The following is a 57,671-nucleotide window of genomic DNA, read 5'->3' on the forward strand; positions in this document are numbered from 1 at the left end:
GGTGAATTCACAAATTATCCTAGCGGGTATGGATTCATTAATTGCTGTTGTTGATAAGAAACGTGCGGAATTAGGTGCGGTTCAAAACCGTTTCCAATCGACGATTCGTAACCAAGCTAACGTTTCTGAAAATCTATCAGCTGCACGTTCACGTATCAAAGATACAGATTTCGCTGCAGAAACAGCTGCGTTAACACGTAACCAAATCTTACAACAAGCTAGTTCAAGTATTCTTTCTCAAGCGAACCAGCGTCCTCAATTAGCATTAAGTTTATTAGGCTAATTTAGATTGTATGAGAGCCTTACAGCCTCTATAGTAGGGGCGTAAGGTTTTATCATATTGAGGAGGCTTTATGGCGATTGAATCAATAGCAGAAAAGAACAAGTTCACTGCCTTGCAAGCACAGGAACAAGCGCCACTTAATGTTGGCTTAAATGTTGCTGGAGATAAGGTTTCTGAAGCTGCTGATGTTGAAACAGCAAATGAAGAGTCAAACTTAGAAAAGCAACAACTATCAAATGATGAGAAAGAGCAGGAAGAAGGGTTTGATCGTATGGCTCTATTAGAGTCGATTGAACAAATAAATGCTGATTTTCCGATCAAAGAAACGAGTCTTGTTTTTGAGTTTGATGAACTTAATGAGCCGCCAATAGTCAAAGTCGTTGACAAAGAAAATGGTGAGACAATCCGAGAAATACCACCAAAGTATTTTAGTGATGTGTCATCTGTTCTGAAAGATGTTTCAGAACGCTTAACTAATGGTGGGTTTTTGTTAGATAAGCAAGTTTAATTAAACAGGTTAATTTAGACTTATTAATTGAACACTGCAGTAATATAGTACTATGCTGAAGAGGATAGTACTTTATAGGTGGACATTATGGCACTAATCACATCCGCAGGTGTTGGCTCAGGCTTAGATCTAGAGAGTATTATCTCTGCGACTCTTGATGCTGAAAACCTACCTAAACTTCAAAAATTCCAAGAGAAAGAAGGCGAACTTACTGTTGAGCTTTCAGCTGTAGGCGCTGTTAAATCATCTCTATCTTCTCTTGAAGACGTTATTGAAAAACTCGCTGATATTGATAATTTCAATAAGCGTACAGCGACAGTTACCCAACCAGACTCCGGTGATTTAATTTCTGTAACAGCGTCAGAAGATGCTACACCAGCACAATTTAATGTTGAAGTGATGCAATTGGCTCAAGGTAGTCGAGCGGTTATGGCTGATGGGCTGTTTAGTTCAGTTGATGATGTTGTTACTGCGACTGGCGGCACATTAACCTATAGTGCAGGTGGTGACACCTTTGATGTAGATCTGGCTGCAGGGGCAACCTTAGAAGAGTTGCGCCAAGCAATTAATGATGCCAATGATAATTTTGGTGTAACAGCAAATATTATTAACGATGGTACCTCTTCTAAATTAGTTTTGACTTCAAATAAAACGGGCGCAGGTAACGATTTAGTTGTAACGAATAATATTGCAGAGTTAGATAATGTATCAACGGTGGCTAACGCAGGTGGCGCGGGTGGTTTAGCGATTGCGACTGAAGATCAAGCGCAAGATGCTATTATCGAAGTTGATGGTATTAGTATTACCAGTGATACCAATACGTTCAAAGATGCAGTTCAAGATTTAACTATTGTTGCGCAAAAAGAAAGCGAGAATAATGAAACCAGTAAAATAGTCGTGGACTATGATAAGACGGGTGTTGAGTCTTTGATTGAAGAGTTTATTACTGGCTTCAATAATGCGATGGGTACGATAGACTATCATACACAAGCAGGCGCACCGCTTAATGGTGACTCAACGATGCGTAGTTTAAAGGCTCAGCTTATAAGTGCGTTATCGACGACTGTACCAACGGGTGATTTTGAAACCATTTTTGATGCGGGTTTAGGTTTAAGTAAAGATGGTGCCTTAGAAAAAGAATCTCTTGTGAGAAGCCTAAGTACTGCATTAACTGAAAACTTTGACGAGGTTGGTGAATTGTTCGCCAGTGAAAACGGTATTGCATCAACCTTTAGTACATTGCTAGATAACTATGTTGCATCTGATGGAACAATGAAGTCTCGTGAAGATGGCATAAATCTTGAATTAGGTAAGTTAGAAGACGATGTCAGTAATCATGAATATCGTATGGAACAGTTGGAAATAAGTTTGAGAAAGCAGTACTCGGCACTTGATGTACTTATTGCTCAAATGCAAAGTTCAGGGCAATATTTAACAGCCCAACTTGCTAGCTTACCAGGCTTTTCAACATCTGACTCATAATTAATATCGTAGGGTACAGTATGGCTAATTTAAATTTAAAGCACTATCAGAAAGAAGCGACTAAAACCAGTTTAGCGGGCGCAGAGCCATATATGGTGACTAAAATGCTGATGGATGGTGTAGTAGAAAGTTTAGTAATGGCAAAAGGTGCTATTGAGCGAGCTGATTATCAAGCTCGAGCGAAAAACGTTGCTAAAGCAACGAGCATTATTGAAGCGTTGCGCTCTAGTATAGATTTTGAAGCCGGTGGCGACGTCTGTCAGAACTTGTATGCTTTGTATCAGTACATGCTAGAACGATTAGCAGATGCAAGTATGGCAAAAGATACTGTAGCTGTTGATGAAGTACATGCACTTTTTAAAGAAATAAAAGCTGGTTGGGATGCTATTCCGTTGGAAGCACGTCAGCAGGCTGAAGCGCAAAGAAAAGTTAACGAATCTACTGCGGTTTAAATTGTGTTAACAGATGTCACTTCTTGCTACGGCAAGTTAAAGCTAGCTTTAGCAGAAGAAAGACTTGATGATGCCAATGGCCACTTAATTGAGTTAGACCAAGCTATTCGTTGCCTGTTCAATTCTGAGCAGGTAACAAAACTTTCCCAAGAAAACGTCAACTTGTTGACGGAAATAAACGCCTACTTTAACAAGGCGTCTTCAGAGTTATCTCAAGATGCAAAGGCAATACAAGCGTCTTTGATCAAAATGAAACAGGCAGATAAAGTGAAAAAGGCTTATCAACTTTAGTTTTCTTTTTTTGATTTTACTATACAAAAGTGCCGTCTTGGCCTCATACTTGCCTTAACATTTCATAGTCATCAAACTATTTTGATACGTCCAAATTTCAACAGTGGTATAAGATAAATGAAATCATCAGACTACGATATTGATAGCATATCATCGCAGCTAGACCAAGCTGAGGCTTTGGTTAAAAGAGAAGCTGTGTTCGCAGAAAAAGCTAACGAATTATTTGAAAAAAATATTAAAGCCTTTCAGAAGTATTTTCCAGATATTGCTGAGCGATTCGTCAACTTTACGCCTAATGAAAAATTTCAGTTATTAGTTAATGAAGATGGCACGGGTAATATTATTGATTATCATACCAACGTACCTTTCTATAATGATACGCCTTTACAGCAAGTAGCTACGCAAGTAGACGATAATTACAAGAACCCTATTTTAGGACAAATCAATTATTCTCTTTTAGAGCACTTGGAAAACCTGACTAACTTCGTACATATAGATACTATGGTTGCAGTAGGTAAGGTGTTCAACAATGTTACGGATAAGCTTGCGTTAAATACTACCGTGTCTCACAAAATACCGAGCATGATTATCTTTGGTATCGGTCTTGGCTACCACTTAAAAGAGTTACAGACACGTTCTGAAGCCACTTATGTAACGATTTTTGAACCTAACGAAGATTACTTTTTTGGCAGCTTATTTTGTTTTGATTGGGCAGCCTATATAACTAAATTAGATGAGTCAGGCTCATTTTTATATTTAGGAATTGGTGATGAAGAGGATACAATTTACCAAACGATTTATGATCGTGTGAAAGAGATTGGCCCATATAGCGTTTCTAATTCATTTTTTTACCAACATTATCCGTCGGTAAAAGTTGCGAGTATCATTGAGAGAATTAAAGAAAACTTCCATCAATTCTTTATGGGATGGGGCTTTTTTGATGATGCTTTATTGAGTATTTCACATACCTTAGGTGTTATGGATAAAGCGCCAGCTATAATTCAACCGCATCACGATTTACCTGATAAAATGGCGCAATATCCTGTTTTCATTGTGGCCAATGGCCCTTCACTTGATGATGATATTGAACAAATAAAGCGTATGAAAGATAAAGCGATTATTGTTGCTTGTAATTCTGCAACAACCGCTTTATTAGCAAATGATATCGTACCTGATTTTCATGTTGCTTTAGAGCGCACAAAATCAACAGCAGATTTCTTAGAGCATTTTATCCCGGAACAGGCACGTCAAAAAATTAACTTGTTGGTTTTAAATGTGATGTATCCGGAGGTCCTTGACTTGTTCGGGTGGACCGGTGTTGGAATAAAAGGGCACGAAGCAGGTACTACCCTTTTCCAATTAGGTGAATATTATAGTCGAGGCGAAATTACGACGACCCTAGGATATTGTAACCCTTTAGTTGGTAACACTGCGCTTAGCTTTTTCTGTAGTCTAGGTAGCAAGAATGTCTATTTATTTGGACTTGATAAAGGCTATGTAGATACTAATCATCACCACTCTAAATCATCGTATTACTATGAAGAAGATGGTGATGAAAAGTATGAACCAATTAAAATGGGGGCAGAGTTTTCTGTTGAGGGCAATTTTGTCCCTAGCGTGATAACAGAACCGTTTTTGTACACTGGCAAAGAACAAGTAGAACGACTGCTTCTATCTTTTAGAGGGCAAGGGTTTAATATTTATAACTGTAGTAATGGGGTCAAAATGGAACATACGTTCCCACTTAGATCTGCTGATATTATGCTTGAAGAAAGTACGTATGATAAAAGTGACGTAATTGACTACATTAAAACCCATTCTTTTAAAGATTATGAATTAGCGTTCGATCTTAACTCATTACTATATTTCGATAAGTTTCAGCAAATATGCGAAACAATGGTTGACATTTTATCTGAAAAAGCTTCAACGAGAGAAGAAGCATTGCCAATACTTTTCAAACACTTACACTATTTGAATTCGTTTATGAGTGGCGGTGGTTTAAGCCATTTATATCTCATTTTGCAAGGTGAAGCTTGGTATGTAAACTCGGTACTGTTAGCTATTTTATATAACTACGGTGATAGTGAGGAGATAATGCCTTATTACCAAGAAGCACTAGATGTCTGGATTGATTTCTTGGAAAAAGCACCAGATATGTATCGTGAACGTTGGAACGTATTAAGCGACTATGGATTTGATTATAACGAATAGTAAAAATTAAACGTCTATGTCCATTTCTAAAGCCTCATCGTCAAACTGGTAATGAGGCTTTTTTGCTATTTCAAAGCCAATTTTCTGATACGCTTTAATTGCTGCGATATTGTTCTTTTCAACACCAAGGTTAACGAGTTTGATGCCAAGGGACGATTTAACAACAGGCAAACTTGCTTCTATCACTTCTTTTGCAACCCCTTTGCCGTGCCAATTAGTTTCTCCGATTAATATGCCCATGGTTGCTATATGGGGGTATTGTTTCATGCGCTCATATTTTACATTGCCAATATGCTCGCGCTGAGTTTCGTTGCCGGCAAATATACCTAAAAACAAACAATCCTTGTTTGTAAAGTTTTCTTCTATGTAGTTAGCAAGCGACTGAATATCTGCCTGGGTATGAGTAATATATTGAGCCGTTTCTTTTTTGTTTAGCCATGATAAATATCTACCAGAAGCATCGTTTTTGGTTAGTTCAATTAGGGAGAAACGATGCGTTGCTAACGATAACTTTTTCATATCAATTCGCTCCTATCACTGTTTTCTCTGATAAGTTTTAATGTATTAATAAAACCACAGTTAAATAAGGCATCGAAAATAGACAAATGGCTGACAAATTCTCCGTATAGCTGAGGATAAATTGGCGCTTGGTATCGCTGATAGCTCAGCTTAATATTTGCCTTTGTTAACGCACCACCTTTGGTATTTTTTTCAATGTAGTCTGCAGCGCCAACGGGTGACAAATAATGATTGGCACCTAATTGTTGGCAAATACTTACTAATCTTTCATCTTTTACACCTGTGATGCTTGCCATTTCAGAAGCGGTGACCAGGGGCGTCGTGATAGATAGCTGTTTGCAGAGTGTTTTAATTAGTGTGATATTCAGCTGGGCTAAATTGTCAAAAGGTTGCTGAAGTATTGTTTCAACGACCGGGTAAACCTCATTGAAAAATGGTGCTTTACTGTAGTTTGTGATTAACGATTTTAAGTGCTTTTTCTGCCAAGGTTTAGTTGAGAGTAATGTTTCATTGATCATGGTTTCTAGCCTGCCATTGGGCGTAGAAACAGGTACCGTTAACATCATGGCACCTTGCGCTGATTTTATTTGATTACGGACGTGCCAACTGCTTTTTTCGAGTTTCACATTATCTAAAAAAACAAATACATCAACGCTATCAATAAGGTCAAAGAACCCTGACCAAGGTAAATAGGTTGGTTGCATAATCGCACAGCGCATCTATTTTGCATCCTTATACAAATACATCGTAAATTCGTAAGGAACAGAGCCTTCTTTTACAAGATAGTCATGCTTTAAAACAACATGTGCGCCTAACTTTTTACAGTGATCAAAAACCTCAAGAGGGTCAATATAAAAAAGCTCATCATTGAAAAAATCGACATAAGTAGACATGGCATTAAACGCAACACCTTTTTTACAGGCCTGAAACATCGCGTCGATTGTCGACAACATAAACTGTTTTGCGTCAGGCGTATTATTATTGAACACTCCGCTTAATAAAATATAGTCATGTGTTGCAGGGATTTTTTCTTTTGTTAAATCAAAACGAGCAAAGTTCGCTTGCGAGTGCGCTTTAAATTGTTCACTTGCCGCCTGAATAAATTCATCTACAAAGTCTAAGCCTAAATAGGAACCTTGGTAACCTTTTGAATTTAAATAATGGTACATATCACCCAAGCCACAACCAATATCTATGATTGAACTTAGCTGGGTATCAATGTTTGTTAAGATATCAAAACGCTTATATTGAGATGCTTGACTCACATGTTGAACCGCTTCTACGCTATTGCCATGAGCTTGGTAGAGTGACTGATAATATTGTTTTAAATCTTTTATCATTGGGCAAACTCATTTATAAAGTGGACGGTATCTTCTATTTGCTGTTGCGGAGTTTCTGGCCTAACAAAAATATTGATGACATGATCTGATATATATTTTGCTTGTGGTAGCGTTGTACCGGTTTTCAATATCTCTAACGATTTATAATGGCTCGTAATGAGAATGTTCTTAGCATCTGCTTTAGCTAAAAAGCGCTCTCTATCGCCATTTATTATAAGTGGATATCGCCATAATGGTTGGTCGACATCAATTGTCGGTTTAGATATATGTTCCGTTTGCAATTGCTGGTGGCAAAACAAAACATTATTTATACGTTTAGCGGTAAAGTCACCTAGCTCATCAAGTGCACCTTTTAGCCTTTGAATATTTCCATCATTAGGCTGATAACAAAAGAAGTCATTGACGTTTAATGTTGCTTCAATAGCAGAAAATAGCGCGGCGTTATTTGTGAATATCGCGCCACCGTAATTTAATGCTAAGGTTTTGTCATAACCAAAACTATAGATGCTGATGTCGCCAAAACTGCCTAACGGCTGATTGTTTGTTATTGCTCCAACTGCTAGACACGCGTCCTCTATTAGAAGTAACTGCTTACTTTTACAATACTCACTAATTGCTTTGATATCACAAGCGATACCATAACTATGAACCGCAATAACAGCCTTCGTTTTATCACTTACTTGCGCTTCGATATCAGCAAGTGTTGAACAAAAGGTAGTGATTGATACATCTGATAATACGGGCGTAAAACCAGCCATTTGAATAGCAAAAAGCACTGCAGGGCAACAAATAGCAGGCATTATCACTTCGCTACCAGGTGCAATATTACTAGCTTTGAGTGCAACGATTAATGCACTGCTTCCTGAGCTGGTTAATGCAACGTATTCTCTTTGTGCAACCAAGGATAGTTCGTTTTTAACCTGATGTTCAGTTGATATTGCTATAGCCATATTTTAATGTCTTTACGGTAATGGCTAAGTGGAAATGACGTTGGTTGTTCTAATAATGAAATTTTTGTAACGCGTGGGTGCATTTCAAAATGCATTAAGATTTTATCTACGTTATAAAACGTCCATTGAGAATAGCGATGAATCAAGGGTAAATTTTCCTCAATCGCTAAGTTACTGTTTGATTTTATTTCGTGTTCAAATTTATCATCAAGTAAATCGCCAATAAGGATGATGCCCTCACTTTTGGTTACTCTTATCATCTCTTCAATCGCAGCAATCGCATAATCATGCGAAGGAAAGTAATGAAAAATGCTGTAACACAATGTCCGATCCATAGAGTCGCTCAAATAAGGTAAATGCGCGGCTTCGCCTTGTTGAAAGTCCCCCTTAGGCATCAGTTTTTGTGCTTCTTTTACCATCGCATTTGCGTAATCTATTCCGTGAACTTGACTTGCATATGCTTGTAGATGACTTAATAACAAACCATTACCGCAACCAACATCTAAAATGTCATGGTGATGAGAATTGAATGAAAGTTTATTCTCAATGTCAGCAATGAGGCCTTGCCAAGCTTGATCATCAAATGGACGACCTACTTGCGCTTTTAAGTCGGTACTGGCCAATGCTTGGTCATGCCACTCTGATTTTTTGGTTTCAAAATTACTCATAGCACCTCAGTAAGATTTCATTTGCTAATGCTTCACAAGAATTGGTATCAAAGACTCGCTGGCTTGCTTCAATTAGTTTTGCTGCTTGAGGAGACATAATACGATCAACCAAGCCTTTTACACATTGTGTTTGATTTAGCATGAAGTCGTCAACAAGCCCTAGATCAAGCGTCAGTGCTTGATTGGAAAAAATCTGGCTATCATCAGCCTGACCTTGGTTTTGCGAAATACACGCATTGGGAATCGCGCAAAAGCTGACTTCGTATTTCGACAAACCACCACCTGAAATAAAGAAATCGGTTACTTGGTAGTAATCCTCAATGTTAGCCGTGAGTGGCTTTACAACGAGGGTGTTTTTTGTCGAGTTTAATCTGTTAGCTTGCGTAGCTAGTGGGCTAACCAAATGAATTGTTTTATTTTCTAACACCCTGTCCAAGGCAGAAAGCAAAGTTTGTCCACAATTTTCCTTATCCTGCCCACCAATAAAAATAGTAATGTGATTAATATCATTGATTGGTGATTCGATATTGCGTTCTCGAAGCGACTTAAGCGCTTGTTTAAAGGGAAAGAACTTTGCTCCTAAACAAGTGCTTTTTGCCTGGTATTTTTCATCATCAAAGCCTACACGAAAATTGACGACTAAATCACAACGAGACAAATCTAAGGCGTTAAAATCATCGATTGCGATAAGCGTCTGTGCCTTTGACGACAGTAGGGTGACTGCTTGTGATGTTAACTGGTAGTCATCGAAAACCATGTGGAACGGCTTTGCTATACCATCAATAGAAGTCAGGTACTTTATTTCATGTTGATCTAACATTTGTTGGGCAAAAGGCAGATAGTCGCCACAAAATTGTATTGATTGTTGAGGCGCTAGTTGTTCAATTGCTTTTGCAATATTTAAACATCGGCTAAAGTGACCAAACCCAGTGTTAGGCGTAGCATTACACTTAAAAATAATCGGCGCAGAGACTTTCATACTATGTCGGAAATCTTTTCGATATTTCTTGATAGGCAGACGTTAATACATCAGCATGAAACCATTGTTTACCGCTAAATCTGCCTGACACGATGACGTTATCAAACTGCTCTGTAAATGCTAGGTAGTTTTCTGTCGTCGCTTTAGCAAAATCGAACGTGGGTACTGGAAATGTATTATTGATTGTTTGACGATAACTACTGATTAATGCTGAACCTTTAGCAATTAATCCCATCTCCTGTATCTCTTGTAAAATCATCTCTTCAGTAATGTCATTTGCTTCTTCTGGAGCCGACAGTACTTCCACCGACATATTATAATGACCATTATCTTGTTCGCGTAAATTCGGATATAGAGTAATTCGAAAGGTTTTATGGCTGGGATGCCAATTCCAAAGGAATGGCGCAACTTGATTAGTTAAGGGCTTATCAAAATTAAAATAGAAAATATTAGCAGTTCTAAATTCTGCTTTATGTGCACTTGCTTGCAAACCAGCTGCTTTTAAGCCAAAAACAGGTGGTGCGCTCCAGTATAATAAATCACAAGGTAAACATTGCTTACTTTTACCTAGGGTAATTTCTTTTACCTTACCTTGTTGATGAGCAATCTGAGAAACAAACTCGCTCGTGATGATGTTGACACCTTTAGCTTTTGCTTGATTAAGCAAATGCTCGACCCAAAATTCAATGCCCTGACCATTTTTCGGATAGTAATATGTAGGCTTAGAGATATTTTGCTGGCGTAACTGCGCGTCGTAATCTTCTTGATTGTGGAAACTCAACTTATTGTCAAAAACCGCTGACGATTTTAATACTTTCGATGATTCTTCGCCTAAAGCAAGGACACGGGTAATACCAAAATAATTTACTGATGATTGACGCTGTAATTGATGAGCATCAACATCGTTACCATAGAGTTTCGCCACAATAGGCAACGACACTTTATCAGTAATCGTATTGCCAAGGGTTTCCCTTAAATAATCTTCAATATTTTCAGCGTCACTAGGCTGATCTTGTGAAACAAGTTCAAATACAGCTTGCTTATAGTCTTGTTCAGGTAGGTGTCTAATATCCACACTTTGATTGGCTAGATTCCAGTGACCATTGAAAAAACTCCCAGATGGCAGGTCGTTAATGGTTAGCCAATTTTCCTGTATAAAAGCAGCGTCGCCAAATAAAATGTCATCTATTGCTTGATGGCCTGTTGTATTAGGAATATGTGTTCCTTGATCGTAAACAACATTATTATCTGTTACCGACTTTAATAAACCACCGCAGCTTTCGGCACTTTCTATGAGTGTCACACTATCGCATTTATCGGCAAGCAAAATAGCTGAAAATAAGCCACATAAGCCACCACCAACAACAATACAGTCTTTCATTTTTGCCTCAACCTAGCGAGTTCAATCACTTGCTTATTTGTCTTACTTCTCAACCATATTTAAAGCAAATCTTTGACCAAGTTTAAGATCTTGAGTTGCTTTTTTACCAATGATTTCTGGAAGGTATTTAGGGTGCAATCCGTAGCTTGGTCTCACTGACTTCACATCTTCTTCTGTTATCACATGTCCTTTTTTAACCTCTTTAGCTACATAGAGTGAGCGTTTTGCTAACAGGTTTTTCTGAGATGCAGGTGAAATGTCGTAATTGACCGTGCCAATTGCTTTTTCGATGTTTCTGACGTCATCAACTAACTGGGTGAAGTCGTCAGGCGTTAAGGAGAAAAAGCCATCAACAGATTCTGAGTTTCTTTCAAGAACAAAGTGCTTTTCAATAATTTTGCCACCTAAGGCAACTGATGCAATCGCAACACTATTTCCTAGGGTGTGGTCAGATAAACCGGCAATACATTGATAACGTTGTGCGATATCTTTAATGGTAGCTAAATTAATATCTTCAGCCGGCGCAGGGTAGGCCGTTGTGCATTTTAGAAATGCGTATTGGTGGCAATTATTTGCTTCTAATGTTTCTATAGCCAGCTCAATGTCTTGTTGTGTTGCAAGCCCAGTCGATAAAATGACAGGCTTACCCGTTTTAGCAACTCGAGCGATTAGGCCAATATCAGAGATTTCCGGTGAAGCAATTTTATAAACCGGGCAGTCTAGTGATTCTAATAAATCGACAGCACTACTATCAAAAGGTGATGAGAAAACATCAATACCTATTTTTTTACCTTCTTCAAATAATGCTTTATGCCATTCCCACGGGGTATAAGCTTTTTCATACAGCTTATACAGGGTATTGTGCGACTCCCATGGGTTATCGCTTGGCAGTTGAAAGTCTTTTTCGTCACAATCAAGTGTAATGGTATCAGCACGATACGTTTGAAGTTTGATGGCATTTGCACCGCAAGCTTTCGCGCTATGAATGATCTCAATAGCTTTGTCAAAACTACCACAGTGATTAGCAGACATTTCAGCAATAATATAACAAGGGCTTTGCTCGCTAACCTGGGTTTGATTAATGTTGAATTTCATTGGGTGTTATCCATTAAACGATATGATCATTTTTCAAAGACTTAATCAGGCCTTCATTTCTTACAATGTGCTGATTAAGCTGCTTAATTGCTAGGTTATCATCCAAGAATTGTTTTATCTCGCTATATTCGATAGCGCCGGTAAATGCTGGATTATTTACAATTGCTTGTACCACTTGATAATCTTCTTGATTATCAACGGTAAAACGGTAACCGCTATCATCAGAGTCATTTGCTAATTCGATAATATTAAAGCTTTCTTTGTGCTGATAGACGAATAACGTTACGTGTTCGCGCTCTGATGCTAACGATGCAGTGATATGAGCGTGAGATAACGCAGCATAAGAAATAACCTCACAATCGACCCCTTCAGCAAAGTGTTCTGATAAGTAGGCGTAATCCGCTTGTTTATTAAAATAGGCCTGAATGAGCGTTTCACAAAGTTTTGGGGAAAGTAATGGAGAGTCACCGGTAATTCGAACGATATCACTTGCTTGGTAAAGTGTTGCGCAATCATAGAACCGACGCAACACATCATCTTCATCACCTCTAAAAACATCAAACCCAGCAGCTTTAACCGTGTCGGCTAAGTCATCATTTTCTGAGTTTCTTGAGGTGGCTAATACTATGTGATCAACACTTGATACGTGCTTTAACCGATTAAGTAAAAAAACAATGAGAGGCACACCTGCGATGGGTTTTAATACTTTACCGGGCAGGCGAGCTGAACCCATGCGGGCTTGAACAATCGCAATGACTTTTTTTGACTTGATTTCAGTGGTAGCCGTGGTCATTAATTAAGCCTTTGAAAACCACTGTGGCTGACTTCGCCATCAAGCAAATTTTGCAAATTGTTATTGCTTAACGCTTTGCCGATTTGCTGAAAAACTTCAGCAGCATTTTCTAAATACTTATCAGCAATTTCTTTTTGATGAGCGATACTGACATAGATAACATTGCTCGCTAAAAAGCCTCGTTTTAGCATCTCTTGTGTAAATATCGTTTTGATTGTTAACGCTTCGCCTTCAAAACCTAGAATAAGCACTGAATCGATACCGAACATTGTCAGTGGTAAGTTTGCTTTTTTAGCTGCGTTGATTAATCCTGCTTTTAAATATTTGCCGTGCGTTGATAACGTATTGATAACGTCTTGGTTTTCCATTATCTCTAGCACTTTAAGTGCGGCAACGAAGCCAACACGCTCAGTCCAATAAGAACTTGAAATAAATGACTCTTGAGCAGCCTGCATAATATCGTGCTTGCCTATTACTGCACCTATTGGATGACCATTACCTAATGCCTTACCAAGTACGCAGATATCTGGTTCAATATCCCATAGTAAGTGGGAGCCACCGATATTTAAGCGAAAGCCTGATGATATTTCATCAAAGACTAAAACGATATTGTGTTCTGTGCATAGCTCTCGTACACGCTTAATAAACGCTAGATCTGGCATGGCGTGACGAAAAACTTCCATAACCACTACACCAAGATTATCTTTTTCAGCTTCAACTATCGCTTCGAAAGATGCTATATCACCTTCTTTGAACGGCAAAACTGTGCCAGATAAAGTTCGCGGCACACCAGAAGGAGCAAGTCCAGGTAATAGTTGCTCATCGAGGTTTTTTTCATCGCCTAGGTTAGTTGCGATATACCAGTCATGCCAACCGTGATAACCACAAAACGCGACCTTGTCTTTTTTACTGTGTGAGCGTGCAATTCGAACAGCGATAGAACAGCTTTCGCCACCGGTACGAGCGAAACGAGCCGCTCCAGCCCATGGGTGCAGGTCAATGAGTTTTTGCGCAAGTTCAACTTCTTCAAAGCTGTTTAAGCTTGTCATACTTCCATCGCTGACAGCATCAATAACCGCTTGGTTAACGTCATCATTGGCGTAGCCTAGAGGACAGGTACCTATCCCCATAATACTCATGTCATAATAATGGTTGCCATCTAGATCCCAAATTTCACAGCCTTTGGCCTTTTTATAATAAGCCGGCCAGAAGTCAGGTAAAAACATTTCTGCTCTTTTAGACAACAACTGATTACCGCCAGGAATAATCTGTTTTGCTTGCTGCCATAACTTGCTGCCAGAATTGTTTTTTATATCAATCATATGAACCTCTGATATGAGAATGTAGTGGTACAAATACGTCTTTATTGGGTGTAGCTTATGCAGGCCACAAACTAGGGTTAGTTATGTTGTCGTCAACTATCGCAAAATCTTGATAATTAAATTGCTTAACATTGGCTTGTTGATATGCATTTATCACTTCAATTAATTGATTGTTAGAGCAACACCCGATGATAATTTTGCTTATTTGTGGATGTTGCACGAAAGGTGCCAATAGTAGAGTCATTTTATCGATATTATTACCGCTAGCTATTTGCGTTAGCGTATCGTGCGTTGCTTTTAACGGTGCTAAGTGTTTAGGCAATTGACTTGGCCGCATGAGTAATGCGCCCTGCAAAAACAAACTGCGTATGTGAATTTCAACATTGTGGCTGTTACAAAGAGACAAAAAAGGCGAATCAAAAACCTGCTGATCACATAAATTTGCCGGTAATTGCACTACATCAATGTCGTATCGATTTATCAGGGTTTTAGCCTCTTCAATATTATAAACTGAGCAACCTATTCTTTTTGTTAGGCCTTTATTTTTTAAATTCAGTAAAGCCTGGTAATTGTCGTCACCATGTTCTGAATTAAGAAGCCATTTTGCATGATGTGCTGATAAACATGAAAAATGATTAGCACGTAAATTTTTCAGTGACGCTTTCGCTTCATTTTCAATATCTAGCGGCGCTGTCGTTGGTGCTATTTTTCCAAGGTAATTGGCTGTAGCTTGCATATGCTTGCCAAGCAAGTATTCACTTGTACCATAGCTAGATGCGGTATCAAACGTCGTAATATTATCTTTGCTAGCGGTTGCTAAAATAGCATTGATTTCTGTTTCACTTACTCGGCCGTGCTGATTGGAAATACCGTAATCAAGGCCAAACTGAACAGTACCAAGTGCAAGCTTCATAACATCTCTTTTATTGTGTCGATAATGAATTGCTGAGCTTTACTATCAAGAACCGGATAAAGTGGGATTGAGATTGCACGATGGTAGTAATCCATTGCATTTGGGAAATCTTGCTCATTAAACCCCAATGTCTGATAGAACGGCTGTATATGAATTGGAATGTAATGTAGATGAGCGCAAATGTTTGCTTCTCGCATCTTTTCGATAATATTTTTATGTTGATTTACTAGACGCTGAGGTAATAAAACTACATATAAATGATAAGACGATTGGCTATTATCAGCAGGTTTGAGGATCGTTAAATCGGTATTGGCAAACGCTTCATCGTAAATTACAGCTTTTGCATTTCTTGTGCTTACAAGTGGCTTTAACTTTCTCAACTGACTAACGCCAAGCGCAGCTTGTAACTCAGTCATTCGGTAATTGAAGCCGAGCATCTGTTGTTGGTAATACCACGGTCCGTGGGACGGCTCAGTCATTTCACTAGCAACATTCGTAATGCCATGACTACGAAGTTTACTCATCTTATCGGCGAGTGACTGCTTGTTAGTTAAGGCAATGCCACCTTCTGCACTCGTAATGATTTTTACCGGATGAAAACTAAAGATACTAATGTCGCTATATTGACAGCTACCAACAGGTTTTCCTTGGTAAAAGCTACCAACGGCGTGTGATGCGTCTTCTATAATTCGAAAACTATATTGTTTAGCGAGCATTGCAATGGCTTTCATATCACAGCTGTGGCCACATAAATGAACCGGTATCACAACTTTTGGTAGAGTATTTGTTTTTTCTGCATCTGCTAGCTTTTTGGTTAGCGCATTAATCGACATTAAACCCGTATTAGTATCTACGTCAACAAAATCTATCGTAGCGTTACAGTATAGTGCGCAGTTGCTTGAGGCGACAAAAGAGATTGGGGAAGTCCAAACGATATCGCCTATTCCTACATTTAAAGCTAAACATGCAATATGTAACGCAGAGGTTGCGCTATTGGTTGCACAGGCAAACTGTGCGCCTGTTAAATGACAAAGTTGAGATTCAAACTCTGGCACTTTAGGACCTTGCGTTAAATAATCGGATTGTAGTACGTCAACAACTGCATCTATATCTGCTTGGTCGATATGTTGACGTCCGTAGGGAATAAATTGTTCAAACTTATCCATTAAAGACAAGACTCGTTATTTAGTTCTTTAATTTGCTCAATGGTTAAAAAGTCTTTGTTGTTTAGAGAGTTATACTCAAAGCCATGTTCTACAAGTTCTCCTTTTTCATCAAGCGCGTTGCAATTAAAAGCATTGGTACGCGAGCTAAATTTAATCGATGGTGCAATTACAAAATGGTCATGGTACTCATAGGTATCGTAAGATAGCTCCTCTGGGCACATTACTTCATGCATTTTTTCGCCAGGTCGAATGCCTACGATTTTAATTGGTAGGTTAGGCGCCATCGCTTTTGCCAAGTCGACAATGTTAATTGATGGTATTTTAGGGACGAATATCTCACCACCTAGCATCCGATCAAAATTCTTAAGAACAAAGTCGACACCTTGTTGTAAGGTGATCCAAAATCTTGTCATATTCTCATGAGTGACAGGAATTTCAGTCGCACCGTCAGCCACTAACTTTTGAAAGAAGGGCACAACAGAGCCACGTGAGCCAACAACATTACCGTATCTAACCACCGAGAATAACGTTCTATAGCCACCGCTCATGTTATTGGCAGCCACAAAGAGTTTGTCTGAGGCAAGTTTAGTGGCGCCATACAAGTTTACTGGGTTTGCTGCTTTGTCCGTCGACAGTGCTATGACTTTCTCAACGTTATTTGCTAATGCTGCGTGAATAACATTTTCAGCACCATTGATATTTGTCTTAATACATTCCATTGGATTGTATTCTGCAGCGGGAACTTGTTTTAGGGCCGCTGCATGAATAACGTAATCAACACCATTCATCGCTTGAACTAGGCGTTCTTTATCACGAACATCACCAATGAAATAGCGCATGCAAGGCGCATCAAAAACCTGCTGCATTTCAAATTGCTTTAACTCATCTCGTGAGTAAATAATTATTTTTCTTGGCTTGTAGCGGGTTAAAAGTGTTTCAACGTACAGTTTACCAAAAGAGCCTGTACCACCCGTAATAAGGATACTTTTACCATCAAACATAATTAACCCTTCTTTGTGCATAGCCGCCAGTCAAAAAAATAGACAGTAATGCCACTAATAAAATTCTTATTATAGTTAAGGCAAATTATGTGCCGAGTTCGGAATTGGCACAAGAGTTTGCAGTAAATTAATCGATTAATTAATGATTTAAAGAAATGCAGATAAATTACCATGAAGTATTTGCCTTATTTTTAGTCGAATACGGGCTAATATTAGCGTGGTGTCAAAATTGTGTCGTGTTATGCGTCAATTTTTTGTTGATTTATCATCAGCGCAAGTTAGAATTCAGAATATTATAATTACAATAGGTTTGAAGTATGCAGGGTCAGAAACTTATTATCATTGTCGATAATAATGAGGCACGTCGATATCAGTTAGAGACGATCTTCTCGTTTGTTGGTGAAAATTTTACCTCATGTCGATTAGATGAGCTTAAGCATATCTTTAAACCTCAAGATAATATTCTCACGATTGTCTTAGCGGGTGACTTAGATCAAGACGCCATAAGTTTTGTTAAAAACAATCCTGCAATGCCTTTTCTCATCCATGATGTTGTTGATACCCACGATCTTGAACACGCGGCTAATGTGCTTGGTCAATTAACTGTGCCGTTAAATTACGCGCAGCTAACGGAAATGATTCATCATTGTCACCAGTATCAAAATAAACTGCCGTCTAAGCGCAAAGGTACTGCCGGTAACAGCCCGCTATTTCGCTCATTAGTGGGTGTCAGCGAGCCAATGCAGCAAGTGCGTTTTTTAATAGAGCAAGTTGCGCCTGCGGCTGCCAACGTATTAATTCTTGGTGAGTCGGGTACGGGTAAAGAAGTTGTTGCCCGCAATATTCATAATTTATCTGATCGTTCAAAAGCCCCGTTTGTCCCAGTTAACTGTGGTGCAATCCCCGGCGAGCTATTAGAAAGTGAATTATTTGGTCATGAAAAGGGTGCATTTACCGGTGCAATCTCAACGCGTAAAGGGCGTTTTGAACTTGCCGAAGGTGGAACACTTTTCTTAGATGAAATTGGTGATATGCCTCAGCCAATGCAGGTTAAATTATTGCGGGTTTTACAAGAACGGACCTTTGAGCGTGTAGGTGGTGCAAAAAGCATTAAAACCAATGTTCGTGTCGTTGCAGCAACACACCAAGACTTAGAAAGTATGATTAAAACCAATGATTTTCGTGAAGATCTGTTTTATCGACTTAATGTTTTTCCAATTGAAACTCCAGCATTACGTGAAAGAAAAGAAGATATTCCATTATTGTTAAAAGAGCTTGTTTCACGCTTTGAAGCAGAACAAGGTCAAAGTGTACGCTTTACCGAGCAAGCGATTTTATCGCTACAAGAACATTCTTGGGCAGGTAACGTAAGGGAGTTATCCAATCTGATTGAGCGTATGATCATTATGTACGCTGATCAGGTCATTGATGTGAGTGAGCTACCGCACAAGTACCAGCATATTGATACCGAAACATTCCAGCCTGAATACCCTGAAGAGTTACAAGAAAAAGAAGCTATCAATGAATTATTTGCTGGCTTTGATTATGACGATGATGATATTGACGACAGCGGCTTCGAAGATGATGTTGAACAAGCCAATATTGGTGTTTTACCTGAAGAGGGTGTTAACGTTAAAGAGTATCTAGCTGAACTTGAAGTGTCGCTCATTGAGCAGGCATTAGCACGTACTGATAATGTCGTTGCAAGATCAGCTGAATTGCTTGGCATGCGAAGAACAACACTAGTAGAAAAGATGCGAAAATACGGTTTATCTAAATAGTGGCGAAACTCAATATGAAGCATAAAACCAAACCCGTTATTATTATTGGAAGTGGTGGTCACGCAAGTGTTTTACTTGATGTTTTGTTATCGCAAGGTATTGAGGTTATTGCCGTTTCATCAAATGAATCTGTTATTGAAAGGCGCATTTTTAGTGGCATAAATCACCTTCGTGGTAACGAAGCTATTTATGATTTCTCGCCTGATGATGTGATACTGGTTAACGGTGTTGGCTCCATGCCAAATAATGATATACGGGCCACTATTCATCGAAACTTTATTGATAAAGGTTATCGCTTTTTAACGGTAATCGCAGATAGCGCAATTGTTTCTGAACATGCAAACATAGAAGAAGGTTGCCAAATTCTGCACAAGGCAGTAGTGCAGCCCGGCACACAGCTTAGTGCTTGTTCTATCGTGAATACGGCCGCTAGTGTGGATCATGATTGTCATATTGGCTTTAATAATCATATAGCGCCCGGTGCTACCTTAAGTGGCCAAGTCATAACAGGTGATAATGTTCATATTGGTACTGGGGCTAATATTATTCATTGTATCAACATTGGCCAAAAAACGGTTATCGGCGCAGGGGCTACCGTGACAAAACATATCGAAGCTAATCAAATCGTTTATCCTGCCAAGAACTTTATTCAAACACGAAAGTAAGCCGCTTTTACCGTAGAACTTGTTAGAGACAAACAATTGACGCACGACTAAATCCACTTTAATTTGTTGTAATATAAGCGTATTTTTATTTGGCGTGTATTTTGCTTTATCCATGGTAAGTTTTTTATGGAGAGAGCAAATATGACCATTGCAGTTCCGTCATCTATGCCAAAATCACGCGTCTCGTCACCGAATGTGTTGAACATTACGGGAGGCTTTCCTGCGCCTCAAACCAACCAGCAGTATGCGAAATTACAAGAAGAAAATGATCAGCTAAATGAACTGATTGATCGTATGCCAAACGGGATGGTTATTCTTGATGGCAATGGGGTAGTGACGAAAATAAATTTAACTGCCAAGTCATTGCTCGATGAACCTATTCTTGGTCAAGCCTGGGCGCATGTTATTAAACGCTCTTTTAATCCGCGTGCCGATGATTGGCATGAAGTTTCATTGCAAGACGGTCGACGAGTCAAATTAGAGATTTCCCCTTTAGGTAATAAGCCGGGTCAACTTATTACTATCACTGATTTAACTGAAACACGGTTATTGCAAGATAAGATTTCTCATATGCAACGCTTGTCTTCATTAGGAAAAATGGTTTCTAGCCTTGCGCATCAAATTAGAACGCCATTGTCATCTGCCATGCTTTATTGTGCAAACTTGAAAAATGGTCGACTGACTCAAGAAGCGCGCAATAAGTTTCAAGAAAAATTAATGACACGTTTACAAGACTTAGAGAGTCAAGTAAACGACATGCTGTTGTTCTCAAAAAGTGGTAGCGAGCAAGTGGTCACACCGGTTTCTGTTAATGAAACCGTCAGGCAGGCTTTAGCAACGGTTGAAGATAGCTGTCAGCAAGTGAACGCAAAAGTAAACTTACAATTATGCCAAGATGATTGTCAGATACTTGCTAACCAGCACGCACTAAGTGGCGCGATACAAAACCTAATCAATAATAGTGTCGAGATTGTTGGTAGTGACGTTGCAATCAGTATTCGTACTTATTGCAGTGACACATCAGCATTTATTTCGGTTCAAGATAACGGGCCAGGGATTTCTCCTGAATTAGCCCAAAAAGTATTTGAGCCATTTTATACCTCAAGATCTCAAGGTACCGGGTTAGGGTTAGCCGTTGTGAAATCTGTTGCCAAAGCACATCAAGGGCAAGTTCATTTGCTAAGTAAAGTGGGTGAGGGTGCACATTTTTGTATCGAAATCCCATTGGCAAGTAACCTCGCTCAAACATCAACTAACGTAGCGGAGACCTGTCATGAGTCATAAAAAAATCCTAGTCGTAGAAGATGATTTTGGTTTGCGCGAAGCACTCGTTGATACGCTGACATTAGCTGGCTTTACTTGCTTAGAAGCCGACTGTGGTGAAGCTGCATTGTTGAACTTAAAAGAAAATGAAGTTGATATGGTGATTTCTGATGTTCAGATGGGCGGTATGTCAGGCTTAAATTTACTTAAGAATATTAAACAGGCTTGGCCGGAGTTACCAGTATTGATTATGACCGCTTACGGCACAATCAATGACGCCGTTCAAGCGATGAAAGATGGTGCAAGTAACTATATGGCTAAGCCTTTTGCACCTGAAGTACTATTGAATTTAGTTAATCAATACATGCCAGCGCAATTTAGTGGTGATAATCAACCTATTGTGAGTGATGTACGTAGTATAGAGTTGCTTCAACTGGCTAAAAAAGTTGCGGCTACCGACGCATCAGTCATGGTTTTAGGGCCAAGTGGATCGGGTAAAGAAGTACTTGCACAGTATGTTCATAATCACTCTACACGAAAAGACCAACCGTTCGTTGCGATAAATTGTGCTGCGATCCCTGAGAATATGCTTGAAGCAACGTTGTTTGGTTATGAAAAAGGCGCATTTACCGGCGCTATTCAAGCCTGTCCTGGTAAGTTTGAACAAGCTCAAGGTGGCACGATTTTGCTTGATGAAATCACGGAAATGGATCTTAGCCTACAAGCAAAAATTTTACGTGTTTTACAAGAAAGAGAAGTCGAACGTCTTGGTGGTAGAAAAACAATAGCCTTAGATGTTCGCGTAATTGCAACTAGTAACCGTGATCTTAAAGAAGCAGTTAGTGAAGGGCTATTTAGAGAAGATTTATATTATCGTCTAAACGTGTTTCCTTTAACCTGGTTACCGCTTGCACAACGAAGCGACGATATTATTCCATTAGCCGAGCATTTAATTGCTCGTCATTGTCAAAAAAGCTCTCAACCGCTTGCTGCCATGAGCCAATCGGCTAAACATAAATTAGAAAGCTATGGTTGGCCCGGCAATGTGCGTGAATTAGATAATGTGATTCAGCGTGCATTAATATTACATAGTGAGCAGGTTATCGATTCGTGCGATATATTAATCGAGAATTTAGAGCCTATTTCGATTCAGTCAGCGAAAGTTGAACAGAAGAAACTTGATGACAACTTAGGTAATGAACTTAAGCAACAAGAACATCAAATTATTCTTGATACGTTGCAAGCTTGCCAAGGCAGTCGCAAAGCGGTCGCTGAAAAGCTTGGCATCAGTCCTCGAACGCTACGTTATAAAATCGCTAAAATGCGTGAAAATGGCATAGCAATCCCTGCCTAAATAACAATCACCTCAAAAAAAAGATCAGTGATAAGTTTTTTATCCTGGTCTTTTTTATGATTTTTTACTTTTATATCAATGTGTTGCTAACGTGTGGTTTTTTGTAATGCGTTGGCATTATGCTTGCTTTGTACAGCTATAGGTTTATTAAAACAAATAATTGACACAAGTGAGTTCATTATGGATATCAAAGGCAATTCTCTTTATGCTCAAATGCAAAGTATGGCCGTTGAAGCAACGGGTAATCGCTTACCTACGCAAATGAATACCGATGTTAACCAAGTTAGCCAAGTCAATAACTCAGGAAGCAACTTCGCCAACTTGTTATCAGATGCTGTTAATAAAGTTAATGAAGTGCAAAAAGAAGCAGGCGATAAGCGAACAGCGTTTGAATTAGGCGATCAAAGTGTTACGCTTGCCGAAACAATGATTGCAGCACAAAAAGCTAGCGTTGCATTTGATGCCACCGTTCAAGTTCGTAACAAGTTTGTAGAAGCCTACAAAGAAATTATGAGCATGCCGGTTTAGACTAGCGGAGAAGTAAAGTGTCTGATACGAATTCTACCACCATGATGCCAGCTGAGGCTGGCACTGATCTACTTGCTAACGATGCTGATAATAGTGTTGAAAGCGAACAAAAATCAGGTTTTTCTGCGGCGATGGGTAATGTTGATGTGTTGCGTCAAATTACCATTATTCTTGCGCTGGCTATTTGTTTAGCTATCGCCGTCTTTGTCCTTATTTGGGCAAGTGAGCCAGAGTACCGATTTTTAGCAAAACAGCCGACAGAGCAATTAATTAAAACGATGGACTTCCTTGACGCTAGCAAGGTTGAATATCGTCAAGAAAACAACACGATTTCAGTACCTGAAGACCAGTATCAAGAAGTTAAAATGATGTTGGCACGTGAAGGCTTAACGAAAGAAAAAGAAGCTGGCACTGATATTATTATGCAAGACATGGGGTTTGGCGTTAGTCAACGTCTTGAAACCGAACGATTAAAGCACTCTCGTGAACAACAACTTGCCCGCACCATTGAGGCATTACAATCAATTGCGAGCGCGAAAGTTCTACTAGCAATTCCTCGCGAAAATGTGTTTGCCCGTAAAGCTAAAAACCCTTCAGCGACGGTTGTATTAACGATGCAACGTGGGCGAATTTTATCTGAAGAAGAAGTCGACTCTGTTGTTGATATTGTCGCATCAGCCGTGCAAAGTTTAAGTCCAAATCGCGTAACTGTAACAGATCAAAATGGCCGATTACTTAATTCTGGTTCACAAGATTCTATTTCTTCTCGCTCACGTAAAGAGCTAGAAATCGAAGACAAGCGTGAACAACAATACATGGAAAAAATAGATTCGATCTTAATTCCCGTTGTTGGTTTAGGTAACTATACCGCGCAAGTTGACGTTACCATGGATTTCACCAATACCGAAGAAACTCAGCGTCGTTACAACCCTGATATGCCAGCGCTACGCAGTGAAATGCGTGTTGAAGATACATCCATAGGTGGCGCGTTAGGAGGTATTCCAGGTGCGCTAACCAATCAGCCTCCTCTTGAGTCAGATATTCCAGAGAATGCGACAGGCGGTGGTGCTAAACAAGTTATGCCAAGTCGTAAACACGAAGAATCTACAAAGAATTTTGAACTTGATGAATCAATTAGTTACACCAAGCAGCAAACCGGTGTTGTGCGTCGAGTAAGTGTTTCGGTTGCATTAGATTACCTTTCGTCAACCGCCGAAGATGGCACGCAAACGCAGAACCCTCGTAGCGTTCAGGAATTAGCAAATATTCGCCGCTTATTGCAAGGTAGTATTGGCTTTAATTTGCAACGTGGCGATATTTTAGAAGTGGTTACAATTCCGTTCTCACGTATCGAATTAGGTGAGCAGGTAGAATTACCAATTTACGAACAACCTTGGTTCATCAAAACAGTTAAATTAGTGATGGGGGGCTTAGTGATTATGACGTTAATCATTTTCGTTATTCGCCCAATGTTGAAACGATTAATGTACCCTGATCAAACACCTGATGATTACGGTGAGAAATCACTTGATTCGCATGTTGATTTAGGTGATGACACGATGGATATGCTAACAGCAGACTTTGATGAAGATGCTGTAGGATTCGCGCCTGATGGCAGTTTACAATTACCAGACTTGCATAGAGATGAAGACGTACTTAAAGCCGTTCGAGCACTTGTTGCCAATGAGCCTGAGTTATCATCGCAAGTTGTTAAAAGTTGGTTGATGGAAGATGAGTGATACACAAACACCTGAAGCTTCTCAAGAGCTTTTATCAATGTCTGGTGGCTTTGATGTAAGCAAATTAGATGGCTCTGAAAAAGCGGCTATCTTACTGTTAAGTTTGTCAGAAGAAGATGCCGCGCAGATTTTAAAGCACTTAGAGCCTAAACAGGTTCAACAAGTGGGTATGATCATGGCGGGCATGCAAGATTTTACGCAAGAAAAAATTACTGCCGTTCATAAAGTCTTTATCAACGAGATTCAAAACTTCTCTACGATTGGTTTCCAATCTGAAGAGTTCGTTAGAAAAGCATTAACTGCAGCCTTAGGTGAAGATAAAGCCGGTAACCTTATTGACCAAATCGTCATGGGTTCAGGTGCCAAAGGTCTAGATTCCCTGAAATGGATGGACTCGAAGCAGGTTGCTAACATTATTAGAAATGAGCATCCGCAAATCCAAACCATTGTACTTTCTTACCTTGAGCCAGAACAATCAGCCGAGATTTTAGGACAATTTGCAGATAAAGTTCGTCTAGACTTAATGATGCGTATCGCCAATTTAGAAGAAGTACAACCAGCAGCCCTACAAGAGTTGAATGAAATTATGGAGAAACAGTTTGCTGGTCAAGCTGGCGCACAAGCAGCCAAAATGGGCGGCTTGAAAGCTGCTGCAGACATTATGAACTACCTTGATACGAATGTTGAAGGTGTCTTGATGGATGCAATTAGAGAGCACGATGAAGAAATGAGTCAGCAAATCCAAGACTTAATGTTTGTATTTGAGAACTTAGCTGATGTTGATGATCGTGGTATTCAAGCTATTTTACGTGAAGTTCAACAAGATACGCTGATGAAAGCGATCAAAGGTTGTGACGAAGCACTTAAAGATAAAATTCTTAGCAATATGTCGAAACGTGCGGCAGAAATGCTTGCTGACGATCTGGAAGCAATGGGTCCTGTACGTATTAGTGAAGTGGAAGCTGCACAGAAAGAAATTCTTTCAATTGCCCGTCGATTATCTGACGCAGGTGAGATTATGTTAGGCGGCGCAGGTGGTGGCGACGAATTCTTATAATTCGTCGCCTAGCCTAAGAGTAAATAAATGACCAAAGTAACCCAGAAACCTTCAACGCGCCAAATACTCACCAATGAGGAAGCCACAACTTGGGGGGTTCCCAATGTGGCCGTTGAAGTTGATGAGTCAGAAAAAAATGCCCTTGGCTTGAGGAAAAATTGGCGTTATGAACCACCTGAAGATAATCAGGAAGAAGAGGTGGCGCCTTTAACAGCAGAAGATATTGAAGAAATTCGTAAAGCTGCTTATGAAGAAGGCTTTAGCCAAGGTAAAGAAGAAGGTTTTGCTAGTGGTTATGAAGAAGGAAAAGCACAAGGCCACCAAGAAGGTGTTGTCAGTGGTAACGAAGAAGGCTTAGCGCAAGGCCTTTCTCAAGGTGAAGAACAAATTAACCAACTTGCAAATAATTGGTCGTTATTAGTCGAAGAACTCAATGAGCCGATGGCTAAAGTCACAACAAATGTTGAACATCAATTGTTAGAGCTGGTTGTACAGTTAACGAAAGCGGTAACCCTACAAGAGGGTACAATCAATCCCGATATTATTTATCAAGCCATTGATAAAGGTATGAAGGCGTTACCAAGCCAAGAAAGCCAGACCCAAATATATCTTAATCCAATCGACTTGAAGCTTGTTGAAGCGCAGTTTGGTGGTGAGTTTTTGCAAGATAAAGGTTGGCGTTTATTGCCTGCTCCGCATATTGAGCAAGGCGGCTGCCAAATCGAAAATGCAACCTCTAACATTGACCTTACGTTAAAAGCACGACTTAAAGAAGTATTGGACTCCTTTTTGCAAGAAGCATTATACCAGTAGTGTTTGCTTGAAAAGAGTCAATCCCTTGTCATGCTAGATATTAGCCAATTACAACAGCGTTTAGAAAAATGCCAGGATTTCGTCCATGGTCACCAAGTTTCGGTGGCGGGCAGACTGGTTCGTGTGGTTGGTTTAACGTTAGAAGCCGTTGGTGTTAAAGCCCCCGTCGGTAGCCAATGTTTAGTTGATACGGCACAGGGAGAATTAATTGCCGAAGTCGTTGGTTTTGACGGTGAACATACCTATCTAATGCCTGAGCAATCCTTGCAAGGCGTGCTTCCCGGTGCTCGAGTACTGCCGGTTAGTCAAAAATCTCAATTACCCCTAACGATGAATTTACTTGGCCGAGTTATTGACGGTGTTGGAAATCCATTAGATGGCAAGGGGCCAATCAAAGTTGATGAACACTATAGTTATAATCAGGCACCTTTAAACCCATTATCACGCCGAGCTATTACCGAGCCGCTTGATGTTGGCGTTCGTTCAATTAATAGTTTTATTACCGTCGGCAAAGGTCAGCGCATGGGATTGTTTGCTGGCTCAGGTGTTGGTAAAAGTGTATTGCTTGGCATGATGACGCGTGGCACAACGGCAGATGTTATTGTCGTAGGGTTAGTGGGAGAGCGTGGTCGAGAAGTAAAAGAGTTTATTGAAGAGATCCTCGGTGAAGAAGGCAGAAAACGCTCTGTTGTTGTTGCAGCACCAGCCGATAACTCTCCGTTGATGCGATTAAAAGGTTGTGAAAGCGCTGTCGCAATTAGTGAGTACTTTCGAGATCAGGGACTCAATGTTTTATTACTTTTAGATTCAATTACTCGATATGCACAAGCCCAACGTGAAATTGCTCTGGCGGTTGGTGAACCACCAGCAACCAAAGGTTATCCACCTTCAGTTTTTTCGAAATTGCCTCAATTAGTGGAACGTGCAGGTAATGGTGGTGAAGGGCAGGGGTCTATAACGGCTTTCTATACGGTGTTAACAGAAGGTGATGATTTGCAAGATCCTATCGCTGATGCCTCACGAGCTATTCTTGATGGGCACATTGTCTTATCTAGAGAGTTAGCAGACGCAGGTCATTATCCTGCTGTCGATATCGAAGGTTCAATATCACGGGTAATGCCAATGGTTACCAGTGAAGAACATCAGCAACTCGCGCGCACACTTAAGCAAAATTACTCGCTGTATCAACAAAATAAAGATTTAATTTCGATTGGCGCATACAGTGTAGGGAGCGATCCTCGAATTGACCAGGCGATTCAGTTACAGCCAGTCATCAATTTCTTTTTACAGCAGCAAATAAAAGAAGTGATTCCTTACGATCAAAGCTTAGGGCAATTGCAAGAGATTATCGCAGCAGCACAAGCGCATGCTCAACAAGGGCAGCCTCAACCTAACCAGCAACAAGGTTAGTAACTGGAAAAGCCAATGTCGATTAAACAACTCAATACACTATACAAGTTTGAAAAAGATAGAGAGCAACAAGCGGCTAATCAACTTCAACTGGCTGAAGCTGATTACCAACAAAACATTGTTCGTTTACAAAGCGTTAGTGACTACCGACTTGAATACATGAAACGTTTAAGTGAGCGTTCTGAAGTTGGTATTGATTCAGCAACATATAGCCATTTCCACGCCTTTGTTTCAAAACTCGATTATGCATCTGAACAAGTCAAAATAGCCTTAGAGCAGGCTAAAGCCTTAGTGCAACAGCGCAAGCAACAATGGCTTGCACAACAACAAAAAGTTCAAGCAGTTGAACTTCTCAGAGAAAAGCTACTAATCAAACAACAACAAAAAGCACAAAAACTAGAACAAAAAATGTTTGATGAAATCGCTACGCAGCAGTTTGTTAGACGAAAGTTACGCTGATTATACGTAGTTGGTATTTCTTTTGCTTAATCTATAAATAACCGCGTGCAATGTCGTGATGCGGCAAGCAAATATAGAGACAATTTGAATGAGTCAAACGATCAATATTTCTTTAGAACTACCCGTTTTACCTGAGGTTTCAGGCGGTATAGCTATGGAAGGCGATACGTTAAGTCATCAGCATGAAGCGTTTACAAAAGAGTTCGAACGGCAAGTGATCGCCCATGAACAGGCAAATAAGCATTCCCCAAATAAGAATCACGGCAATAAAAATGAGGCCGACAACGAAGTAGAGCAAGCCCAGTCATCGAAGCTGGAGACAACTGATAGCGACAAAACAAACTCGTCAAATGATGACGTAATTCAAAAAACTCATGATAACGATAAAGAACATCAAGTAGCGCGCGAAGCAAAAACTGAAAACGCTCAAATGTTTAGTTCGACCAAAGATGAACAACGGATCTCGGCAGAAGACGAAATTGATACGCGTAACGGTGGTGACAAAAAATTATTCGCTAACAGTTCTAATGAGCTAACGACTGGAACTGAACTGAAGATTAACGTTGATAAAAATCAATTTACTACATCTGATGATATAGTTGTGCCTGAAAAGCTTTTACGATTGCTTGATAGTTCCCAAAGCTTTATTCAAGATAAGTTGGCTCCAGAATCAAGACCAGTTAAAGCATTGCAAGTGCCTGTAACAACTAGTTCAGAAACTATTTTACACAAGCAAGTGAGTAGTCAATCATTGGCTACGAATGAAGCGATTGATAAACAAGCCAATCAACCAGTTGACGCTCAAAAGCGAAACCAAACTGAGTTATCGTTAGATTCTTCAATGACCCCGAAAGAAATCAAAAACAGTGAGTCATTATCTTCACAAATAAAGCAAGCGCTAGGTAATCAAGAGTCGGCACGAGCCAACGCCTCTCAACGTATTGCTCAAACAAATCCCCAAGTTAATGATAATAGGGTTGTTGCGGACGTGAGGACTAAAACAGACGAGGTGATTCAAGAGACTTTAGATGTTGATAACCTTATTGATAGTAATCAAGAGTCGGCACGAGCCAACGCCTCTCAACGTATTGCTCAAACAAATCTCCAAGTTAATGATAATAGGGTTGTTGCGGACGTGACGACTAAAACAGACGAGGTGATTCAAGAGACTTTAGATGTTGATAACCTTATTGATAGTAAACCTGTTAATAAAAATGTCGTTAAAGAGTTAGTGACACCACAAACTAAACCAATGGGTAATGACCTGCTATCTGCTACTCAACCTGCCAATAATAAGCCGCAAACAACTGTGTTACCTAATACCAACAACAATCAACGTTCTGCCAGCGCAATACCGTTGGCGCAGCTAAAAAATGACAATGAGTTGACGCCTGCACAAGAAAAAATATTAAAAGAAACGATTGCTGCAGCGCCTGAACTCGTAAAAAACGTCAAACAATCAGAACGAAGCGCGCCTAATCAGCAACAACCAAAGGTTGCGGAAATTAAGCCTGCATCTGTCAATACGCCGTTAGGTAAAGAAGCTGAGGCAGTTGCTATCGATGAACCGATTCAAGAAACTGATTTACCTTTAGATAAAGTGTCTAAACTAAATGCTTCACTATCGCCATTTAAAACAGCTGATGTCCGTCAGGTAAATGTTGCTACCACTAAAATTGTTAATGAATCGACACAAGCCAACAATGACCTTCAAATTGACGACATCAAGCAAATTGATGCTGAGGTAGCGGATGAAATTACATTGCAATCAAATAAAGAGCTTAATCAAGTTAGTCAATCGATTAGTGAGACGTTAGCTAAAGCAAAAGCTGATACAACAACGCGTAGTGATGGTGAAACGCGTTCAGTCAATTCAATGACTAGCAGAATAGTTACCGAGTCAAATGAAAGCAAAGTGATTGAATCTCAAACGTTGAGCCAACAGCAAACCAAGCACGTTGAAAAAGTTGCGACTGAGATTATTAATGTTAATCACAAGAACTTTGCTCAACAAATGAAAGAAAAAGTCATGGTGATGGTCAGCCAGAAGTTACAATCGGTTGACATTCAACTTGATCCACCAGAATTAGGAAATGTCCATGTAAGAGTAAACTTGCAAGGCGAACAAGCCATGGTCAATTTTATGGTTCAGCAGCCTCAAGCAAAAGATGCCCTTGAACAGCACATGAATAAATTACGTGAAATGCTTGAAGAGTCTGGTATTGATTTAGGTGATACTGACGTGCAGCAACAATTCGCACAACATGATGAATCGCTAGATGAAGATGGCGAGTTTTCTAGTGCGTCAGGTGCTGACGATAACATCTCAGAAGAGAGTTTAGGGCAAGTAGATGATAGACAAGTGGTTAATGTGCAATCAGTTGGTATCGATTACTTCGCTTAAACCGATAAATCTAGGCTTGGTATCTTGGCTTAAAGAACGCTTAACGCTATAGTGGGCAAAAGAAGTAATACAATATTTTTTTGAGAGTAAACAATGGCTGATGAAGAAAAAGAACTCGAATTAGAAGACGGCGGTAAAAAGAAGAAATTAATCATAATAATTGCCGTTGTTGTGCTTTTAGCTGTAGCTGGCGGTGGTGCATTTTTCTTTATGAGTGGTGATGAAGAAGAACCAACACAAGCTGAAATTGATACAGCGTTAGCAAGCGGTGAACCTACCGAAGCAGCAGAAACTCCAACAGGGGCAGCGGGCTCGGCACTCTATGTGCCTATGCCAAGACCGTTTAGGTTCAATGTGCCAGGCGCTTCTCGTGACCGTTATGTAGAAATTCGCGCGCAGTTACTTGTTCGCGGCGCAGAAAATGAAGAAGAAGCTAAAAAACATGTACCGTTAATCGAAAGTACATTGTTAGGTGTTTTCTCTATGGCTAACGCTGACGATTTAGCAACAAGTGCAGGTAAAGCATCGTTGAAACAGCTTTCTTTATCTGAGGTACAGAAGGTAATGGTTGAAGTTTCAGGTGGCAAAGTTGTTGAACAAGTACTATTTACTGGTTTTGTAATGCAATAACTACCGAAAGGTAGTATTAAATAAGAGACAAATACGTGAGTGATTTATTATCGCAAGACGAAATTGACGCGCTACTCCATGGCGTTGATGAGGTCGAAGAAGAAGAGATAGTCGAGGACGTCGAACATACCGAGGGTATGTCCGATTATGACTTTTCGTCTCAAGATCGCATCGTTCGTGGCCGAATGCCAACACTGGAAATGGTAAACGAACGTTTCGCGCGTCATATGCGTATCAGCTTATTTAATATGATGAGACGTACAGCTGAAGTATCGATTAACGGTATTCAGATGATTAAGTTTGGTGAGTACGTACATACCCTATTTGTTCCTACTAGCTTAAATATGGTGCGATTTAGACCGTTAAAAGGTACGGCTTTGATCACCATGGAAGCCCGTTTGGTTTTCATTCTTGTTGATAACTTTTTTGGCGGCGACGGTCGTTACCATGCGAAAATTGAAGGTCGTGAATTTACGCCAACTGAACGTCGTATCATTCAGATGTTGCTTAAATTGATTTTCGAAGATTACAAAGAAGCCTGGTCACCAGTGATGGACGTTTCTTTTGAATATTTAGATTCAGAAGTTAACCCGTCAATGGCAAATATCGTGAGCCCAACAGAAGTTGTTGTTATAAGCTCATTCCATATCGAACTCGATGGTGGTGGTGGTGATTTCCACGTGGCTTTACCATATTCAATGTTAGAGCCTATTCGAGAATTGTTAGACGCAGGTGTTCAATCTGATAAAGAAGATACCGATATGCGTTGGTCTAAGGCACTGCGTGATGAAATCATGGATGTGCCAGTAGAACTTACCACTAAATTTATTGAAGTTGATATTCCGTTATCACAAGTGAAGCAATTAAAAGCTGGCGATATCATTCCAATTGAAATGCCAGATCACATTACCGTGCTAATTGAAGATTTGCCGACCTACCGAGCGCAGTTAGGGAAGAGTCGCGATAATTTAGCATTGAAAATTCAAGAAAAAATTAAACGTCCTGAGTCAGTTAAGTCTGAGCTAACTATCCTAACCAAAGGTGGTAAACGCTTAGACAGTGACGCTGAGCTCCATATGTTAGAAGACGATTTAGAGTATTAATATAAGAGGTTAGTGACATGAGCACTGAAAATGAAGACGGGTTAGATATGTGGGCTGACGCAATGGATGAACAAGCCGCCGCAGAAGCAGAAAGCGTAGAACTTGAAGAGCTTGAAGAAGATGCATCAGCTAGCCCATTAGGCGCTGAAGAGCAACGTCGCTTAGATACTATTTTAGATATCCCGGTAACGATTTCGATGGAAGTCGGCCGCAGCCAAATCAGTATTCGTAACTTATTGCAGCTTAACCAAGGCTCGGTTGTCGAGTTAGATCGTGTTGCAGGTGAAGCGCTAGACGTACTTGTCAATGGTACATTGATTGCCCATGGTGAAGTGGTTGTTGTTAACGATAAGTTTGGTATTCGCTTAACTGACGTTATCAGCCAAGTAGAACGCATTAAAAAGCTTAAGTAATGAAGTTTTTCACCGCAGCGTTAATATACCTCGCAAGCATGACCACAGCACTAGCCGAACAAACACAAGTCGGCAAAAATGTCGCTGGCAACATGGATTCTTTTTCTATGTTGCTTTCTTTGTTTATGGTGTTAGGTTTAATTATCGTCTGTGCATTAGTGCTGAAGAAGTTTCAACATAATCAACAGCATATCTCAGGTATGAAGGTGGTCTCTACACTACATTTAACGACAAAAGAAAAATTAGTGGTGGTAGAGATTGCAGGAAAACAAATGTTGTTAGGGGTTACCGCACACCAAATAACGAAGTTAGACGCATTAGATGAACCTTTAGAGCTCAATCAAGGAGCATCAACATCACTAACTAATTCTTGGGCTCAAATTAAAAAGAATGTATTAAAACAATAAACGCTTATGAAAATACACGCTAAAGTTCTCCTGTCATTGATCCTATTCTTTGCTTTTGTCGGCTCTGCTTTAGCGCAACAAGATTTATCTTTGCCTGCGTTTACGTTATCCACTAATCCAGATGGCTCGCAAGAATACTCTGTTACTTTACAAATATTAATCTTCATGACGGCGCTGAGTTTTATTCCAGCGGCGATCATTATGATGACCTCATTTACGCGTATCGTGGTTATCATGGCAATATTACGACAAGCTTTTGGTTTACAGCAAACGCCGTCAAATCAGGTTATTCTTGGTTTAACCCTATTCTTGACGCTATTTATCATGACACCGGTTTACAACCAGGTGAATGAAATTGCCATTCAGCCCTACTTAAATGATCAACTAACGTCGGTAGAAGCGATTGATAAAGGTAAAGAGCCATTGCGTGCCTTTATGTTAGCTCAAACGCGTTTGAAAGATTTAAACACACTTGCGTCGATGGCAGGCATTGAAGATATAGGTGAACCTGAAACCCTGCCAATGACAGTGATTATTCCTTCATTTATTATAAGTGAGCTGAAAACAGCTTTCCAAATCGGCTTTATTCTGTTTATTCCTTTCTTGATTATCGACCTCGTGGTAGCCAGTATCTTGATGGCTATGGGTATGATGATGTTATCGCCAATGATCGTATCTTTACCGTTTAAATTAATGCTGTTCGTGTTAGTTGATGGTTGGAATTTAGTGATCGGTACAATCGCAACAAGTTATGGATTGGGAGCAACCTGATGAGCCCAGAAGTCTTTGTTGATATTCTTCGAGATGCCTTATTTCTCGTCATTATTTTAGTTAGCGCGGTTATTGTACCGAGCTTGCTTGTTGGTTTAATGGTCGCAGTTTTCCAGGCCGCAACGTCAATTAATGAACAAACGCTAAGTTTTTTACCTCGTCTAATTGTCACCTTGTTAGCACTGATCGTTGGTGGCCATTGGCTTGTGCAAAAACTGATGGACTACACCTTTAGGCTCATTGCAAGTATCCCTTCTGTGGTGAGCTAATGGAATATACAGAGTCAGTTATTAATCAATACCTGGCCGATTTTTTACTGCCCTTGATCCGCATTTCAGCCTTAGTGATGGCGATGATCGGTTTAGGCGCACAAACAACACCAACCCGAGTAAAACTCTTTCTGTCATTAGCAGTAACGGTATGTGTTATGCCTGCTATTCCACCTGCTAGTGTAGATAACCTCTTTAGCTTGGCGACAACCTTACTCGTTGCAGAGCAAATTATCATCGGTGTCATGCTTGGTTTTATGACGGTGATGGTAGTCAATACGTTTACATTGGCTGGCCAAATTATCGCGATGCAAACGGGTTTAGGCTTTGCTTCATTAGTTGATCCAGCGTCAGGAACCAGTGTGCCTGCTGTTGGTCAGTTTTTCCTGATTTTAACTACCTTATTGTTTTGGGCGCTTGACGGTCACTTGGCATTTCTGCAGTTTGTTGTTGCTAGTTTTGACACTATACCGATTCCTTCAGGGGATTTTGAAGTCGTCAAATTTAGAGAAATTGTCGAGTGGGGCGGTTGGATGTTTGCCACAGCAATGTCGCTAGCCTTGGCGCCATTAACTGCCATGCTACTGATTAACTTTTCTTTTGGTATTATGACTCGAGCGGCGCCGCAACTTAATATCTTTGCTATTGGCTTTCCGATAACGATGACCGCAGGGTTAATTATCATGTGGTTAACGATGGGGAATTTCTTAGTACACTTCGAATTACAATGGCAACGCGCTATTGATTTTAGTTGTTACCTCATTGACTGTGGAGCACCATAATGGCTGAAAGTGATAGCGGCGAACGCACAGAAGAACCGACACCCAAAAAGCTGGCTGATGCTCGTAAAAAAGGTCAAATTGCTCGCTCTAAAGATTTAGGCACGATGTTCGTGTTGTTAGGTAGTGCATCGGCGATGTTATTGGTTGGCGAGCAGCTCGTGACTTCTTTAAAGTCAATTATGAGTCGTTTGTTTTCTCTAACCCGTGAAGAAGCGCTGGATGTAAATGCAATTTTTGATTTAGTCTCAGACGCCGTCTATAGCATCATGACACCTATGTTATGGATTTTCTTTATCATCATTATTGCCGCTTTTATTGGTAATACGATATTAGGTGGTATGAGTTTTTCTTGGGAAGCAGCGGGGCCAAAACTTAATAAAATGTCACCTATCGCAGGCTTTAAGCGAATGTTTGGCCTGCAAGCGCTTGTCGAGTTTATCAAGTCGTTGCTTAAGTTCTTAGTGGTTGTTGTCGTGGCCTATTTTCTATTAACCGGGCTTTTTGAGGAAATACTACACCTTAGTTTAGAAATTAGTCCTGGTAACTTTGGCCATGCAGTTAATATGCTGTTATGGATGTTCATCGCATTATCGATGTCTTTGATAATTATTGCGGCAATTGATGCTCCCTATCAAAAGTGGAATCATACGCGTCAATTGAAAATGACAAAACAAGAAGTCAAAGATGAAATGAAAAATGCCGATGGTAACCCAGAAATAAAAGGGCGTATTCGTCGTCTTCAATATGAAATGTCTCAACGACGACAAATGGCTGAAGTTCCTAATGCTGATGTTGTTATTACAAACCCAACCCATTACTCAGTCGCCGTAAAATACGATCAAAACGGTATCTCTGCACCGTCAGTCATTGCCAAAGGTATTGATGAAATGGCCATACATATACGTACGATTGCAAAAGAAAACGGTGTTGAAGTGCTTCAGTCACCAGCCCTAGCGAGAAGTTTGTATTACACCACTGAAGTCGATGATGAAATTCCTGAACAGCTTTTTGCCGCGGTAGCTCAGGTACTTGCCTTTGTTTTTCAATTAAACCTTTTCCGTGAAGGCAAAAGTAAAAAGCCAATTCCTGTCGCGAAAGATCTGCCAATTCCTGATGAGTTTAAATATTAATTTACTTGCCGTTTAGGTTAATTAAACATCAAGTAAATTACTTGCCTTGATAACTGGTCTAGATATTGCTATTTGACAATTAAGAGTCAAAAAAATATCACAGTTGTACATGCAATTACTCGCTCAATTTAACAGATTTGATAAACAAAAATTGTCCTTTATCTCGGGGCTAGGCACGCCTTTACTTATTATTGCTGCGCTAGGTATGGTTATTTTACCTATGCCGGCTGCGCTGCTAGATATCCTATTCTCATTTAATATTGCCTTAGCGCTGATTGTTTTACTGATTACAGTTTATACGCTAAAACCGCTTGAGTTTGGCTCATTCCCTTCAGTGCTATTGATTGCAACCATATTGCGTTTAGCACTTAACGTAGCAAGTACACGTGTTGTTCTCTTAGAAGGTCACCAAGGGCCTGATGCCGCAGGTAAAGTTATTGAAGCCTTTGGCTCAGTGGTTATTGGTGGTAATTATGCCGTAGGTTTAGTTGTATTTCTTATTCTCATTATTATTAACTTTGTCGTTGTCACCAAAGGTGCAGGACGCATCTCAGAAGTTACAGCACGGTTTACATTAGACGCAATGCCGGGTAAACAGATGGCAATTGATGCTGATCTAAACGCTGGATTTATCACAGCAGACCAAGCGAGGGAGCGCCGTAATGAAGTAACTTCAGAAGCCGACTTTTATGGTTCAATGGATGGTGCCAGTAAGTTCGTAAAAGGTGATGCGGTTGCAGGTATTTTGATCCTATTTATCAATATTATCGGTGGTTTGGTAATCGGTATGGTTCAACATGACTTAGAGTTTTCTCAAGCTGTTGAAATATATACGCTATTAACTATTGGTGACGGATTAGTGGCGCAAATTCCTGGCTTGTTACTTTCTGTTGCTACGGCAATTGTTGTTACGCGTCAAAATACCTCTCAAGATATGGGCGAGCAAATGAGCTCGCAACTAGGTCAAGAGCGCAGCTTATATATTGCAGCAGCCGTCATGTTTGTTATGGGTGTTGTGCCAGGTATGCCACACTTTGCCTTCTTGTTATTTGCAGCCATGATTGCAGCGACAGCCTTTTTTAGTAGTAAATATAAAGCGGCTAAGATAGCTAAAGACGAAGAAGATAAAACAAAATTACAAACAGACGAAGCGCAAAAAGCTGATGAAGTAAAAGAACTCGGCTGGGATGACGTTAATCATGTGGACGTTATTGGGCTAGAAATTGGCTATCGATTAATTCCTTTGGTTGATAAAAACCAAGGTGGTGAGTTGTTAAATCGCATTAAAGGGGTGCGCAAAAAGCTATCTCAAGAATTTGGCTTCTTAGTACCTGCGGTGCATATTCGTGACAATTTAGATTTAGACCCTAATAGTTATCAAATCACCTTAATGGGCGTTAATGTTGGTGAAGCAGAAATACGTCATGATCACGAGCTAGCGATTAATCCGGGTCAAGTTTTTGGCAAATTGGAAGGCATTGAAACAAAAGACCCTGCGTTTGGCTTAGATGCCGTTTGGATCAAACAAGATCAACGTGAACATGCCCAGTCACTTGGCTACACCGTTGTTGATGCTACAACAGTATTAGCAACACACTTAAGTCAAATTCTAACCAATAATGCGGCTCAGCTACTTGGCCATGAAGAAGTTCAAAACCTATTGGACATGTTAGCGAAGAGCTACCCTAAATTGGTCGAGGGGCTAGTACCAGATATCCTGCCGCTAGGCACCATTGTTAAAGTGCTACAAAATTTAATGAACGAAGGTGTTGCTGTTCGAGATATGCGCTCAATTGCGCAGACTCTTGTAGAGTATGGCGTGAAGAGCCAAGACCCTGATGTACTAACAGCTGCCGCACGTATTTTATTACGCAAGTTCATCGTCCAGGATATGGTTGGTGCAAATAACGAAATACCTGTCATAACATTGTCGCCTGAATTGGAACAGATGTTGCATCAGTCAATGCAAATGGCTGGCGATGATGGCGCAGGCATTGAACCAGGTCTTGCAGAAAGAATGCAAAAGTCGCTGACAGAAGGCGCGCATCAGCAAGAATTGGCGGGAGATACTCCAATTTTACTAACATCAGGCATCTTAAGAACCGTGTTAGCTAAATTTGTGAAGTACACGATACCAGGTCTTCGTGTTATCTCTTATCAAGAGGTTCCAGATGATAAACAAATAAAAATTGTTAGCGCCATCGGACAATAGCAGCACTGATTAAGGTTGTAAGGGGTTAACCGTGAAAATTAAACGTTTTGTCGCAAGAGACATGAAAACAGCATTAGCTGAAATCAAAGAAGTACTAGGTGCTGATGCCGTCATCATGTCAAACAAGAAAATCCCTGAAGGAATTGAGATTATGGCGGCTGTCGATTACAACCAGCAGCCTTCTCACAATGAACCTGACGTTGTACCTTCTCAAGAGTCTTCATCTTCACGGGAAATACAAGACGATGTTGTGTCAATTGGTGCCGCACCTACTTCAGCAACTAACCAACCTAAAGTAAAAGTTGAACCTACAATGCCTAAAGTGCCAGATAGCTTAGCGGCATTATTAAATCGCGATGTTCAACAAGGGCCTAAAGAGCCAACCATTGCGACAAACTTGGCGGCTGAAACAATCGAGCAACAATTCAAAGAATTCACTGAACGCTTAACTAATAAACAAGCTCAGAGTGATGTAACGCAAGAACGCCCATCAGAGGAGCTAGATAAAACGTCTGAAAATGCGTTCAATAGCCAAATACAGTCGAGTGCATCGACTGAAGAGTTTGATCGAATGAAGCAAGAAATGGCATCTATTCGTCAACTTTTAGAGCATCAAGTTGCAGGTTTACTTTGGCAAGACCGTGTACAAAAAGATCCTAATCGTGCCGTGTTGGTTAACAAACTTAGTTCGATGGGTATCGATGAACAATTGGCTGAGCAAATTGCCGGATTTATCCCAAGCCAACTAAACGAGCAAGAAGCTTGGCAACAAGTTAAGCACTTATTAGTCAATCAATTACAAACGACAAATAATGAAATTATTCGTCATGGTGGTGTTATATCTTTAGTTGGACCAACGGGTGTTGGTAAAACAACGACGATTGCAAAAATTGCCGCCCGTTTTGCACAGATACATGGTGCTGATTCTGTTGCCTTGATTTCAACAGATACCTATAGAATTGCAGGTTATGAGCAACTTACTACCTATGGCAAAATTATTGGTTGCCCGGTAAAGTTAGCGCAAGATGCAAACGAATTAGATAACTTGTTAGCGCAATTCTCAACCAAGAAGTTAGTGCTAATAGATACTGCAGGCATGGGACAACGAGACATGCGTTTAAATGAACATTTAAAAACGCTCGTCGCTAATACGCGAATTAGAATTAAAAATTACCTTGTGTTAGCAGCAAATACGCAAGCAAATGTTATGACAGAAAATGTTCAGCGTTTTCAAAGCATCCCATTAGCAGGTTGTATCTATACGAAATTAGATGAGAGCTTAAGCGCGGGCGAATTAATCTCAACATCTATCCAAAATAACTTGCCTGTTGGCTATTTAACCGACGGTCAGCGTGTACCAGAAGATATTAAGGTTGCAAATGCTGAAAAGTTAGTTACGCTTGCTGATAAAATGTTTACAAAACAACGTAAACAAGCGCCAATAAATTGGACTCATCAATCGATGGCTTCTCATGCCATGATGTAGATAAAACAATAAGTAGTAAGAATTAAAAGATGTTAGATCAAGCGAGTGGCTTACGAAAAATGCAACAACCCAATAAAGTTAAGGTCATTGCTGTCTCAGGTGGTAAAGGCGGTGTAGGTAAAACGAACGTTTCGTTAAATACCGCTATTTCTATGGCTCAAATGGGTAAAAAAGTACTCGTACTTGATGCCGATTTAGGTTTGGCCAATGTTGACGTGATGCTAGGTCTTCGCGTTAAAAAGAACCTTTCCCATGTGATGTCTGGCGAATGTGAATTAGACGATATAATTCTCGAAGGTCCAGCAGGCATAAAAATTATCCCAGCAACGTCTGGTACGCAAGGTATGGTTGATTTGACACCATCTGAGCATGCTGGTCTTATTCGCGCTTTCAGTGATATGGAAACCGACTTTGACGTACTAATTGTCGATACCGCAGCAGGTATCTCTGACATGGTACTAAGCTTTGCGCGCGCTGCTCAAGATGTGATGCTTGTCGTTTGTGATGAACCAACGTCAATTACTGACTGTTATGCTTTAATGAAGCTACTAAGTCGTGATCATGGGGTATTCAAATTCAAAGTTGTTGCCAATATGGTGCGCAGTCCTAAGGAAGGTCAGCAATTATTTGCTAAACTTACCAAAGTAAGTGACAGGTTCTTAGATGTGGCATTAGAGTTAGTTGGTGTTGTACCTTTTGATGAAAATATTCGAAAATCAGTGAGAAAGCAACAAGCGATTGTTGAAGCATTTCCTGATTCTCCTGCGTCAAAAGGTTTTAAGCGTATTGCACAAAACGCATTGGCGTGGCCAATACCGCATCAGCCTTCAGGGCACCTAGAGTTTTTTATAGAACAGTTACTAGAAAAATAGTAACACCAACTGATGAGCGAACATTAAGTGGTAAAAACGCAAGCTTATATCGACCAACAAGACAAAACTGCACTCATAGAGCAGCAAACAGTTTTGGTGAAAAGAATTGCGTATCATTTACTCGCTCGATTACCTGCCAGTGTTCAAGTAGATGATTTGATTCAAGCAGGTATGATTGGACTTCTTGAAGCATCCAATAACTTCGACGCTAGCAAAGGTGCGAGTTTTGAAACTTTTGCCGGTATTCGTATTCGTGGTGCAATGCTCGATGAAATTCGTCGTGGAGATTGGACACCACGCTCTGTTCACAGAAATTCCCGTTTAATCAGTGATGCCATCAAATCATTAGAGGCTCAATATGGTCGTGATGTAACTGATAGTGAAGTTGCTGATAAACTAAATATCTCATTAAATGAATATCATGATATGCTTAATGAGGTAAGCTCTGGTAAAATAATAGGTATTGAAGACCTAGGTGTTAACGAAGATGCTATCTCTTTCTCTACAGAGGCTGTTATTGACAGTCCACATGACGAAATAGAACATAGCGCCTTTAAAAAAGCACTTGCTGGTTGTATAACTTCTCTACCAGAGCGTGAATCCTTAGTGTTATCATTGTATTATGATGAAGAATTGAATTTACGTGAAATTGGCCAAGTTCTGGACGTGAGTGAATCTCGTGTTAGCCAAATTCATAGCCAAGCAATGCATCGCCTAAAAGGTAGAATGCAATCATGGCAAAATTAAGTATTAGATTTAGTAGAAATAGACTCTTTCGGAGGGTGCCTTGGATAAAAATATGAAAGTACTTGTTGTTGATGATTTCTCAACAATGAGACGTATAGTGAAAAATTTATTACGTGATTTAGGCTTTACCAATATTCAAGAAGCTGACGATGGTTCAACAGCACTGCCAATGCTACAAGGTGGTGACTTTGATTTCGTTGTAACTGATTGGAACATGCCAGGTATGCAAGGTATCGATTTGCTAAGAGCAATTCGAGCGGATGAAAAACTTGCACACATACCTGTATTAATGGTTACAGCAGAAGCGAAGAAAGAACAAATCGTTATGGCTGCTCAAGCAGGTGTAAATGGTTATATTGTCAAACCGTTTACAGCCGCTACGCTGAAAACAAAGCTTGATAAAATATTTGAGCGCTTAGCTTAATTAAACACGACTAAATATTGGGAAAACCAAAGGAGTGTTTAGATGAGCGCTTTAATTTCATTGGAGCAAGCTAAAGAGCTTGTTGCCTACTTGGAAGCTGGTCAAAATGATGAAGCTGATAAGTTAATTGCCGAAGTGCAAACGCCTATTAATACAGAGCTTTTTGCTGAAATAGGTAAATTGACACGTCAATTACATGACTCATTGATGAACTTCCAAATTGACACTCGTTTAAACGATTTAGCAACGGCAGATATTCCCGATGCTAAAGAGCGTTTGAATTATGTGATTGAACGAACAGAAGAAGCAGCAAACAAAACTATGGATGCTGTAGAATCTATTTTTCCAGTACTTGATAAAGTTCAGTCGCAAGTAAGTAGTGTAAAACCACAATGGCAAAAGCTAATGAAAAACCAGCTTGAGCTTGATGGTTTTAAGTCGCTATGCCACGAAATTGATGCATTGTTGGTGACAACTGACAAAGAAGCAGAACATATTCACGCATTAATGACAGACGTATTAATGGCACAAGATTTCCAAGATCTAACCGGTCAGGTTATACGTAAAGTTATTGATCTTGTTAGAGAAGTAGAAGATAGTTTAATCAATATGTTAACTATGTTCGGTGTGTCAAAAGCTGAAGGTCAAGAGATGTTAAGTAAACCAAGTGTTGGTGAAAATCTCGTTGAAGGACCTATAGTTAATACTGAAAAACGTGATGACGTTGTTTCAGGTCAGGATGATGTTGATGACCTGTTATCAAGCTTAGGATTCTAAGGGGAAGTTCGAATTATGTCCTTCGAAGCAGATGAAGAAATTCTACAGGATTTTTTAATTGAAGCGGGTGAAATACTCGAATTGCTATCTGAGCAATTAGTTGAATTAGAAAATGATCCTGATAATGCCGATTTGCTTAATGCAATATTCCGGGGTTTTCACACCGTAAAAGGTGGCGCAGGCTTTTTATCTTTAACTAACTTAGTTGATGCCTGTCATGGTGCTGAAAATGTGTTCGATATTTTACGAACTGGTCAGCGTAAAGTTACCTCCGAATTGATGGACACCATTCTTCAATCTTTAGATACAATCAATGAAATGTTTGCTCAAGTGCAAAATCGTGAGGATATTGATCCTGCCGACCCAGCATTGTTAGAAGAGTTACATCGTTTAAGTGCTCCTGAAGGAGCAGAAGAAACACCTGCAGCAGTTGCTGCTCCAGAGCTTGAAGTAATTGCTACTCCTGAAGTCAGTGAACCATCAAGTGCTTCATCTGACGAAATGAGTGAAGATGAATTTGAAGCATTGCTTGACCAATTGCATGGTTCAGGTGGTTCACCTCAATCAGCAGATTCTGCACCTACACCTAAAGAAACGAGTATTCAACCGTCAGACGAAATCAGCGATGATGAATTTGAATCATTGCTTGATGAGTTGCATGGACAAGGTGCCTTTTCTACGTCAAACACAAATCAACCAGCTCCAGCTGCGCCAACAAATCCTGATGAAATCAATGATGATGAGTTTGAAGCACTATTAGATGAATTACACGGGAAAGGTCAGGGACCTAAAGTGAGTGCATCAGCACCAACACCAGCTGCTGCTCCAGAGAGTGCTCCCAAGCCTCAACCAGTTGCAAAAGCCCAGCCAGCAGCAAAATCCGTAGCGTCTAAACCGGCTACGGCTAAAAAGCCTGCTGCCAAAGCTGGAGATAAAAAAGCTGCGCAACCAGCGGCATCTCAGGGCGAAACTACCGTTAGGGTAGATACTAAACGATTAGACCAAATCATGAATATGGTGGGTGAACTCGTACTTGTTCGAAACCGCCTAACCAGTCTTGGCTTAACCAAAGAAGACGAAGATCTGACTAAAGCGGTATCAAACCTAGATGCAGTAACAACGGATTTGCAAGGCGCGGTAATGAAAACGCGCATGCAACCAATTAAGAAAGTATTTGGTCGTTTCCCTCGCGTTGTTCGTGATCTTGCGCGTAGTTTACAGAAAGAAATTAAGTTAATTCTAGAGGGTGAAGATACCGATCTAGATAAAAACCTTGTTGAGGCACTAGCCGATCCTCTTGTTCACTTGGTTCGTAACTCAGTAGATCACGGTGTAGAAGAGCCAGACGTACGTGAAGCTAATGGTAAACCGCGTGAAGGTACTGTTATTCTGTCAGCATCTCAAGAAGGTGATCATATCTTGTTAACCATCAAAGATGATGGTGCTGGTATGAACGCTGATAAACTTAAAGATATTGCGATAGAACGTGGTGTTTTAGATGCCGACGCCGCAGCTCGCATGTCAGAAAAAGAAGCATTTAATTTAATCTTTGCACCAGGCTTCTCTACGAAAACTGAAATTTCTGAGGTATCAGGTCGTGGTGTGGGAATGGACGTTGTTAAAACGAAGATTACCCAATTAAATGGTTCAGTAAGTATTGATTCAGAGCTCGGTAAAGGTACTGTTCTTGAAATCAAAGTACCATTGACACTTGCTATTTTGCCAACCTTAATGGTTGTCGTAGGCGAACAAACGTTTGCCCTACCATTAGCTGGTGTTAATGAGATATTCCATCTGGATTTAACGAATACGAATATTGTTGATGGTCAATTGACTATCATTGTTAGGGAAAAAGCAATTCCATTGTTCTACCTAGATCAGTGGCTAGTTAAAGGCTCAACAGACAAACCAAAAAATACGGGGCATGTTGTTATCGTCCAGTTAGGTACACAGCAAATTGGTTTTGTTGTTGATAGCTTAATTGGTCAAGAAGAGGTTGTCATTAAACCACTTGACCGATTATTGCACGGTACGCCAGGCATGGCAGGTGCGACTATTACCAGTGATGGTGGTATTGCACTCATCTTAGATGTGCCAAGTATGCTTAAGTACTATGCAAAGAAAGCAAATATTAATAAAAAGCTAGGCTCATAAGATAGAGAATATAAATGGCTTATAAGGTGTTAGTTGTTGATGATTCGAGTTTTTTTCGTCGACGCGTATCAGATATATTAAATAACGAAGCTAATTTAGAAGTTATTGATGTTGCTGTAAACGGAAAAGACGCCGTTGAGAAAGCGATCACCTTAAAACCAGATGTAATCACTATGGATATTGAAATGCCGGTATTAAACGGCATTGAAGCAGTTAAGCAAATCATGGCACAGTCTCCGACGCCGATACTCATGTTCTCGTCGTTAACTCATCAAGGGGCTAAAGCGACATTAGATGCACTTGATGCAGGTGCATTGGATTTTTTACCTAAAAAGTTTAATGAAATAGCCGCAAATAATGATGATGCAGGTTCATTATTAAGACAGCGAGTATTGCAACTTGCTCGTCGCCGAATTTCTATGAGACGTTCCACAACGTCTGGTATTGTGACGAGAAAGTCTCAAGCTAGTCAAACACCAACAGCGTCAAAAATTCGTCCAGTACAACCTTCAACACCGTCAAAACATCGTGTAAAAACAGACAAGCACTATAAATTACTTGCCATTGGTACATCTACTGGTGGGCCAATTGCCTTACAGACTATTTTAACAAAATTACCTAAATCCTATCCGCTTCCAATAATTCTCGTTCAACATATGCCCGCAGCCTTTACTGCAGCCTTTGCTAACCGTTTGAATAACCTATGTCAGATAGACATCAAAGAAGCCGCAGACGGCGATTTGCTTAAACCTGGGTGTGCTTATTTAGCACCTGGTGGTAAGCAAATGATCATCACTGGTACGGAAAGTGCTAAGAAAATTAAAATACTAGAAGATGACAGTGAAAGACTGACATATAAACCTAGTGTTGATATTAGTTTCGGCTCTGCTGCAAAAGTTTACCAAGGTGATGTATTAGGGGTAATTTTAACGGGTATGGGCCACGATGGAAGGGAAGGGGCACGTATGTTAAAAAGCAAAGGCGCAACCATTTGGGCACAAGATGAAGAGTCTTGTGTAGTTTACGGAATGCCACAAGCCGTAACGATTGCAGGGGTTTCAGAATTATCACTACCACTCAATGATTTTTCAGAAGCGATCATAAAGGAAACTGCCAATGGATAAGCTCAGTATTGCTGGGCTTCTGATTGCGGTTGTTGCTATTTATCTTGGTTTTGCTATTGATGGTGGCTCAATAACCTCATTATTACAGTTTCCAGCATTTATTATTGTATTTGGCGGCACATTAGGTGCTGTTATGTTGCAATCATCTAAAACTGAATTTTTACATGCTATCGCACTACTCAAGTGGGTATTTACTTCGCCTAAGTTTGATGTTGAGCAAGGCATTCAAGATATTGTTTCTTGGTCAATAATGTCTCGAGAGTCTGGCTTTTTAGCGTTAGAGAATATTGCTCTCGACGAAGTCGATCCTTTTGTTAACAAAGGTCTTAATTTACTTGTTGATGGTGTCGAAGCGGAAAATTTTAAAGAATCATTAGAACTTGATTTAGAACTCTATCGTGAGCACAACCTTAGAGCGGCAAATGTATTTGATTCTATGGGCGGTTATAGCCCTACCATTGGCATCTTAGGTGCTGTACTAGGTCTGATTCATGCAATGTCTAACCTTAACGATCCCGAATTACTCGGACACGGTATTGCAACCGCCTTTGTTGCGACGATTTATGGTGTTGGTTTTGCCAATTTAATATATCTGCCTATTGCGAATAAATTACGTTCTATTATTCATCAAGAAACGTTATATCGTGAAATGATATTAGAAGGATTAACGGCGATTGTTTTAGGTGAAAACCCACATGCTATTGAAAATAAACTATCTGCATTTAGGTTAGTAAAATGAGACGCAACCATGAAAGCCGTCACGATGTAGCACAAGATAACGTGCATCGCTGGCTGATTTCCTACGCAGATTATATGACCTTGTTATTTGCACTTTTTGTTGTTTTGTATGCCATGGCCATTATTCATGAAGAGCCTTTTGAAACCATGACCGACTCGATTGGTCGTGTTTTTCAGTCAGATCAAGAACAAACAAAAAACCGTGGTCAAGGTGAAGATATACTGCCTGTAAACTCGAGCAGGTCAGAGACACGCTTATACGGTGATGGTATTTTAGAGGAAGCTGGTCCTGAACTTACTGACGGCAAAAATGAGTTATCGAATATAGAAAAAAGCGAAGTAGGAACCAACCTAGAATCGCTTGAAGAAGAATTGCATACCGCGTTATATGAATTGGTTGAAAGCGGATATGCAGAACTTGAAATTGACGGTGATTGGTTAGAGATTGAATTGAGTAGCGGTTTGTTATTTCCAAGTGGTTCAGCTTCTGCGACAAATAATGCTGAGGCGATATTATCGGTAATTACGCCTATTATTAAGGATGTGACAAATTACTTGCGGGTAAGAGGTTATACCGATAATCAACCCATTAATACCGAAGTGTTTGAATCTAATTGGGAACTTTCCGTAGCTCGAGCAGTGGCAATTTTGCGTTTGCTTGAAGAACAAGAAATCGTTCCGGCACGCATGGCTATTGAAGGTTATGGTCAATATTCTCCTAAAGTTGACAATAATTCAACACAAGGGCTTTTACAAAATCGCCGGGTTGTTATCGCCATATCAAAGTATGGCCTTGAGCGTGAAAATGTTATTGATACACCCTCAATTAGCGTGAAAGATATTGAATTGATTAAACAAGAAGTTGATTCTGCGCAACAAGGCAATAGAATTAGAATTGTAGAACTCGAAAACGGTGGTATAAGAATCACTACACGAGATGAAGATAATCAAGATAATTAAACACTAGGATTTCCATTGGTCGTTTGGACAGTAGCTAATCAAAAAGGTGGTGTCGGTAAAACCACTACAACAATCACTCTAGGTGGGCTACTAGCCTCAATGGGGTATAAAGTATTGCTTGTTGATACAGATCCTCATGCGTCTTTAAGCTATTATTTTGGTATTGAATCTGAAGACCTAGATTTAAGCGTTTACGATTTATTTATTCAAGACTCAACCAAAGAGCAAATATTACAAAGTTTATGCCCAACCCAGTATAGTAATATCGATATTCTGCCTGCAACTATGGGGCTTGCAACATTAGATAGAGCGCTTGGCGCTAAAGGCGGCATGGGTTTAGTGCTGAAGAAAGCATTAGCTAAAATATCAAACGAGTATGACTTTGTCTTGATGGATTGCCCGCCTATTCTTGGTGTTTTAATGGTCAATGCATTAGCAGCATCACAACGCATTATTGTACCGGTTCAAACTGAGTTCCTTGCACTCAAAGGCTTAGACCGAATGATGCGCACTTTAGAAATGATGCAAACGGAAAAAGAATCGTCTTTTACGTATACGATTGTTCCCACGATGTTTGATAAAAGAACCAAAGCATCAATTTTGTCCTACAAAAAATTACAGGAAACGTATTCAACGTGTGTTTGGCAGGGAGTAATTCCTATTGATACTAATTTTAGAAATGCCAGTTTAGCTCAAAAAGTTCCCTCTGATTTCTCTGCATCAACACGCGGTGTTTTTGCCTATCGAGCATTATTAACTTACTTACTCAAACAAACAGAAGTGAAGGCATCATGAGTAAACCGTTATCAGCAAGCAATAAAATAATGAAAAATTATTTATCTGAATTATTAACAGATGTTGCTGAAGAACAAAACAGCGTCGTTGAGCTTGAGAAGAAAGCTAAAGACAAACAACTCGAAAGTTTGTTAGATAAAGTTAATATCGCAAAACAAGACAATGCGGCAATGCCGTTATCTCGCCACCCTCATGATGAGCGTGCACCAGAGACCGTTGACGATTTACAAATTGCACCGATTAAAACGCGTAAAAGTAAAGCCGCCGGACAAACGACGGTCAAATCTGTTAATCGAGATAGCTTTCAAGCGATGTTTTTTGAAGTAGCCGGCCTAACGGTAGCTGTTCCGTTGATTGAATTAGGCGGGATTCACCAAATAGAAAAAACCAATACGTTAATGGGAAAGCCTAATTGGTACAAAGGGGTTATGGTGCATCGGGAACAAAACATAAATGTTGTCGATACTGCATTATGGGTTATGCCTGAAAAATGCAACGAGGAATTAATTAATAACATTAATTACCAATACGTTATCATGCTTAATGATAGTGACTGGGGCCTTGCAGCAGAGCACCTTGTCGATACCGTGACACTTAACCATGAAGACGTCAAATGGCTAGATAACCCCTCTAAACGTAAATGGTTAGCGGGGCTTGTGAAGGATAAAATGTGTGCGTTGCTTGATGTAGATTCATTAATTGAACTGCTAGAAGATGGCGTAAATATTAATCATGACTAAACTATAATACATTGATAGAATATCTTTGATGTATAAGACAAATTTTAATTGAGGACGAGTAGTATGTCTGACGAAAGACGCACTTCTAATGATGCTGTAGATAATGATGAAGTTCTACAGTGGGTAACATTTAAATTAGACAGTGAAACTTACGGCATTAATGTAATGCAGGTACAAGAAGTTTTACGCCATACTGAAATCGCACCGGTACCAGGCGCGCCTGGTTATGTTCTAGGTATTATTAACTTGCGTGGTAATGTTGTGACGGTAATCGATACTCGTGCTCGATTTGGATTAGAGTCGGGTGAAGTTACTGACAATACTCGTATCGTAATTATCGAATCTGAGAAACAGGTAATCGGTATCATGGTTGATAGTGTAGCAGAAGTTGTTTATTTGAAAGCATCTGAGATCGATATTGCACCTAACGTTGGTAATGATGAAAGTGCTAAATTTATTCAAGGTGTATCTAACCGCGATGGTGAGTTACTTATTTTAGTAGACTTGAATAAACTACTTACTGACGATGAATGGGATGAACTTAAGCAGTTTTAAACTGCTTAAGAAAACGTAGGTTTGATGTAAGAACTGGATGTCTTATGCTGTCAATTAACGTAATCCTTATCATTACTGTTTGTGTATTGGCTATCATATTTTTTGCTTTTATCGCTAAGCAGAAATCGATGATGGCCAACCTTGCCGAAAAGTTAAAATTACAAGAAAGCTTGCTTAACGAACAAAGCCAAACACTCTCCTATATTGAGCAACAGCTATCGAGCTTATCTGAAGTTGAACGTGCTCATTTTGATGAGACTAACGAAGTCACTAAACAGCTAGAGCATCGTATTTCAACACTTAAACAACACATCGCCTCAATGGACGAGCAGCTCCTTTCAATCCAGCAACAATCATCAGAAGATAAGTTCTACTCACGAGCACTAAAGCTTGCTAAAAAGGGTGCTGATGTTGACGAGATTGTTCAAGAATGCGAAATTCCACGCGCTGAAGCGGAAATGCTATTATCTGTACATCAACAAAAAAAATAATAACATAGTTCTTATTTATTTTTAGTGCAGCAATTATCCATGTTAAGCTTGCACGTCATCAATTTACTCGGAAACCGTCATGACCAGATTTGAGGCTTTATTGAAGCGCTCTTACACTCTTTTCTTTGTCGCTTTGATATCGCTCACTAGTGTGGGTTGTTCTAGTGTTCCAGATAAAACTGCGCAGCCTCCAGCTGAAATAAGTGATCCACTAGAATCGATCAATAGGCCTTTATGGGTATTTACCTGGGAGTATGCCGACAAATACGTTACGCGCCCTGTAACTGATGCCTATGTCGCAATCATGCCTATGTTTTTGCGTGAAGGGTTGCTAAATATGGCGGAAAACTTAAATGAACCTTCATCAATGATCAATAACCTGCTTCAAGGTAAGTTCAAACATGCAGGGAGTGACGCTGGTAGGTTTGTACTGAATTCAACGATCGGTTTGTTAGGTTTTTACGATCCCGCGAGTGATTTTGATTTAGAACAAAATCAAGAAGAATTTGGTGAAGTTCTTGGCACATATGGCGTAAGTGATGGCCCATACTTAATGATCCCTTTTCTTGGACCATCATCGGTTCGTGAAGAAGTAGGCGACTTTATTGATCATAGTTATTTTCCTATAGGCGCCTTAGCATTTTGGCCGGGCATATTTCGGCGTGCGATTATAGGTCTAGAAACTCGTGCAGACTTTGGCGAGCGAGAACAAGTTATTGATAACTCGGTTGATTCTTATCAGTTCGTTAAGACAAGTTACTATCAAAACATGCTATATCGCGTATATGACGGTAACCCACCGGTCGTTGTTAACGATGAAGAAGAAGAAGAACTAGACGACTACCTAGATATGCTTGACGAAATTGATGAAGGCGGCGAGTAAGTACGGTTGGCTTATGTTTATCAGGTTTTTTTGTAACCAATCTGATAAACAATTATCTTGCGAGCTTTTGCTAAAATAGAGCTCGCAAGTAAAAAATACCCGTGTCGTTTCCCACTTAACCTCATGGCTCATTAACACTTCATTATCTAGAACAACAATTGTTGACCAAATAAAGCTTGCATCAGCACCGCTGAACTTTTTAATAAAGTGCATATAGGACTTTTTGTTATTTACACCATGACATCTTCAGAGTATCGGGCAGCTTGAGGCCAATAACTAACGTCAAACCCTTTACTCAACCAGTCTTTTGGTACTTTCCAGCGCGCAGCAAACACAATCTCATCATGATCTTTACCGGCTGTGCTTTATGTGTAAGACAAGCGTTGATTTTAACCTCACTTAAACAAGATAAATGGTAAATTGTTGCGGTATAGAATGTTTGAGCTTGCCATTGATATACAGATCAAAATAGTTACCGACAAAAATAGTACCCGTGACTACTTCTCCACCAGCACCTTTCATATCTGGTACAGATGTTTCGTCAACATCATCATGGCTTTTGGGCGTGATATTTGCACACTCTTCATATAAATCAATCGCCTGCGTTACTTTGGTAAAATTATTGTCGGCGGACACTGTACAAAGGTTTGCAATTGCATCTATTGTCTTAGCCATTCCTTGAGTGATATCTGCAGAACCCAAATAGACACTTTTCTTGCTATCTAAGGTCCTTTGAGTCGCAGAAGAGGAGCCCAAAGCAATAAAAATGGAACAGACAAGGGGGAAAATCTTTTTTGAGGTAACAAGCATTAAATCAACTCGATATATGAACCTATCTTACTCATTAGCGTTAGTATTAAAACGCTATAGAGCATCTAACAGAGCTCATTTTTTAAAAGCCGACACGGTACTTGTTTAACTGTTATCTACAGATACAAAAAAAGGTGAGGAAACCTCACCTTTTTTGTATCTGTAGATAACGTCAATTTATTGTGGAATAAATTTAAAAACCACACTGACGGTTTTTGTTTTTATTTTTTAGCCAAACGTGCAGTGGTGCAAAGTAATCTAATATTGCCGTCGCATCCATTTGCTCATTGCCAGTAACCACTTTATAAGCATTTTGCCATGGTTGGCTTGAACCCATTTCTAACATAGAATTTAGCTTTTCACCTGCTTCTTTACTTTGGTAAATAGAGCAACGATGAATCGCTTCTGTGTTTCCTGCAAGTTCACACAGTGAGCGGTGAAATTCAAACTGCTGAATGTGTGCTAAGAAATAACGAGAATATGGTGTATTAGCAGGTACATGATACTTGGCACCTGGATCAAAGGCATTAACATCACGGTCTACCGGTGCAGATACACCTTGATATTTCTCTCTAAGTTCCCACCAAGCTTGGTTATAGTTTTCAGGTGTTACTTCACCTGAGAACACTTTCCAGCGCCACTGGTCAACGAGTAAACCAAAAGGAATGAAAGCGACTTTATCAAGTGCCATCTTCATTAATAAACCAATGTCCTTCGATTCATCAGGGATGCTATCAATCAAGCCAATTTCTTTTAAGTATTTCGGTGTAACAGAGAGCGCGATAGTGTCACCAATGGCTTCGTGGAAACCATCGTTCGCGCTATTTTGGAATAATATCGGTTGATCTTTGTATGCGCGTTGATAGAAGTTGTGACCTAACTCATGGTGTATTGTCGAAAAGTCTTCACCTGTTTTCTGGATACACATCTTAATGCGAATATCATCTTGCGTATCTAAGCTCCAAGCTGAAGCATGACACATAACGTCACGATCGGCTGGTTTAGTGAATAATGAACGTGTCCAAAAGGTTTCAGGTAAGGCTTCAAAGCCTAATGAGGTAAAGAAATTCTCTGCCCCTTTTACCATTTTTATTTCATCATAATTATGCGTTGCAAGTTGGGTTGTGACATCGTAGCCAGGATCAGCGTTTTCAGGAGCAACTAAATCATAGATATTACCCCATTGCTGGGCCCACATATTTCCGAGTAAGTGAGCCGGGATAGGACCATCTTGTGGTACTTTGTCTTCACCATATTCTTCACCTAATTCAGCACGTACATAACAATGAAGATCGTCATACAATGGCTTAACTTGGCCCCATAGTCGATCAAGTTCAGTGGCAAATTCATCAGGTGTCATGTCATAATTTGAACGCCACATAGCACCCAAGTCTTTATAACCTAAACCTTGAGCACCTTCATTTGCGAGCTCTACTTGCTTAGCATATAAAGGTTTCATTTCTGGACTTACTGTACGCCAACCTTGCCAAAGCTCTAATAGTTCATCGTAATCACGAGAGCTGGACATTTTGGCAGACATCGCTACTAAACTTAATGTTTCACCGTCTTTAGTGGTATAGGTGCCTTTACCGTAGATACTGCCCATGTCAGCGGCAAGTTTAGCGAGTTCAGCCGATTTTTCTGCATCTTGTGGCGCAGGAATAACGAGGCTTTGCTTTAAAATGTTCAACTTGCGACGCTGCTCAGGTGTCACCTCTACGCTGTCAAACTTTGCAGCTTCCATCGCGTACTTAACGCCTGCTTCCGTGTATTTTTGATTTTCCTGAGATGCTAATGCACTGGTGTCTTCTGTGATGAAGTTTTGGTAAATCCATTCTGCTCTAGAAGCTTCAATTACCAATGCTTTCATTTGAGTTTCTACATTATCGAGGAATGCTTGAGCATCTTGCTGACTTAGTTGTTGAACCGAAGAAGTCGCTTGTTTTTTGTCTTGTTGTGTTTGATTCGTGTCATTACAGCCTGAAATTGTCAGTATTAACGCTGCTGCCACTGCTGAGAGTTTTATTGTTTTTTTCATGGTCAGTCATCTAGTTTTTATAATAATCAAGATCAGTATAACCCAATGAGTTTCTTAGCTCTAGCACCGAAAAAAAGGCAAAAAAAAGCTCATCTACATAGATGAGCCGTCAATAAGGGAGAGTATAACAAAATTGTCTTAAAAGGTGTCGACCTCAATAAGATGATTACATCATATAAGGTATGCATGTTTTTTACTGTGGCCAAATTGTTTAAGAGTGTAATTGACAGAGTTTCGGCAAAAAAAAAGCTCATCTACATGGATGAGCCGTCAATAAGGGAGAGTATAACAAAATTGTCTTAAAAGGTGTCGACCTCAATAAGATGATTACATCATAAAAGGTATGCATGTTTTTTACTGTGGCCAAATTGTTTAAGAGTGTAATTGACAGAGTTTCGGCAAAAAAAAAGCTCATCAAGGCGATGAGCTAAAAAGGAGAGTATCAATTGCTTTCATAGGGTTTAAAAAGCACGTTAATAATAAGTTTTAATAAAGTTAATGTCTGTTGGATAAGTGCAATAAAGTGTAGCCAAAGTATCGGCGCTCAATTTAACGTAGATCGGCGTTAGCGAATTTGGCGCAAAAAAATCATCAAGGCGATAAGCAGAATATTGAGAGTATCAATTGCTTTCAATAGGTTAGGGTAAAAGTACATTAATAATCGGTTAAAAACATGTTGAATTCTTCCGAATACAGGTATTAGTGCTTAACAAAATGCAATATAGCCAGTGCAATATTGGGTTCATAAGAAGTTGTGAAGCTAAGTAATGATTAAATAAATTCTAGGCAAAAAAAAGCTCGAATAAATCGAGCTTTAAAATAAGGGAGTATAACAATGTATAAATGCGTTAATTAAGCGAGAATAAGTAACACTTTATACGTGTGAAGCAACAACTCTTTAACGCTAATTGACAGATCAGACATCTAAAGGAATACATTCACTGTAAACTAGGAGTCATGACATTTTAAAAAGTTCAAATTAATTCCAAATAAATTTACTATTCTTCCATTCCTCTTAAAAAATTCGTTTATTGTAATAAGTAAAACATCTGTTTAAACTAAATGTTTAAAACGCAGTAAGGTAATTAAAATTAATGAGTACCAAAGACAAAATCTTAGATGCAGCAGAGAAGCTTTTTTCTGACAATGGCTTTAATGGCACGTCTTTACGTGAAATTACTAGCCTCGCAGAAGTCAATCTAGCAGCTGTTAACTATCACTTTGGATCAAAAAAAGAGCTCATTAAAGCTGTAATGTCGCGATACATGAATGAGCTTTCACCACGCCTTATTTCAACGTTAGAAAGTGTTCAGGCTAAAGATAAACCGACACTAACCGAAGTCTTTTCTGCGTTTGTTGAACCTTTATTGGCCTTAAATCAATTTAGAGATAATGGCACCTCAATTTTTTTACAACTTCTTGGCAGAGGTTATACCGACTCACAAGGTTTTTTACGCTGGTTTTTAACGACTAAGTATCCTCAAGTCATAGAACACTTTATTGCAGCAGTACAAAAAGCGTATCCGGAGCTTGAACCCGAAGAAATGTTTTGGCGTTTACATTTCACCATGGGAACCGTGGTATTTACTATGTCTTCAAGTGACGCATTAATAGATATCGCCAAAAGTGATTATGAGCATAGTGTGCGTATTGAAGATGTTATTGATAAATTGATTCCATATGTAGCTGCAGGGGTTGGTGCGCCGCTTCAAGATATTAGACAATAACAGTTTATTTACTTTTGCTAATTAGGCAAAATGACTACTTCATTATATTAAAGCGATATTTTATCGCTTTTTTTACGTCAAATAATAATAGGAAAGGCCAATATGGGACCTTTAATGATCGATGTTGAAGGGCAAACATTATCTCAAGAAGATAAAGAGCTTTTAACTCATCCTTTAGTCGGCGGCATTATTTTGTTTAGCCGCAATTATCAATCACCAATGCAAGTTGCCGAGTTAACAGCAAACATCCGTAAAGCCGCAGGCAAGCCCTTACTTATTTCTGTTGATCATGAAGGTGGAAGAGTTCAACGCTTCAGGGATCAATTTACAGCAATCCCTGCGATGTATGATTTATGGCGATCTAGCGGCGAATCATTAAGTAACGCTAAACAATTTGCTTTTTCATGCGGCTATACCATGGCGCTTGAGGTTCTCGCTGTTGATATCGATATTAGTTTTGCTCCGGTATTAGACATCAACCATATTAGTGACGTAATAGGCAATCGAGCTTTTCATCACAAACCTGCAGAAGTAGCCGAAATAGCTGCTGCGTTTATCAAAGGAATGCACAACGCTGGCATGAAATCGACAGGCAAACATTTTCCTGGTCACGGCAGTGTAAAAGAAGACTCTCATTTTGCATTACCGATTGACAGTCGAGATCAACAAACTATTTTTAGTCATGATATGTTGCCGTTTAAGGAACTGATCTCTCAACATCAACTTGATGCCATTATGCCGGCACATGTAATTTACGATCAAGTCGATAAGCATGCTGTTGGTTTTTCAACATTTTGGTTACAGGAAATATTGCGTGAGAAGTTAAACTTTAACGGCGTTATTTTTAGTGACGACCTAACCATGGCGGGTGCCAAATATATCGGTGGCTATGTTGAAAGAGCTGAAGCTGCTCAAGAAGCGGGTTGCGATATGATGTTAGTTTGTAATAATCGTGCTGCTAGTGTTGATATTATCGACAATGCAAACTTATCTCATCGTCAGGATAGTGAGCAACGACTAGCTAAGTTACAAAAATCACCGTCACTCAACTGGTCACAAATGACGACTAACCCGCTTTGGCATCAACATCAAGAAGTAGTGAGTAAAGTCCATGAATTGGCTCAAAAGTAATAACTTCTACATTGTTTTTGCGCCTTGTGCGGCAATTTGCTTCTATTTTCTATTAAGTTTTTCGGGGTTAGAAAGTAAGCCTTCAATCGCTGCAAGTATTACCTTATTAACGGTTATTTTATGGGTAAGTGAAGCTATCCCAATACCTGCGACTTCATTAATACCTTTCGCACTGTTGCCGTTGTTTGGCATTGTTGATCACCGCACGGTTGCATCGTCATTAGGAAGCCATGTCATTCTGTTGTTGATGGGGGCTTTTATGCTCTCAAAGGCATTAGAAAAAAGTAACGTTCATGAACGACTCGCCATCTACATGATTAACTTAGTTGGTCTATCTAGCGGCAAGCGCTTGGTGTTTGCATTTATGTTAGCGTCTGCAATTTTAAGTATGTGGATTTCGAATACCGCTACTGCACTGATTATGCTACCCATTGCCTTAGCTATTTTAAAAAATGTTGAAGATCATCGTTTATCAATAGCGTTAGTGTTGGGTATTGCTTATGCCGCAAGTTTAGGTGGCGTTGCTACACCTATTGGTACACCACCAAATGTTATTTTTATGGCTCTATACCAAGAAACCACTGGACAAGAATTGAGCTTTTTAGCTTGGATGAAAGTCGGTGTGCCTGTTGTTATTATTTCGTTGCCGTTAATGGCTTGGTGGCTAACGCGTAA

At 39.8% G+C, this 57,671-nt stretch carries 58 protein-coding genes (1 of these 58 running past the window's edge); 43 read left to right on the forward strand and 15 right to left on the reverse strand.

Going from position 1 to position 57,671, the window contains the following annotated elements; translation table 11 throughout:
• From QQK02_RS13155 to QQK02_RS13180, 6 genes are all read left to right on the forward strand, one after another.
• Nucleotides 1-283, forward strand: a 283-nt coding sequence (locus QQK02_RS13155) for a flagellin (RefSeq protein WP_284208524.1), incomplete at its 5' end; no start/stop codon positions are given.
• Nucleotides 284-353: 70 nt separating this feature from the next.
• Entirely contained in the window at nt 354-791 is a 438-nt protein-coding gene (locus tag QQK02_RS13160; protein ID WP_284208525.1) for a flagellar protein FlaG, read from the forward strand.
• An 87-nt stretch (nt 792-878) separates the two neighbouring features.
• Nucleotides 879-2,273: a flagellar filament capping protein FliD gene (fliD, locus tag QQK02_RS13165; protein ID WP_284208526.1), complete on the forward strand. Its 1,395-nt coding sequence runs from the start codon at nt 879-881 to the stop codon at nt 2,271-2,273.
• 20 nt (nt 2,274-2,293) lie between these two features.
• On the forward strand, nt 2,294-2,725 hold the full coding sequence (gene fliS, locus QQK02_RS13170) for a flagellar export chaperone FliS (RefSeq protein WP_284208527.1): 432 nt from the start codon (nt 2,294-2,296) through the stop codon (nt 2,723-2,725).
• Nucleotides 2,726-2,728: 3 nt separating this feature from the next.
• Entirely contained in the window at nt 2,729-3,016 is a 288-nt protein-coding gene (locus tag QQK02_RS13175) for a hypothetical protein (RefSeq protein ID WP_284208530.1), read from the forward strand.
• Between the two features lie 117 nt (nt 3,017-3,133).
• Nucleotides 3,134-5,227, forward strand: coding sequence for a motility associated factor glycosyltransferase family protein (locus QQK02_RS13180; protein ID WP_284208531.1), 2,094 nt, complete (start codon nt 3,134-3,136; stop codon nt 5,225-5,227).
• Nucleotides 5,228-5,233: 6 nt separating this feature from the next.
• On the opposite strand, the gene QQK02_RS13185 is transcribed toward QQK02_RS13180, so the two are convergent.
• From QQK02_RS13185 to pseB, 13 genes are read right to left on the reverse strand one after another with little or no spacing between them, the layout of a single operon-like run.
• Nucleotides 5,234-5,746 (reverse strand): GNAT family N-acetyltransferase, encoded by a 513-nt coding sequence (locus tag QQK02_RS13185; RefSeq protein WP_284208532.1) that lies wholly within the window; start codon nt 5,744-5,746, stop codon nt 5,234-5,236.
• Nucleotides 5,743-6,465 carry a WbqC family protein gene (locus QQK02_RS13190; protein ID WP_284208533.1) on the reverse strand — a complete coding sequence of 241 codons (723 nt, stop codon included), beginning with the start codon at nt 6,463-6,465 and terminating at the stop codon, nt 5,743-5,745. Before QQK02_RS13190 ends, QQK02_RS13185 begins: the two co-directional genes overlap by 4 nt.
• Nucleotides 6,466-7,086, reverse strand: a complete 621-nt coding sequence (locus QQK02_RS13195; protein WP_284208534.1) for a class I SAM-dependent methyltransferase — start codon at nt 7,084-7,086, stop codon at nt 6,466-6,468.
• Nucleotides 7,083-8,036, reverse strand: a complete 954-nt coding sequence (locus QQK02_RS13200) for a DegT/DnrJ/EryC1/StrS family aminotransferase (RefSeq protein WP_284208535.1) — start codon at nt 8,034-8,036, stop codon at nt 7,083-7,085. The genes QQK02_RS13195 and QQK02_RS13200 overlap by 4 nt, the downstream gene beginning before the upstream one ends.
• Nucleotides 8,027-8,704 (reverse strand): class I SAM-dependent methyltransferase, encoded by a 678-nt coding sequence (locus tag QQK02_RS13205; RefSeq protein WP_284208536.1) that lies wholly within the window; start codon nt 8,702-8,704, stop codon nt 8,027-8,029. Before QQK02_RS13205 ends, QQK02_RS13200 begins: the two co-directional genes overlap by 10 nt.
• Nucleotides 8,697-9,683, reverse strand: a complete 987-nt coding sequence (locus QQK02_RS13210) for a hypothetical protein (protein WP_284208537.1) — start codon at nt 9,681-9,683, stop codon at nt 8,697-8,699. The genes QQK02_RS13205 and QQK02_RS13210 overlap by 8 nt, the downstream gene beginning before the upstream one ends.
• Before the next feature lies 1 nt (nt 9,684).
• Nucleotides 9,685-11,064, reverse strand: coding sequence for an NAD(P)/FAD-dependent oxidoreductase (locus QQK02_RS13215; protein WP_284208538.1), 1,380 nt, complete (start codon nt 11,062-11,064; stop codon nt 9,685-9,687).
• A 42-nt stretch (nt 11,065-11,106) separates the two neighbouring features.
• A complete protein-coding gene (gene pseI / locus QQK02_RS13220; RefSeq protein WP_284208539.1) occupies nt 11,107-12,159 on the reverse strand; it encodes a pseudaminic acid synthase in 1,053 nt (350 codons plus the stop codon).
• 13 nt (nt 12,160-12,172) lie between these two features.
• Nucleotides 12,173-12,952: a glycosyltransferase family protein gene (locus tag QQK02_RS13225; protein ID WP_284208540.1), complete on the reverse strand. Its 780-nt coding sequence runs from the start codon at nt 12,950-12,952 to the stop codon at nt 12,173-12,175.
• On the reverse strand, nt 12,952-14,271 hold the full coding sequence (locus tag QQK02_RS13230; RefSeq protein ID WP_407705044.1) for an aminotransferase class III-fold pyridoxal phosphate-dependent enzyme: 1,320 nt from the start codon (nt 14,269-14,271) through the stop codon (nt 12,952-12,954). The genes QQK02_RS13225 and QQK02_RS13230 overlap by 1 nt, the downstream gene beginning before the upstream one ends.
• A 58-nt stretch (nt 14,272-14,329) precedes the next feature.
• Nucleotides 14,330-15,187: an aldo/keto reductase gene (locus QQK02_RS13235; RefSeq protein WP_284208542.1), complete on the reverse strand. Its 858-nt coding sequence runs from the start codon at nt 15,185-15,187 to the stop codon at nt 14,330-14,332.
• Nucleotides 15,184-16,353 (reverse strand): UDP-4-amino-4,6-dideoxy-N-acetyl-beta-L-altrosamine transaminase, encoded by a 1,170-nt coding sequence (gene pseC / locus QQK02_RS13240; RefSeq protein ID WP_284208543.1) that lies wholly within the window; start codon nt 16,351-16,353, stop codon nt 15,184-15,186. The genes QQK02_RS13235 and pseC overlap by 4 nt, the downstream gene beginning before the upstream one ends.
• Entirely contained in the window at nt 16,353-17,354 is a 1,002-nt protein-coding gene (gene pseB / locus QQK02_RS13245; protein WP_284208544.1) for a UDP-N-acetylglucosamine 4,6-dehydratase (inverting), read from the reverse strand. Before pseB ends, pseC begins: the two co-directional genes overlap by 1 nt.
• Before the next feature lie 317 nt (nt 17,355-17,671).
• On the opposite strand from pseB, the gene QQK02_RS13250 reads away from it, so the two are divergent.
• The 34 genes from QQK02_RS13250 (at nt 17,672) to QQK02_RS13415 (ending at nt 51,290) form a co-directional block, all read left to right on the forward strand.
• Nucleotides 17,672-19,135 carry a sigma-54 dependent transcriptional regulator gene (locus tag QQK02_RS13250; protein WP_284208545.1) on the forward strand — a complete coding sequence of 488 codons (1,464 nt, stop codon included), beginning with the start codon at nt 17,672-17,674 and terminating at the stop codon, nt 19,133-19,135.
• Nucleotides 19,136-19,149: 14 nt separating this feature from the next.
• On the forward strand, nt 19,150-19,800 hold the full coding sequence (locus QQK02_RS13255; RefSeq protein WP_284208547.1) for an acetyltransferase: 651 nt from the start codon (nt 19,150-19,152) through the stop codon (nt 19,798-19,800).
• 141 nt (nt 19,801-19,941) lie between these two features.
• Nucleotides 19,942-21,084 carry a sensor histidine kinase gene (locus QQK02_RS13260; protein WP_284208548.1) on the forward strand — a complete coding sequence of 381 codons (1,143 nt, stop codon included), beginning with the start codon at nt 19,942-19,944 and terminating at the stop codon, nt 21,082-21,084.
• Nucleotides 21,074-22,417: a sigma-54-dependent transcriptional regulator gene (locus QQK02_RS13265; protein ID WP_284208549.1), complete on the forward strand. Its 1,344-nt coding sequence runs from the start codon at nt 21,074-21,076 to the stop codon at nt 22,415-22,417. Before QQK02_RS13260 ends, QQK02_RS13265 begins: the two co-directional genes overlap by 11 nt.
• A 180-nt stretch (nt 22,418-22,597) precedes the next feature.
• Nucleotides 22,598-22,945, forward strand: a complete 348-nt coding sequence (fliE, locus tag QQK02_RS13270) for a flagellar hook-basal body complex protein FliE (RefSeq protein ID WP_284208550.1) — start codon at nt 22,598-22,600, stop codon at nt 22,943-22,945.
• Between the two features lie 44 nt (nt 22,946-22,989).
• On the forward strand, nt 22,990-24,684 hold the full coding sequence (gene fliF / locus QQK02_RS13275; RefSeq protein WP_284208658.1) for a flagellar basal-body MS-ring/collar protein FliF: 1,695 nt from the start codon (nt 22,990-22,992) through the stop codon (nt 24,682-24,684).
• On the forward strand, nt 24,677-25,741 hold the full coding sequence (fliG, locus tag QQK02_RS13280) for a flagellar motor switch protein FliG (protein WP_284208551.1): 1,065 nt from the start codon (nt 24,677-24,679) through the stop codon (nt 25,739-25,741). Before fliF ends, fliG begins: the two co-directional genes overlap by 8 nt.
• 27 nt (nt 25,742-25,768) lie before the next feature.
• Nucleotides 25,769-26,554 carry a flagellar assembly protein FliH gene (gene fliH, locus QQK02_RS13285; RefSeq protein WP_284208552.1) on the forward strand — a complete coding sequence of 262 codons (786 nt, stop codon included), beginning with the start codon at nt 25,769-25,771 and terminating at the stop codon, nt 26,552-26,554.
• A 30-nt stretch (nt 26,555-26,584) separates the two neighbouring features.
• Complete coding sequence (gene fliI, locus QQK02_RS13290; protein ID WP_284208553.1) at nt 26,585-27,964, forward strand: flagellar protein export ATPase FliI; 1,380 nt, start codon at nt 26,585-26,587, stop codon at nt 27,962-27,964.
• A gap of 15 nt (nt 27,965-27,979) precedes the next feature.
• Nucleotides 27,980-28,423: a flagellar export protein FliJ gene (gene fliJ / locus QQK02_RS13295; RefSeq protein WP_284208554.1), complete on the forward strand. Its 444-nt coding sequence runs from the start codon at nt 27,980-27,982 to the stop codon at nt 28,421-28,423.
• A gap of 88 nt (nt 28,424-28,511) precedes the next feature.
• The gene (locus tag QQK02_RS13300) at nt 28,512-30,827 is read left to right on the forward strand and encodes a flagellar hook-length control protein FliK (protein ID WP_284208555.1); all 2,316 of its coding nucleotides are present in this window, start codon (nt 28,512-28,514) and stop codon (nt 30,825-30,827) included.
• Between the two features lie 93 nt (nt 30,828-30,920).
• Nucleotides 30,921-31,457, forward strand: coding sequence for a flagellar basal body-associated protein FliL (gene fliL, locus QQK02_RS13305; protein ID WP_284208556.1), 537 nt, complete (start codon nt 30,921-30,923; stop codon nt 31,455-31,457).
• Between the two features lie 35 nt (nt 31,458-31,492).
• Nucleotides 31,493-32,560, forward strand: a complete 1,068-nt coding sequence (gene fliM / locus QQK02_RS13310) for a flagellar motor switch protein FliM (protein WP_284208557.1) — start codon at nt 31,493-31,495, stop codon at nt 32,558-32,560.
• A 17-nt stretch (nt 32,561-32,577) separates the two neighbouring features.
• Nucleotides 32,578-32,973, forward strand: coding sequence for a flagellar motor switch protein FliN (fliN, locus tag QQK02_RS13315; RefSeq protein ID WP_284208558.1), 396 nt, complete (start codon nt 32,578-32,580; stop codon nt 32,971-32,973).
• Nucleotides 32,973-33,380: a flagellar biosynthetic protein FliO gene (gene fliO, locus QQK02_RS13320; RefSeq protein WP_284208559.1), complete on the forward strand. Its 408-nt coding sequence runs from the start codon at nt 32,973-32,975 to the stop codon at nt 33,378-33,380. Before fliN ends, fliO begins: the two co-directional genes overlap by 1 nt.
• Before the next feature lie 6 nt (nt 33,381-33,386).
• Nucleotides 33,387-34,151 carry a flagellar type III secretion system pore protein FliP gene (gene fliP / locus QQK02_RS13325; RefSeq protein ID WP_284208560.1) on the forward strand — a complete coding sequence of 255 codons (765 nt, stop codon included), beginning with the start codon at nt 33,387-33,389 and terminating at the stop codon, nt 34,149-34,151.
• Complete coding sequence (gene fliQ, locus QQK02_RS13330) at nt 34,151-34,420, forward strand: flagellar biosynthesis protein FliQ (protein ID WP_284208561.1); 270 nt, start codon at nt 34,151-34,153, stop codon at nt 34,418-34,420. The genes fliP and fliQ overlap by 1 nt, the downstream gene beginning before the upstream one ends.
• Complete coding sequence (gene fliR / locus QQK02_RS13335) at nt 34,420-35,202, forward strand: flagellar biosynthetic protein FliR (RefSeq protein WP_284208562.1); 783 nt, start codon at nt 34,420-34,422, stop codon at nt 35,200-35,202. The genes fliQ and fliR overlap by 1 nt, the downstream gene beginning before the upstream one ends.
• Complete coding sequence (gene flhB / locus QQK02_RS13340; protein WP_284208563.1) at nt 35,202-36,332, forward strand: flagellar biosynthesis protein FlhB; 1,131 nt, start codon at nt 35,202-35,204, stop codon at nt 36,330-36,332. The genes fliR and flhB overlap by 1 nt, the downstream gene beginning before the upstream one ends.
• A 109-nt stretch (nt 36,333-36,441) precedes the next feature.
• Nucleotides 36,442-38,544, forward strand: coding sequence for a flagellar biosynthesis protein FlhA (gene flhA, locus QQK02_RS13345; protein ID WP_284208564.1), 2,103 nt, complete (start codon nt 36,442-36,444; stop codon nt 38,542-38,544).
• Between the two features lie 61 nt (nt 38,545-38,605).
• Nucleotides 38,606-40,030, forward strand: coding sequence for a flagellar biosynthesis protein FlhF (flhF, locus tag QQK02_RS13350; protein ID WP_407705045.1), 1,425 nt, complete (start codon nt 38,606-38,608; stop codon nt 40,028-40,030).
• Nucleotides 40,031-40,059: 29 nt separating this feature from the next.
• Complete coding sequence (locus tag QQK02_RS13355; protein WP_284208566.1) at nt 40,060-40,902, forward strand: MinD/ParA family protein; 843 nt, start codon at nt 40,060-40,062, stop codon at nt 40,900-40,902.
• A gap of 27 nt (nt 40,903-40,929) precedes the next feature.
• Entirely contained in the window at nt 40,930-41,649 is a 720-nt protein-coding gene (locus QQK02_RS13360; protein WP_284208567.1) for an RNA polymerase sigma factor FliA, read from the forward strand.
• Nucleotides 41,650-41,689: 40 nt separating this feature from the next.
• Nucleotides 41,690-42,073, forward strand: coding sequence for a chemotaxis response regulator CheY (cheY, locus tag QQK02_RS13365; RefSeq protein ID WP_193023680.1), 384 nt, complete (start codon nt 41,690-41,692; stop codon nt 42,071-42,073).
• Nucleotides 42,074-42,115: 42 nt separating this feature from the next.
• On the forward strand, nt 42,116-42,850 hold the full coding sequence (locus QQK02_RS13370; RefSeq protein WP_284208568.1) for a protein phosphatase CheZ: 735 nt from the start codon (nt 42,116-42,118) through the stop codon (nt 42,848-42,850).
• A 15-nt stretch (nt 42,851-42,865) separates the two neighbouring features.
• Nucleotides 42,866-45,004, forward strand: coding sequence for a chemotaxis protein CheA (locus tag QQK02_RS13375; protein WP_284208570.1), 2,139 nt, complete (start codon nt 42,866-42,868; stop codon nt 45,002-45,004).
• Nucleotides 45,005-45,018: 14 nt separating this feature from the next.
• On the forward strand, nt 45,019-46,128 hold the full coding sequence (locus tag QQK02_RS13380; protein ID WP_284208572.1) for a protein-glutamate methylesterase/protein-glutamine glutaminase: 1,110 nt from the start codon (nt 45,019-45,021) through the stop codon (nt 46,126-46,128).
• Nucleotides 46,121-46,867: a flagellar motor protein gene (locus QQK02_RS13385; protein WP_284208573.1), complete on the forward strand. Its 747-nt coding sequence runs from the start codon at nt 46,121-46,123 to the stop codon at nt 46,865-46,867. The genes QQK02_RS13380 and QQK02_RS13385 overlap by 8 nt, the downstream gene beginning before the upstream one ends.
• Nucleotides 46,864-47,826, forward strand: coding sequence for a flagellar motor protein MotB (locus QQK02_RS13390; protein ID WP_284208575.1), 963 nt, complete (start codon nt 46,864-46,866; stop codon nt 47,824-47,826). Before QQK02_RS13385 ends, QQK02_RS13390 begins: the two co-directional genes overlap by 4 nt.
• 15 nt (nt 47,827-47,841) lie before the next feature.
• The gene (locus QQK02_RS13395) at nt 47,842-48,621 is read left to right on the forward strand and encodes a ParA family protein (RefSeq protein ID WP_284208576.1); all 780 of its coding nucleotides are present in this window, start codon (nt 47,842-47,844) and stop codon (nt 48,619-48,621) included.
• Nucleotides 48,618-49,361, forward strand: coding sequence for a chemotaxis protein CheW (locus QQK02_RS13400; protein WP_284208577.1), 744 nt, complete (start codon nt 48,618-48,620; stop codon nt 49,359-49,361). The genes QQK02_RS13395 and QQK02_RS13400 overlap by 4 nt, the downstream gene beginning before the upstream one ends.
• A gap of 63 nt (nt 49,362-49,424) precedes the next feature.
• Entirely contained in the window at nt 49,425-49,916 is a 492-nt protein-coding gene (locus QQK02_RS13405; protein ID WP_284208578.1) for a chemotaxis protein CheW, read from the forward strand.
• A 44-nt stretch (nt 49,917-49,960) separates the two neighbouring features.
• Nucleotides 49,961-50,407, forward strand: coding sequence for a DUF2802 domain-containing protein (locus tag QQK02_RS13410; RefSeq protein WP_284208579.1), 447 nt, complete (start codon nt 49,961-49,963; stop codon nt 50,405-50,407).
• Nucleotides 50,408-50,486: 79 nt separating this feature from the next.
• On the forward strand, nt 50,487-51,290 hold the full coding sequence (locus tag QQK02_RS13415) for an MlaA family lipoprotein (RefSeq protein WP_284208580.1): 804 nt from the start codon (nt 50,487-50,489) through the stop codon (nt 51,288-51,290).
• A gap of 399 nt (nt 51,291-51,689) precedes the next feature.
• Here QQK02_RS13415 and QQK02_RS13420 read toward each other — a convergent pair whose 3' ends face one another.
• Nucleotides 51,690-52,100, reverse strand: coding sequence for a hypothetical protein (locus QQK02_RS13420; RefSeq protein ID WP_284208581.1), 411 nt, complete (start codon nt 52,098-52,100; stop codon nt 51,690-51,692).
• Nucleotides 52,101-52,293: 193 nt separating this feature from the next.
• On the reverse strand, nt 52,294-54,138 hold the full coding sequence (locus tag QQK02_RS13425) for a M2 family metallopeptidase (protein WP_284208582.1): 1,845 nt from the start codon (nt 54,136-54,138) through the stop codon (nt 52,294-52,296).
• Nucleotides 54,139-55,232: 1,094 nt separating this feature from the next.
• Between QQK02_RS13425 and QQK02_RS13430 the strand changes: the two genes are divergently transcribed.
• From QQK02_RS13430 to QQK02_RS13440, 3 genes are all read left to right on the forward strand, one after another.
• Nucleotides 55,233-55,865: a TetR/AcrR family transcriptional regulator gene (locus QQK02_RS13430; protein WP_284208583.1), complete on the forward strand. Its 633-nt coding sequence runs from the start codon at nt 55,233-55,235 to the stop codon at nt 55,863-55,865.
• 102 nt (nt 55,866-55,967) lie between these two features.
• Complete coding sequence (nagZ, locus tag QQK02_RS13435) at nt 55,968-56,996, forward strand: beta-N-acetylhexosaminidase (RefSeq protein WP_284208584.1); 1,029 nt, start codon at nt 55,968-55,970, stop codon at nt 56,994-56,996.
• Nucleotides 56,977-57,671: the 5' portion of an SLC13 family permease gene (locus tag QQK02_RS13440; protein WP_284208585.1), read on the forward strand. 688 nt of this gene lie beyond the right edge of the window; 695 of the gene's 1,383 nt are visible here — the first part of the coding sequence; its start codon is at nt 56,977-56,979; its stop codon lies beyond the right edge, outside the window. Before nagZ ends, QQK02_RS13440 begins: the two co-directional genes overlap by 20 nt.

Source organism: Thalassotalea eurytherma (assembly GCF_030161415.1).
GTDB classification, from domain to species: domain Bacteria; phylum Pseudomonadota; class Gammaproteobacteria; order Enterobacterales; family Alteromonadaceae; genus Thalassotalea_G; species Thalassotalea_G eurytherma.

Excerpts from the sequence above, each read along its gene's own strand:
- QQK02_RS13160 (WP_284208525.1), top strand. The coding sequence starts at position 354 with ATGGCGATTGAATCAATAGCAGAAAAGAACAAGTTCACTGCCTTGCAA.
- fliD (WP_284208526.1), top strand. The coding sequence starts at position 879 with ATGGCACTAATCACATCCGCAGGTGTTGGCTCAGGCTTAGATCTAGAG.
- fliS (WP_284208527.1), top strand. The coding sequence starts at position 2,294 with ATGGCTAATTTAAATTTAAAGCACTATCAGAAAGAAGCGACTAAAACC.
- QQK02_RS13180 (WP_284208531.1), top strand. The coding sequence starts at position 3,134 with ATGAAATCATCAGACTACGATATTGATAGCATATCATCGCAGCTAGAC.
- QQK02_RS13185 (WP_284208532.1), bottom strand. The coding sequence starts at position 5,746 with ATGAAAAAGTTATCGTTAGCAACGCATCGTTTCTCCCTAATTGAACTA.
- QQK02_RS13190 (WP_284208533.1), bottom strand. The coding sequence starts at position 6,465 with ATGCGCTGTGCGATTATGCAACCAACCTATTTACCTTGGTCAGGGTTC.
- QQK02_RS13195 (WP_284208534.1), bottom strand. The coding sequence starts at position 7,086 with ATGATAAAAGATTTAAAACAATATTATCAGTCACTCTACCAAGCTCAT.
- QQK02_RS13200 (WP_284208535.1), bottom strand. The coding sequence starts at position 8,036 with ATGGCTATAGCAATATCAACTGAACATCAGGTTAAAAACGAACTATCC.
- QQK02_RS13205 (WP_284208536.1), bottom strand. The coding sequence starts at position 8,704 with ATGAGTAATTTTGAAACCAAAAAATCAGAGTGGCATGACCAAGCATTG.
- QQK02_RS13210 (WP_284208537.1), bottom strand. The coding sequence starts at position 9,683 with ATGAAAGTCTCTGCGCCGATTATTTTTAAGTGTAATGCTACGCCTAAC.
- QQK02_RS13215 (WP_284208538.1), bottom strand. The coding sequence starts at position 11,064 with ATGAAAGACTGTATTGTTGTTGGTGGTGGCTTATGTGGCTTATTTTCA.
- pseI (WP_284208539.1), bottom strand. The coding sequence starts at position 12,159 with ATGAAATTCAACATTAATCAAACCCAGGTTAGCGAGCAAAGCCCTTGT.
- QQK02_RS13225 (WP_284208540.1), bottom strand. The coding sequence starts at position 12,952 with ATGACCACGGCTACCACTGAAATCAAGTCAAAAAAAGTCATTGCGATT.
- QQK02_RS13235 (WP_284208542.1), bottom strand. The coding sequence starts at position 15,187 with ATGAAGCTTGCACTTGGTACTGTTCAGTTTGGCCTTGATTACGGTATT.
- pseC (WP_284208543.1), bottom strand. The coding sequence starts at position 16,353 with ATGGATAAGTTTGAACAATTTATTCCCTACGGACGTCAACATATCGAC.
- pseB (WP_284208544.1), bottom strand. The coding sequence starts at position 17,354 with ATGTTTGATGGTAAAAGTATCCTTATTACGGGTGGTACAGGCTCTTTT.
- QQK02_RS13250 (WP_284208545.1), top strand. The coding sequence starts at position 17,672 with ATGCAGGGTCAGAAACTTATTATCATTGTCGATAATAATGAGGCACGT.
- QQK02_RS13255 (WP_284208547.1), top strand. The coding sequence starts at position 19,150 with ATGAAGCATAAAACCAAACCCGTTATTATTATTGGAAGTGGTGGTCAC.
- QQK02_RS13260 (WP_284208548.1), top strand. The coding sequence starts at position 19,942 with ATGACCATTGCAGTTCCGTCATCTATGCCAAAATCACGCGTCTCGTCA.
- QQK02_RS13265 (WP_284208549.1), top strand. The coding sequence starts at position 21,074 with ATGAGTCATAAAAAAATCCTAGTCGTAGAAGATGATTTTGGTTTGCGC.
- fliE (WP_284208550.1), top strand. The coding sequence starts at position 22,598 with ATGGATATCAAAGGCAATTCTCTTTATGCTCAAATGCAAAGTATGGCC.
- fliF (WP_284208658.1), top strand. The coding sequence starts at position 22,990 with ATGCCAGCTGAGGCTGGCACTGATCTACTTGCTAACGATGCTGATAAT.
- fliG (WP_284208551.1), top strand. The coding sequence starts at position 24,677 with ATGAGTGATACACAAACACCTGAAGCTTCTCAAGAGCTTTTATCAATG.
- fliH (WP_284208552.1), top strand. The coding sequence starts at position 25,769 with ATGACCAAAGTAACCCAGAAACCTTCAACGCGCCAAATACTCACCAAT.
- fliI (WP_284208553.1), top strand. The coding sequence starts at position 26,585 with ATGCTAGATATTAGCCAATTACAACAGCGTTTAGAAAAATGCCAGGAT.
- fliJ (WP_284208554.1), top strand. The coding sequence starts at position 27,980 with ATGTCGATTAAACAACTCAATACACTATACAAGTTTGAAAAAGATAGA.
- QQK02_RS13300 (WP_284208555.1), top strand. The coding sequence starts at position 28,512 with ATGAGTCAAACGATCAATATTTCTTTAGAACTACCCGTTTTACCTGAG.
- fliL (WP_284208556.1), top strand. The coding sequence starts at position 30,921 with ATGGCTGATGAAGAAAAAGAACTCGAATTAGAAGACGGCGGTAAAAAG.
- fliN (WP_284208558.1), top strand. The coding sequence starts at position 32,578 with ATGAGCACTGAAAATGAAGACGGGTTAGATATGTGGGCTGACGCAATG.
- fliO (WP_284208559.1), top strand. The coding sequence starts at position 32,973 with ATGAAGTTTTTCACCGCAGCGTTAATATACCTCGCAAGCATGACCACA.
- fliP (WP_284208560.1), top strand. The coding sequence starts at position 33,387 with ATGAAAATACACGCTAAAGTTCTCCTGTCATTGATCCTATTCTTTGCT.
- fliQ (WP_284208561.1), top strand. The coding sequence starts at position 34,151 with ATGAGCCCAGAAGTCTTTGTTGATATTCTTCGAGATGCCTTATTTCTC.
- fliR (WP_284208562.1), top strand. The coding sequence starts at position 34,420 with ATGGAATATACAGAGTCAGTTATTAATCAATACCTGGCCGATTTTTTA.
- flhB (WP_284208563.1), top strand. The coding sequence starts at position 35,202 with ATGGCTGAAAGTGATAGCGGCGAACGCACAGAAGAACCGACACCCAAA.
- flhA (WP_284208564.1), top strand. The coding sequence starts at position 36,442 with ATGCAATTACTCGCTCAATTTAACAGATTTGATAAACAAAAATTGTCC.
- flhF (WP_407705045.1), top strand. The coding sequence starts at position 38,606 with ATGAAAACAGCATTAGCTGAAATCAAAGAAGTACTAGGTGCTGATGCC.
- QQK02_RS13355 (WP_284208566.1), top strand. The coding sequence starts at position 40,060 with ATGTTAGATCAAGCGAGTGGCTTACGAAAAATGCAACAACCCAATAAA.
- QQK02_RS13370 (WP_284208568.1), top strand. The coding sequence starts at position 42,116 with ATGAGCGCTTTAATTTCATTGGAGCAAGCTAAAGAGCTTGTTGCCTAC.
- QQK02_RS13375 (WP_284208570.1), top strand. The coding sequence starts at position 42,866 with ATGTCCTTCGAAGCAGATGAAGAAATTCTACAGGATTTTTTAATTGAA.
- QQK02_RS13380 (WP_284208572.1), top strand. The coding sequence starts at position 45,019 with ATGGCTTATAAGGTGTTAGTTGTTGATGATTCGAGTTTTTTTCGTCGA.
- QQK02_RS13385 (WP_284208573.1), top strand. The coding sequence starts at position 46,121 with ATGGATAAGCTCAGTATTGCTGGGCTTCTGATTGCGGTTGTTGCTATT.
- QQK02_RS13390 (WP_284208575.1), top strand. The coding sequence starts at position 46,864 with ATGAGACGCAACCATGAAAGCCGTCACGATGTAGCACAAGATAACGTG.
- QQK02_RS13400 (WP_284208577.1), top strand. The coding sequence starts at position 48,618 with ATGAGTAAACCGTTATCAGCAAGCAATAAAATAATGAAAAATTATTTA.
- QQK02_RS13405 (WP_284208578.1), top strand. The coding sequence starts at position 49,425 with ATGTCTGACGAAAGACGCACTTCTAATGATGCTGTAGATAATGATGAA.
- QQK02_RS13410 (WP_284208579.1), top strand. The coding sequence starts at position 49,961 with ATGCTGTCAATTAACGTAATCCTTATCATTACTGTTTGTGTATTGGCT.
- QQK02_RS13415 (WP_284208580.1), top strand. The coding sequence starts at position 50,487 with ATGACCAGATTTGAGGCTTTATTGAAGCGCTCTTACACTCTTTTCTTT.
- QQK02_RS13420 (WP_284208581.1), bottom strand. The coding sequence starts at position 52,100 with ATGCTTGTTACCTCAAAAAAGATTTTCCCCCTTGTCTGTTCCATTTTT.
- QQK02_RS13425 (WP_284208582.1), bottom strand. The coding sequence starts at position 54,138 with ATGAAAAAAACAATAAAACTCTCAGCAGTGGCAGCAGCGTTAATACTG.
- QQK02_RS13430 (WP_284208583.1), top strand. The coding sequence starts at position 55,233 with ATGAGTACCAAAGACAAAATCTTAGATGCAGCAGAGAAGCTTTTTTCT.
- nagZ (WP_284208584.1), top strand. The coding sequence starts at position 55,968 with ATGGGACCTTTAATGATCGATGTTGAAGGGCAAACATTATCTCAAGAA.